This is a genomic window from Desulfocicer vacuolatum DSM 3385 (assembly GCF_900176365.1).
Taxonomy (GTDB): Bacteria; Desulfobacterota; Desulfobacteria; order Desulfobacterales; family Desulfobacteraceae; genus Desulfocicer; species Desulfocicer vacuolatum.
Map to the genome: position 1 here is coordinate 1 of NZ_FWXY01000005.1, position 57,671 is coordinate 57,671.

At 47.2% G+C, this 57,671-nt stretch carries 46 protein-coding genes (1 of these 46 running past the window's edge); 27 read left to right on the plus strand and 19 right to left on the minus strand.

The genetic code is table 11. The features are described 5' to 3' along the window. Positions 1–948: IS1380 family transposase (locus B9A32_RS05810; protein WP_139795727.1), on the plus strand; the 948-nt coding region annotated here is incomplete at its 5' end. Positions 949–1,239: 291 nt separating this feature from the next. Then, positions 1,240–4,584 (plus strand): EAL domain-containing protein, encoded by a 3,345-nt coding sequence (locus B9A32_RS05815; RefSeq protein WP_084067458.1) that lies wholly within the window; start codon positions 1,240–1,242, stop codon positions 4,582–4,584. Here the strand turns inward: B9A32_RS05815 and B9A32_RS21570 are convergent. Continuing rightward, the gene (locus B9A32_RS21570; RefSeq protein WP_212637798.1) at positions 4,581–4,730 is read right to left on the minus strand and encodes a hypothetical protein; all 150 of its coding nucleotides are present in this window, start codon (positions 4,728–4,730) and stop codon (positions 4,581–4,583) included. The genes B9A32_RS05815 and B9A32_RS21570 overlap by 4 nt on opposite strands. Positions 4,731–4,991: 261 nt before the next feature. Here B9A32_RS21570 and B9A32_RS05825 point away from each other — a divergent pair, with 261 nt between their 5' ends. Both B9A32_RS05825 and B9A32_RS05830 read left to right on the plus strand, forming a co-directional pair. Continuing rightward, complete coding sequence (locus B9A32_RS05825) at positions 4,992–7,043, plus strand: ATP-binding cassette domain-containing protein (protein WP_084067460.1); 2,052 nt, start codon at positions 4,992–4,994, stop codon at positions 7,041–7,043. Beyond that, positions 7,040–7,648 carry a hypothetical protein gene (locus tag B9A32_RS05830; RefSeq protein ID WP_212637800.1) on the plus strand — a complete coding sequence of 203 codons (609 nt, stop codon included), beginning with the start codon at positions 7,040–7,042 and terminating at the stop codon, positions 7,646–7,648. The genes B9A32_RS05825 and B9A32_RS05830 overlap by 4 nt, the downstream gene beginning before the upstream one ends. Before the next feature lie 16 nt (positions 7,649–7,664). Here the strand turns inward: B9A32_RS05830 and B9A32_RS05835 are convergent, their stop codons facing one another. Further along, a complete protein-coding gene (locus B9A32_RS05835) occupies positions 7,665–8,417 on the minus strand; it encodes a hypothetical protein (protein WP_084067462.1) in 753 nt (250 codons plus the stop codon). Between the two features lie 209 nt (positions 8,418–8,626). Continuing rightward, positions 8,627–10,591 carry a TonB-dependent receptor gene (locus B9A32_RS05840; RefSeq protein ID WP_170923720.1) on the minus strand — a complete coding sequence of 655 codons (1,965 nt, stop codon included), beginning with the start codon at positions 10,589–10,591 and terminating at the stop codon, positions 8,627–8,629. A 733-nt stretch (positions 10,592–11,324) separates the two neighbouring features. Between B9A32_RS05840 and B9A32_RS05845 the strand changes: the two genes are divergently transcribed. Together B9A32_RS05845 and B9A32_RS05850 are read left to right on the plus strand one after the other, a co-directional pair. Beyond that, positions 11,325–11,900, plus strand: a complete 576-nt coding sequence (locus B9A32_RS05845; RefSeq protein ID WP_084067464.1) for an NUDIX domain-containing protein — start codon at positions 11,325–11,327, stop codon at positions 11,898–11,900. Next, a complete protein-coding gene (locus B9A32_RS05850; RefSeq protein ID WP_139795728.1) occupies positions 11,901–13,724 on the plus strand; it encodes a M48 family metallopeptidase in 1,824 nt (607 codons plus the stop codon). Here B9A32_RS05850 and gspF read toward each other — a convergent pair. Continuing rightward, the gene (gspF, locus tag B9A32_RS05855) at positions 13,717–14,952 is read right to left on the minus strand and encodes a type II secretion system inner membrane protein GspF (RefSeq protein WP_084067465.1); all 1,236 of its coding nucleotides are present in this window, start codon (positions 14,950–14,952) and stop codon (positions 13,717–13,719) included. The two genes, B9A32_RS05850 and gspF, sit on opposite strands and share 8 nt — an antisense overlap. Positions 14,953–14,970: 18 nt before the next feature. On the opposite strand from gspF, the gene B9A32_RS21575 reads away from it, so the two are divergent. Together B9A32_RS21575 and B9A32_RS05860 are read left to right on the plus strand one after the other, a co-directional pair. Continuing rightward, positions 14,971–15,135 carry a hypothetical protein gene (locus B9A32_RS21575; RefSeq protein ID WP_212637802.1) on the plus strand — a complete coding sequence of 55 codons (165 nt, stop codon included), beginning with the start codon at positions 14,971–14,973 and terminating at the stop codon, positions 15,133–15,135. 55 nt (positions 15,136–15,190) lie between these two features. Next, entirely contained in the window at positions 15,191–15,487 is a 297-nt protein-coding gene (locus tag B9A32_RS05860; RefSeq protein WP_084067466.1) for a hypothetical protein, read from the plus strand. A 102-nt stretch (positions 15,488–15,589) separates the two neighbouring features. Here the strand turns inward: B9A32_RS05860 and B9A32_RS05865 are convergent, their stop codons facing one another. Next, positions 15,590–16,018, minus strand: coding sequence for an iron-sulfur cluster assembly scaffold protein (locus tag B9A32_RS05865; protein WP_084067467.1), 429 nt, complete (start codon positions 16,016–16,018; stop codon positions 15,590–15,592). A 15-nt stretch (positions 16,019–16,033) separates the two neighbouring features. Then, the gene (locus B9A32_RS05870) at positions 16,034–16,414 is read right to left on the minus strand and encodes a NifB/NifX family molybdenum-iron cluster-binding protein (protein WP_084067468.1); all 381 of its coding nucleotides are present in this window, start codon (positions 16,412–16,414) and stop codon (positions 16,034–16,036) included. Between the two features lie 570 nt (positions 16,415–16,984). Between B9A32_RS05870 and rfbD the strand changes: the two genes are divergently transcribed. From rfbD to B9A32_RS05885, 3 genes are all read left to right on the plus strand, one after another. Then, positions 16,985–18,007 (plus strand): dTDP-4-dehydrorhamnose reductase, encoded by a 1,023-nt coding sequence (gene rfbD / locus B9A32_RS05875; protein WP_232367061.1) that lies wholly within the window; start codon positions 16,985–16,987, stop codon positions 18,005–18,007. Between the two features lie 113 nt (positions 18,008–18,120). Further along, on the plus strand, positions 18,121–20,562 hold the full coding sequence (locus B9A32_RS05880; RefSeq protein ID WP_084067469.1) for a glycogen/starch/alpha-glucan phosphorylase: 2,442 nt from the start codon (positions 18,121–18,123) through the stop codon (positions 20,560–20,562). Positions 20,563–21,115: 553 nt separating this feature from the next. Beyond that, positions 21,116–21,757 carry a TetR/AcrR family transcriptional regulator gene (locus tag B9A32_RS05885; protein WP_084067470.1) on the plus strand — a complete coding sequence of 214 codons (642 nt, stop codon included), beginning with the start codon at positions 21,116–21,118 and terminating at the stop codon, positions 21,755–21,757. Between the two features lie 47 nt (positions 21,758–21,804). Here B9A32_RS05885 and B9A32_RS05890 read toward each other — a convergent pair whose 3' ends face one another. Beyond that, positions 21,805–22,386, minus strand: a complete 582-nt coding sequence (locus tag B9A32_RS05890; protein WP_084067471.1) for a recombinase family protein — start codon at positions 22,384–22,386, stop codon at positions 21,805–21,807. Positions 22,387–22,635: 249 nt separating this feature from the next. Between B9A32_RS05890 and B9A32_RS21580 the strand changes: the two genes are divergently transcribed. Continuing rightward, on the plus strand, positions 22,636–22,794 hold the full coding sequence (locus B9A32_RS21580) for a hypothetical protein (RefSeq protein ID WP_212637812.1): 159 nt from the start codon (positions 22,636–22,638) through the stop codon (positions 22,792–22,794). Between the two features lie 4 nt (positions 22,795–22,798). On the opposite strand, the gene B9A32_RS05895 is transcribed toward B9A32_RS21580, so the two are convergent. Both B9A32_RS05895 and recJ read right to left on the minus strand, forming a co-directional pair. Beyond that, the gene (locus B9A32_RS05895; RefSeq protein WP_084067472.1) at positions 22,799–23,230 is read right to left on the minus strand and encodes a hypothetical protein; all 432 of its coding nucleotides are present in this window, start codon (positions 23,228–23,230) and stop codon (positions 22,799–22,801) included. A gap of 89 nt (positions 23,231–23,319) precedes the next feature. After that, the gene (recJ, locus tag B9A32_RS05900) at positions 23,320–25,029 is read right to left on the minus strand and encodes a single-stranded-DNA-specific exonuclease RecJ (RefSeq protein WP_232367062.1); all 1,710 of its coding nucleotides are present in this window, start codon (positions 25,027–25,029) and stop codon (positions 23,320–23,322) included. 511 nt (positions 25,030–25,540) lie between these two features. Here recJ and B9A32_RS05905 point away from each other — a divergent pair. The 3 genes from B9A32_RS05905 to map are packed head-to-tail and all read left to right on the plus strand — an operon-like array spanning position 25,541 to position 27,991. Beyond that, positions 25,541–25,750, plus strand: coding sequence for a DUF4911 domain-containing protein (locus B9A32_RS05905; protein WP_084067474.1), 210 nt, complete (start codon positions 25,541–25,543; stop codon positions 25,748–25,750). After that, entirely contained in the window at positions 25,740–27,098 is a 1,359-nt protein-coding gene (gene miaB / locus B9A32_RS05910; RefSeq protein ID WP_084067475.1) for a tRNA (N6-isopentenyl adenosine(37)-C2)-methylthiotransferase MiaB, read from the plus strand. Before B9A32_RS05905 ends, miaB begins: the two co-directional genes overlap by 11 nt. 2 nt (positions 27,099–27,100) lie before the next feature. After that, a complete protein-coding gene (gene map, locus B9A32_RS05915) occupies positions 27,101–27,991 on the plus strand; it encodes a type I methionyl aminopeptidase (protein WP_232367063.1) in 891 nt (296 codons plus the stop codon). A gap of 322 nt (positions 27,992–28,313) precedes the next feature. Here the strand turns inward: map and B9A32_RS05920 are convergent, their stop codons facing one another. Then, a complete protein-coding gene (locus B9A32_RS05920) occupies positions 28,314–29,687 on the minus strand; it encodes a PFL family protein (protein ID WP_084067477.1) in 1,374 nt (457 codons plus the stop codon). Between the two features lie 44 nt (positions 29,688–29,731). After that, positions 29,732–30,286, minus strand: coding sequence for a glycine cleavage system transcriptional repressor (locus B9A32_RS05925; RefSeq protein WP_084067478.1), 555 nt, complete (start codon positions 30,284–30,286; stop codon positions 29,732–29,734). Positions 30,287–30,727: 441 nt separating this feature from the next. On the opposite strand from B9A32_RS05925, the gene B9A32_RS05930 reads away from it, so the two are divergent. Together B9A32_RS05930 and B9A32_RS05935 are read left to right on the plus strand one after the other, a co-directional pair. Next, a complete protein-coding gene (locus tag B9A32_RS05930; RefSeq protein WP_084067479.1) occupies positions 30,728–31,546 on the plus strand; it encodes a hypothetical protein in 819 nt (272 codons plus the stop codon). Then, positions 31,543–32,841 carry a CBS domain-containing protein gene (locus B9A32_RS05935; RefSeq protein WP_084067480.1) on the plus strand — a complete coding sequence of 433 codons (1,299 nt, stop codon included), beginning with the start codon at positions 31,543–31,545 and terminating at the stop codon, positions 32,839–32,841. The genes B9A32_RS05930 and B9A32_RS05935 overlap by 4 nt, the downstream gene beginning before the upstream one ends. Positions 32,842–33,124: 283 nt before the next feature. Here the strand turns inward: B9A32_RS05935 and B9A32_RS05940 are convergent, their stop codons facing one another. Together B9A32_RS05940 and B9A32_RS21585 are read right to left on the minus strand one after the other, a co-directional pair. Further along, on the minus strand, positions 33,125–34,777 hold the full coding sequence (locus B9A32_RS05940; protein WP_084067481.1) for a fatty acid CoA ligase family protein: 1,653 nt from the start codon (positions 34,775–34,777) through the stop codon (positions 33,125–33,127). A gap of 411 nt (positions 34,778–35,188) precedes the next feature. Continuing rightward, positions 35,189–35,386, minus strand: coding sequence for a hypothetical protein (locus B9A32_RS21585; RefSeq protein WP_084067482.1), 198 nt, complete (start codon positions 35,384–35,386; stop codon positions 35,189–35,191). Positions 35,387–35,416: 30 nt separating this feature from the next. Here B9A32_RS21585 and B9A32_RS05950 point away from each other — a divergent pair, with 30 nt between their 5' ends. The 5 genes from B9A32_RS05950 to B9A32_RS05970 all read left to right on the plus strand — a co-directional run bounded on the left by B9A32_RS05950 (position 35,417) and on the right by B9A32_RS05970 (position 44,389). Then, a complete protein-coding gene (locus B9A32_RS05950) occupies positions 35,417–37,312 on the plus strand; it encodes a DUF2868 domain-containing protein (protein WP_212637814.1) in 1,896 nt (631 codons plus the stop codon). Further along, positions 37,312–38,727 (plus strand): GTPase/DUF3482 domain-containing protein, encoded by a 1,416-nt coding sequence (locus tag B9A32_RS05955; RefSeq protein WP_084067484.1) that lies wholly within the window; start codon positions 37,312–37,314, stop codon positions 38,725–38,727. The genes B9A32_RS05950 and B9A32_RS05955 overlap by 1 nt, the downstream gene beginning before the upstream one ends. Positions 38,728–38,809: 82 nt before the next feature. After that, positions 38,810–40,552 carry an ABC transporter ATP-binding protein gene (locus B9A32_RS05960; protein ID WP_408607026.1) on the plus strand — a complete coding sequence of 581 codons (1,743 nt, stop codon included), beginning with the start codon at positions 38,810–38,812 and terminating at the stop codon, positions 40,550–40,552. Next, positions 40,549–42,336 (plus strand): ABC transporter ATP-binding protein, encoded by a 1,788-nt coding sequence (locus B9A32_RS05965; RefSeq protein ID WP_084067486.1) that lies wholly within the window; start codon positions 40,549–40,551, stop codon positions 42,334–42,336. The genes B9A32_RS05960 and B9A32_RS05965 overlap by 4 nt, the downstream gene beginning before the upstream one ends. Positions 42,337–42,715: 379 nt before the next feature. Next, positions 42,716–44,389, plus strand: coding sequence for a Na/Pi cotransporter family protein (locus B9A32_RS05970; RefSeq protein ID WP_084067487.1), 1,674 nt, complete (start codon positions 42,716–42,718; stop codon positions 44,387–44,389). Positions 44,390–44,439: 50 nt separating this feature from the next. Here the strand turns inward: B9A32_RS05970 and B9A32_RS05975 are convergent, their stop codons facing one another. Genes B9A32_RS05975 through B9A32_RS05985 form a run of 3 tightly spaced genes read right to left on the minus strand, consistent with a single transcriptional unit; the run spans position 44,440 to position 51,089 of the window. Beyond that, positions 44,440–45,351, minus strand: a complete 912-nt coding sequence (locus B9A32_RS05975; RefSeq protein WP_232367064.1) for an alpha/beta fold hydrolase — start codon at positions 45,349–45,351, stop codon at positions 44,440–44,442. 15 nt (positions 45,352–45,366) lie between these two features. Then, positions 45,367–46,419, minus strand: a complete 1,053-nt coding sequence (locus tag B9A32_RS05980; RefSeq protein ID WP_084067489.1) for a 3-oxoacyl-ACP synthase III — start codon at positions 46,417–46,419, stop codon at positions 45,367–45,369. Next, entirely contained in the window at positions 46,416–51,089 is a 4,674-nt protein-coding gene (locus B9A32_RS05985; protein ID WP_170923721.1) for a beta-ketoacyl synthase N-terminal-like domain-containing protein, read from the minus strand. The genes B9A32_RS05980 and B9A32_RS05985 overlap by 4 nt, the downstream gene beginning before the upstream one ends. Positions 51,090–51,517: 428 nt before the next feature. On the opposite strand from B9A32_RS05985, the gene B9A32_RS05990 reads away from it, so the two are divergent. Beyond that, positions 51,518–53,362 (plus strand): hybrid sensor histidine kinase/response regulator, encoded by a 1,845-nt coding sequence (locus B9A32_RS05990; protein WP_170923722.1) that lies wholly within the window; start codon positions 51,518–51,520, stop codon positions 53,360–53,362. 66 nt (positions 53,363–53,428) lie between these two features. Here the strand turns inward: B9A32_RS05990 and argA are convergent, their stop codons facing one another. Further along, positions 53,429–54,787, minus strand: a complete 1,359-nt coding sequence (gene argA / locus B9A32_RS05995) for an amino-acid N-acetyltransferase (protein WP_084067492.1) — start codon at positions 54,785–54,787, stop codon at positions 53,429–53,431. A 10-nt stretch (positions 54,788–54,797) separates the two neighbouring features. Beyond that, entirely contained in the window at positions 54,798–54,995 is a 198-nt protein-coding gene (locus tag B9A32_RS06000) for a hypothetical protein (protein ID WP_084067493.1), read from the minus strand. A 608-nt stretch (positions 54,996–55,603) separates the two neighbouring features. On the opposite strand from B9A32_RS06000, the gene B9A32_RS06005 reads away from it, so the two are divergent. From B9A32_RS06005 to B9A32_RS06020, 4 genes are all read left to right on the plus strand, one after another. Next, a complete protein-coding gene (locus B9A32_RS06005; RefSeq protein WP_084067494.1) occupies positions 55,604–55,978 on the plus strand; it encodes a YajD family HNH nuclease in 375 nt (124 codons plus the stop codon). Between the two features lie 110 nt (positions 55,979–56,088). Next, on the plus strand, positions 56,089–56,370 hold the full coding sequence (locus B9A32_RS06010; protein WP_084067495.1) for a hypothetical protein: 282 nt from the start codon (positions 56,089–56,091) through the stop codon (positions 56,368–56,370). Positions 56,371–56,400: 30 nt separating this feature from the next. Then, positions 56,401–56,967: an elongation factor P-like protein EfpL gene (gene efpL, locus B9A32_RS06015; RefSeq protein ID WP_084067496.1), complete on the plus strand. Its 567-nt coding sequence runs from the start codon at positions 56,401–56,403 to the stop codon at positions 56,965–56,967. 107 nt (positions 56,968–57,074) lie between these two features. Beyond that, a complete protein-coding gene (locus B9A32_RS06020) occupies positions 57,075–57,284 on the plus strand; it encodes a SlyX family protein (protein WP_084067497.1) in 210 nt (69 codons plus the stop codon). Between the two features lies 1 nt (position 57,285). Here the strand turns inward: B9A32_RS06020 and B9A32_RS06025 are convergent, their stop codons facing one another. Then, a protein-coding gene (locus tag B9A32_RS06025; RefSeq protein ID WP_084067498.1) for an ABC-F family ATP-binding cassette domain-containing protein crosses the window boundary here: on the minus strand, positions 57,286–57,671 show its end. It continues 1,240 nt past the right edge of the window; only the last 386 of its 1,626 coding nucleotides appear in the window; its start codon lies off the right edge, out of view; its stop codon occupies positions 57,286–57,288.

Below are 57,671 nucleotides of genomic sequence, written 5' to 3' on the forward strand. Positions count from 1 at the left end.
GGGATGGATATTTCTTATAAAGGGATATGGGGCTATGCTCCTTTGATTGTCTCATTGAATAGAACCCGCGAACCCCTTTACATTGTCAATCGATCAGGAAATGCGCCATCTCACCTTGGATCAGCCCACTGGATTGATAAAAGCCTTGACCTTGTTTGCCCTGATTTTGAAAAAGTGATACTGCGCGGGGATACAGATTTTAGCCTGACCGGCAATTTTGACAGATGGGATGAAAGGTGCACCTTTATCTTTGGTATGGATGCCAAAAAGAATTTGATAAAAAAAGCCTGTGATATCTCAGAAACAGAATGGCAGTTGTTCAATAAACCTCAGCGGGTGATAAAGACTCAGGAACGTGAAAAACCGGAAAACATAAAGGCCCAGGTAGTAAAAAATAGAAAATTTAAAAATCTTCAGACCGAATGCGAATTTTTTGCTGAATTTGAGTATCAGCCGGGAAAATGCCAGAAATCATATCGAATGATCGCTATCAGAAAAATAATCAATGTCTCAAAAGGAGAGGAACAACTTTTTGATGATTGTCGATTTTTTTTCTATATCACCAATGACCAGGTCAAAAGTACGGAATCATTGATTCATCTTTATCGGGATCGGGCAAACCATGAAAACGACATTGAACAGTTGAAGAATGGAGTTCAAGCCCTGAAAGCGCCTTCAAACACACTGAATTCCAATTGGGCCTATATGGTCATAGCCGCCTTGGCATGGGATCTCAAAGCATGGTGTGGCATGTTGATGCCTTACCGGGTTCTGGGGAATCAGATTATGAAAATGGAATTTAAGCGATTCATCCGTACCTTTATTAATATTCCATGTCTGATTATCAAAAAATCCAGAAAAATTGTCTATCGGATTGTCGGATATAATAATCAACTCAACCATGTTTTCAATTTTCTTTTCCTTTTGAAAAAATTTGAATTTTCATAATCAAGGGATAAACGGACAGCCATTTTAAACGGGTTGAAATGGTGAGTCATAACCCAATCATAGCAAAAGGAAGGCACCAAGTGATCATGACTAAAAATTGTAACACAAATATTTCTTAGGGAGAGTTGCGCTCTTTTTTTTCTTGTTTTTTTCAACTTCGTTTCAAAAGTATCTATATGGAATTATCGAAAATGTCCACGATCGAACCTTAATGAACACGCTTGTTTTAGGTTTAGATGTCTATATATGCAATGCAATATTAGGTTAAAACAAAATTAGCAAAGGCATTAAATGAAATTACTGTCTAAATTAACCCTTACCATAGTCGCAGTATCGCTTTTTACATTTGGGGTGGTGCTTTATGTTACCTGGATCTCCAACATAAAGGCATTAGAGACACAGGTTAAGGAAAAAATTGGGGCGATGGCAGTTAATATCATGGATAAGATAGATCGGGACCTTGCTGAAAGGATGCATAATCTGGAGACCATCTCCACTGATCCGATAATTATGTCCAGGGATTCCACTCCCCGGGACATCACTGAAAGATTGCTTGAATTCAGAAATATTTATAAAAGGTATATTTCCCTGTCTTTCTTTGACTTAGACCGAGTACGAATCGCGGACACCTCTGGACTGCATTTAGGTGTGAAGCAGGTCATGACAAAATACTGGGAGGATGTTTTACAAGACAAGTTGAGCATTGCATCAGACATCAGGGTTGCCGAAGAATTGAATAACCCTACTATCTATTTTGCCTCACTCGTGAAGGATAAGAACAGCCGGCCGTTCGGAGCTGTGATCTCCAGAATGTCGGTGGCTGCAGTGTACGACATAATAGGGAGAAACAATTCTACAGTACACATGGGAGAATGTTTGCGCATTAATCTATTGAACAAAGATGGTTTGATTATTTATTCTAATAATAACCGTAAAGGGATACTAAGAGAGAAATTTCCGGGCTGGGAAGAAGAAAATAATAATATTATCAAAGAAAAGGTAAATTTTAAAATTGGTACCCCTCCCGGAGAAGAAGAAATGATCATGGCTTTCTGCCACGAACAGGGCTATTTGGATTTTGAGGGAAATGGTTGGACGCTGTGTATCTATATTCCCACCCGTATCGTTTTTGCTCCGATTGTTGCATTAAAAAACACATGGTTGCTTATATTATTCCCCGGCATTATACTGATTTTTATTCTATCTTCCATTATTTCCATAAAGCTTTCTCGGCCTTTGAATAGGTTAAAGGACGCTGTGGTTATGCTCGGTAATGGCAAAGTAGATACCAGGGTTGAGATTAAATCCCGCGATGAGATCGGTGAGTTAAGCAAAGCCTTTAATCAGATGGCGGACGACATATCCAGAACTACGGTTTCCAAAACCTATGTTGATAATATCCTTACATCCATGATTAACACCCTCATTGTGCTCAATCCGGATGCTACGATTCGTACTGTTAATCAAGCCGCACTCCTTCTCTTGAAATATGAAGAGCAGGAACTTGTGGGGCATACAATCCATCTGATCATAAAAAAAGAAGAAGCGTCTTTCAAAAAACCGGAAATTGAAAAATTATTTCAAAAAGGTTCTATCGCAGGGGTTGAAATTACTTACCAGGCAAAAAATGGTGAGAAATATCCCATGTTAGTTTCTGCCTCTGTTATGAATGATAAAGACGAAAAAAACCGGGGGATTGTCATCACAGCACAGGACATCACCGAGCGTAAAGAGGCGGAAGAAAAATTGCGGAAAACCAGCCGGACACTGGGAATGATTCACGCATGCAACACGCTTCTCACACGGACCGGTGATGAGCGCTTGCTGCTTGAAGGGGTATGCAATTGCATTGTGGAGCAGACCGGATACCGATTGGTATGGGTCGGTCTTGCCGAGCAGGATGAAGTCAAGACCATACGTCCTGTGATCAGGGCCGGATACGAAGAAGACTATAACTATGCGGCAAAGCCCAGCTGGGCGGAAGACGGGCATGGCAGCGACCCTGCCGGTGCTGCCATCCGCACCGGCAGGCCCTGTATTATTGATAGCGTTGCGGCTGTGCCGGATTCTGCTCCCTGGATCAAGGAAAGAGCGATAAACGGCTATGGGTCGTTGATCGGACTGCCTCTTATGGATGGTGAAACAACCTTTGGTGTTTTAATCATTTGTGCCACAGAGCCCAGAGCCTTTGACGCCGAGGAAGTTGAGCTGCTGTCAGAAATGGCAAACGACCTGGGTTACGGCATTGTGGCGTTACGAACCCAGAGAAAGCACCAAGAAGCAGAGGAGAAGCTTACCTACCAAGCTTACCACGACAGCCTGACGGGCCTGCCCAACCGGGCCATGATCATGGAGAGCCTTACCTTTGCCCTGGCCCGGGCCAAACGTTTTTCGGGATCAGTGGCGATCCTTTTCATTGATCTGGATGATTTTAAGCTGATCAATGATATCCAGGGACACGAGGCAGGGGATGAGCTGTTGTGCCATGTTGCAGAGCGGCTGCGAGGTTCGATTCGAGAAACAGATATGGTGGCACGTCAGGGGGGAGACGAGTTCATCGTGCTCCTGACCAGCCATGACATCAACGGATTGTGGACGGTGAAACGCTTCGAAGAAGAAACCGCCGATGTTGCCCGGCGCATCATCAACATGATTAAGATTCCATTTCAGATCAAAGGACAGGAATCATACATCGGTGCCAGTATCGGTATCAGTCTGTTCCCAGACAACGCTAAGGATGCGCACACTCTTATGCAACAGGCGGACAGTGCCATGTACCACGCCAAAAAAAATGGCAAGGGGGGCTACCGGTTCTATTCCATAGAGTTGTCAGAGCGTGCTCATAAACGCCATTCGCTTACTACCCGCTTGCACCGGGCAATTGAACAGCAAGAATTTGTGCTTTTTTACCAGCCTTTTGTCGAATTGACCTCAGGGCAAATGGTTGGGGCTGAAGCGCTGATCCGCTGGCAGGAAAAAAAAGGACGCCTGATTCCGCCTGCCGATTTCCTGCCGGTTGCAGAAGATACCGGCCTGATTATTCCTATCAGCGACTGGGTCCTGATGGAGGTCTGTCGCCAGATCCGCGCCTGGCAGGATAAGGGCTTGGAACTGAAAGTTGCGGTGAATTTTTCGGTACGCCAGTTCTGGCAGGGAGATATCGTTTCTAAGGTGCTGGATGCCGTAAATAAATTCGGAATCCGGCACGATGCGCTGGAATTGGAAATCACCGAAAGCATGCTTAGTCTGGACCCGGTGCACACGGAGACCGTCCTCAGGCAGTTCAGCGACCATGGGTTGAGCATTTCCCTGGACGATTTCGGCACCGGATATTCTTCATTGAACCGGCTCAAGCGGTTCCCAATAGATAAGCTTAAAATTGACAAATCGTTCGTGGACGGCATTCCCGGAAAGGAAAACGATACCGCCATTGTAACGGCCATCACTCAACTGGCGCATAACTTAGGACTCCAAGCCCTGGCCGAGGGCATTGAGACCTTCGAGCAGTGGCGTTTTCTGCATGACCTGGGTTGTCGTTACGGCCAGGGGTACCATTTCAGCCGTCCTGTGCCAGCGAAGGAATTTGAGGCCATGCTGGAACGTGACCAATGCTGGACCCTTGAACACTTACTTTAATATGCCAATCCTTTCCAGAACGGTCCAAAGCCATAGCTTGCCTTGGAGGCTGCATTGTATATAACCGCCACGGGCGGACCGTATTCTGTCCTCGCTCCGCCCACAACAAAACTTGAAATACACCCCTGATTTGCGGAGTATTTCATATAAACTGCCACGGGCAGACCGTATCCTGGCTTCGGCCTGCCATTATCTCCATTTTAAAAATTTATTCTCCGTCTTTCTCCTCCAACCATGCCAGTTTGTTCACTCCTGATATGCTCTCAAGAATTGCACTTGTTTTGTCCCATGCAAAAGAGTTGTAATTGGTTATGAATTCATGTAAATATTTTTTTTTGGAACCATATGGGGAAATAACAACCTCAAAAGCAGTCATTTCATGGGATCGTAAACAATAAGGATATAGTGTGTTACTGGACATTCATTCTTTAAGCTGCACCATTGGAGAAAAATCAATTTTCACGCCACTGTCCTTTCAGGTGGATCATGGGGAACTGGTGTGCATTGAGGGCGGCTCAGGCAGGGGAAAATCCTCCCTGTTATTTGGTATCCGTGGGATCAGCCATGAAGAAAAAAAATACACCGGAAAAATTTTTTACAACAACGCCCCCGTGGACACCGCTGCCCGGCAGGGCATGGGGTTGATTTTACAAAATCCCCACTCCCAGATGGTATCCACCCTGGTGCGTGAAGAGTTGATGTTTGGAATGGAAAATGGTGCCCCCATGGATATCCGGGAACGCTTTCAAAAGGAAGTGGAGATTCTGGGGCTTGACTCCCTGCTGGATCAGTCAATCAGGACACTGTCCTCGGGCCAGAAACACTTGGTGGCCATTGCTGCTGCCGGGATTCGACATCCTGAATTGCTGTTAATGGATGAACCCTTTCTCTACCTTGATCCTGCTAATATTAGAAAAATTCTTGATTATATAAGCTATCTCCGAAAAAAGGGGGTGGGGGTGCTGCTCACCTCCCATCCCGGTATTATTCCTTCCCGGGAGGCAGAACAGGTTGTTTTGCTTGCCCCCCCACCCAAAAGAGTTTTATCCTTTCCTGAAATATCCCTTGCTGACCCTGCGGGAGAGCATGGAGGAAAAAAACTTATTCTTGACCGGGTGGGATACGGGTACGATGGTAAGTCACTGCTTGCGGCCAATATCTGCCTGGAATTCAGCCGGGGAAAGGAGTTCTGGATCGAAGGAAATAACGGCTCCGGTAAAACCACTTTACTCAATATTCTGTCCGGGGGCCGGGAACCTGAGTGGGGTGAAGTGATTGAAAGGGGAGGAAAAAACCCCTTTCGGGTGATAACCCTGACCCAGAATCCAGACAGACATTTTTTTGAACCCACCGTTAAAAAGGAGATGGCCGCCGCATTAATGGGTAAACAAAGGGATCTTGAAAAACTCAAGGCTGCCACCCATGAAATCAATATCCTTCTGGACTGTGTGGGGCTCGCCGGAAAAGCACAGGTGTCTCCATTTAAACTCTCCTTTGGTGAAAAAGTTCATCTGGCGGCGGCCCAGGCGGTTCTACTGCGTCCGGATTTTATCTTTGTGGATGATATTTTGGGTTTTCTGGATGGAGCGGAGCGAGAGCACCTGCTCTTTTTTTTACGCACGGCCATGGCCCGCACCGGTTGTGGTCTGGTGTTCACCAGCAGTCGGGGCCGATATGCCAATACCCCGGAGGCCATGGTTATCTGCCTGGGGGATTATTTACCCAAAGCGAAAGAAAAAATTTCCCACCCAACCTGTTATTCCGGTATCCCGGGAAAAAATGGAAAGCAAAAAAAACGCACAGGAGGGGTCTTTAAACAGATGCTCAAGGCATTCAAGGCCCCGGCCTATGATTATGTGCCTGGAACCTCACCGCTGCACAATGCTCCCCCCTGGATAAAAATGACCATCAATATGGCCATCTGGTTTCTCATCTACACCCTTGGACCCCGGGGATATCTCCCATTGGCTCTCCTTTTATTTTTTTATTATCTGCTCTCGGGCATGGGGGTGGGGCGTTTTCTGGCGGACAGTCGTTTTTTTGTGATTCAAAGTTTTGTGTTTGCCGTGTTTATGCCCATATTTCGCTGGGATATCAGTGCTGTCCGGGAGGGAGTCCTGGCCGGCGTCCGGGTGTGGCTGTTTTTTATTCCTGTGATGGTAATGATGCGGACCACCACCGTGGGGGAATGGATGTCCCTTTTTTCCCGGTTTTTGTCCCGGAATAAGAAACTGGCTATGGGTATTGCCTTTGGCCTGCTTCCCTGCATCACCGCCGATGCCAGGGAGATTATCCATATTCAGAGCCAAAAGGGATTAATGCCTGATAAAAAAGATCTGCTCCATCCCAAACAATTGTTTGTGGGCCTTAAAGCCTTGTTTATTCCCCTTTTGATTCTTATGGAAGATATCTGTACATTGGCGGGATTGTCGTTGAAACTCAAAGGAATGGAAGAGTGATGCATTATAAAAAAACAGCCCAGAAAACGGCCTCCGGATCAACGGTTCTAAGTGAAGCAGGGCCTGCAAAGGCCCAAGGGGAGAAAAACAAGAAATCACCTTTGACCATTTCAGAAACCATACTGTTGACCCTGTTTGCCCTGGTGTCAGTGGCTGTGAAACAGATGCTTCGGCTGGATCTAAACCTTCCCGGCCATTCCTATGTGGTGTATATTTTTTTTCTGGTATTTGGGCCGTGTTATGTGAACAAAAAAGGGGCCGCGGCTTACATGGGGATTGTGGCAGGTATCTTTGCGGTGATTGCCGGGTCCAGAAAGGGTGTTTTGGATATATTGCGGTTTTGCATGCCCGCCTTTTTTCTGGAATTGACCCGGTATCTGCCCACCCTGGGCCATCCCATGGTCAACCGGATGGTGGAAGGTGTGCTGGCAGCTCTGATCATGCACGGGGTTAAATCAGGGCTCAACCTTGTCACAGGAAAACCCCTGGAAGTGGTGTTGATAAAATTTTATCCCGGCCTTGTAACCTATCCCCTCATCGGGTGCGCCTGTGGGGTGTGTGCCTATTTCATGTATGGTGCGGTGCGGGAATACAAAGGCAAATAAACGGGAGACCGAATATTTACGGCCAGAGTTGTTTTATACGATCCTTGGTCAACGTGATCCACACCGGAGCCCCTGACGAATCCCGGCCGGCCTCCACCGGAAGCACCTGTCTGCCAGCCTGGAGAATGATTTTTACCTTGTCATCCCCCAGCACAACATGTTGATTCATATCCAGAGGATCACCGTTAAGGGGTTTGACCACATCCACAAAGGAATGTCTGCACAGGGCATCCACGCCCATGGTGGTACCGCTTTTATCAAAATGGTACCATCCCCGGAATCGCCCGTCATTGCCCCCCAGTCTTAAGCCCACCCCTGCCAGGGCACCGATGATGCCGTCTCCGGTACCGCCGTGCTCTGATAGATGAATTCCCAGATCTGCGGCCAGCGCATAGGCCATGGGTTTGTTTAATACGGTGTCTTTGGCCTTGTTGCCATAGGCCATGAGGCGTTTTTTATCCAGCGCTTCATTGTCCACAGCAACGCAAAGACCTGCATCAGAGCCCGGTGCACTTTCAATTTCAAGCCCTTTTTGCATGAAATCAATGAGGGGCTGCAGGGTCTTTCCATCAATGTTGGCCTTAAAGCACATGGAACTGTTGTGGGAGGTGTATGGGATATCCTCGTGCACAAACAGTTGATGGCGGCTGATGGATGTGCAATTGCCCCATCCTTTTTTTTCAATGGCTTCGGCAAACAACTGGGACAGCTGCCCTGTGCCTCTGCTCTCAAGATTATCGGTATCGTCTATGCATACAAGAATTTTCATTTTTCACCGGTTTGTTTTTTTGTTATGAAAAGGCAAGCTAAGGCGAGCCGCCCCCCGACGGGCAATAGGAACCGGACAATTGAGCTGTCTACAGTTCCGGTCCGGGACCATTGCCCGTTGGGGGGCGGCGGTATAATACCATTTGGCTTCGCGTCTACGACCCTATGTTTGTTGTGGGCAGATCGGGATCGGAATAAGGTGATCTGTCATTAAAACCGGAGCACAGCCCCCACATAGAAAGTACGGCCCTGGGCAGGGTAGCCATAACTTTGTTCGTAATCTTCATCCAAAAGATTTGCTGCCCTTAAATAGACTTCCAGGGCATCTTCAAAAAGCGTTTGTGATACTTTGCAGTCAATGATTTGAAAATCATCCAGCTTGGCTTTTTCCAGGGGAGATTTTTTGCTGTAGTAGTATTGGTCTGCCACATGGAGAAAAGAGGCCTGGGCCGTTAAACCAAAGGGAAACTGATATGTTCCCTCCACGGAAAATTTCTGTTCAGGTCGATTCTGGAGCTCATCTTTTTCCGTGTTGTCAGACTTGTCCTTGGAGGTCATAAACGCCGCAGAGCCGGTGAGGGTGAGATTTTCAACAAAGGTGTTTACCACCTCAAACTCAACGCCTTTGAAATGATAGTCTTCATAATTTCTGTAGATATCATCCACATCCTTTTCAATGAAATCTTCAGCATCTTTGATGTAACCGGTGACAGACACGGTGGTGGCTGCGGGCAGTTCCTGGGAAATCCCCAGTTCCCAGTTGTGGATGGTTTCCGGGGTGAGATCCGGGTTACCTGCATCCAGGGAGTAGAGCTGCTTGGTGCTGGGAAATTTGATGCTTCGACTCCAGGAACCTTTTATTGTGGTGCCGGGTATCAAATCATAGGAAAGTCCTGCCATGCAGGAAAAATCATCTTCATCATTCCCTGTATCCTTGTCCATGGCGTGATATCCAAATCCCACCACTGCCTTTAACTGCTCGGTGATTCGGGTGCTGTACTCCAGGGCAAGGCTGGCAAAATCAAGGTCTGTGTCAATGTCAAAGGCTTGTTCTTTTCCTTTTTTATCGATTTCATACCCATTGGATTCCCAGGAATCTCTTTCATAAAGGGCCGCAAGGGTGATGCGGTCCGATGCCCGGGGAAGCCAGGCAAGCTGTAGATTCACCCCGTTTACCTTGCTGGTGGCATCCTCATCATATCCGCCTTTTTTGGAAATGGTGGTGTAGGTGTCATCATCATAACGCTTGCTGGTGGTATCGCCCTGGCTGGCAAACACCCATCCCCGCAGCTGTAGGGGAACGCTAAAAGTATAATCAAATGCCGCTTGCAGTGATTGGGTTTCAACTTCTTCTGTGCGATCGTATTTTACGCTGGAAGCAAACAGATCTTTTTTGTTGTTGATGGTGGAAGGTGGTGTGCCGTTTTCTCCGTCCTGGTAATTAAAGGTTATTCCAAGATTGAGTGCGTCTGTGGCAGCATAATTAAGTCCCACAAAAGCGGTCTGACGTTCAAAATCACTGTTTTCCCGGGTGTCATCCGCCTGCATGGAGGTGTTGTCAAAATCGCCGGACAGTTCCACGTCATCCAAGGTGGTGCTGCCAAGACTGACCACAGCGTCTGCCTTATCAGTACCGCCGGTGACGGTGGCATTGGTGGAATAATATCCGTTTTCCCCCAACTCGTTCAAAAGGGTAACATGGGGGATTTTGTCGCCGGTTTTGGTGATGATGTTGATGATGCCGGCACTGCCGTTGGCACCGTAAAGCACGGAGCCTCCGCCGGTGGTTACCTTGATGCGGGCAATGTTGTCCACGGGTATGGTGGTGGGATCAAATTGACCGTCATAGGTATCTTTAATGGGAATACCGTTGAGTAATAACAAAACATGACGGGTGCGAAGGCCCCGGATATCAATTCTGGGGATATTGGCCGCAGCTTGACGGACATAAACACCGGGGATGAGTTTTAACGCCTCATTCAGGGTTCTTACGCCCCTTTTTTCAATGTCCATGGCCGTTACCGTGTGCACCGTGGCCACGGATTCTGCAGAATTAACCTGATCGGTGACCACCACCTCTCCCAGATCATAAAAAGGGGACGATTTCTGGGCAAAAACCGTTGATATAAATGTGCATAAGAATAAAATTAAATAAAAGGATAATATTTTTTTCATGAATTCCTCCTGATTATCAATAAAATGGTGCATTCCATTGTCAATACGCAGTTGTTAATAATCCAACCTTTCTTAATATTTTAGGATCGTTTTCTACTGATATTTGCCCAATCAGTCAAGTTTTATTGTTAGTATGGGTATTTTCTCGGTGTTTATTTAATGGGAGGGGATGCAGCTGCTCAATGATAGGTTTTTTTGACAATTTGTTCCATTGTATAACATTTTTATTTTTTTGCCGGGGTTTTATGTGAAATACTCCGCAAATCAGGGGTGTATTTCAGGCTTTGTTGTGGGTGGAGCGGGGACAGAATACGGTCCCCGTGGCAGTTATAAATATGTTGTAAAGCAGCAATTCTAATTGTGAAGGTTGATGTTTTTTTGTGTGATGACAATGCTGTAGGATTTAAAACTGACAAAACTATTGAATGATATAGAAATCACCCATATAATTTGGTAAATATTCGGTCAGCTCCTCATCTTCATCTGTTTTGGTCTGCTAACCTGACATTAGTATGCGACGCAGCCCCAGACAGGCAAATATGGGGCACTGTCCAAACCTTTACACAAGCAAGCCGAATATTTACTATAATTGTAGCGCATAAGGATAGATTAACGAGATTTAAATTCAATTGTTTTCCCAAGGATGTCTCTTGATTTGACCCCATGATTTCGCCAATTGCGGCAGCTGGCCAATGCTATGACCAAACCCTGATTTTGTTTTCCAAGGAAATCCATGCAAATTAAAAATATTGAAAAAATAACTGAGCAAACCCATTTAAACCTCTTTTCCATTTCCTATGTGGATCAAAGGAGCCATGAAAAATCATGGGTATTTGCATCCAGAAAAAAGGTGCCCGAGGTGGCAGATAACAATTTTCCCCTTGCCGATGCCGTTGTCATTGTCCCCTTTCACCGGGAGGAGAAAAAACTTGTGATGATCCGGGAATTTTGGGTGCCCCTGGGGGGATTTCAGTATGGGTTTCCCGCAGGGCTTGTGGACCCCGGTGAAACCATTGAAATGGCAGCAGCAAGGGAGCTCAAAGAAGAGACCGGTTTTGCCCTTAAAACCGTTTTGCGGACAAGCCCTCCCATTTACTCTTCATCCGGCATGACAGATGAATCTGTTTCCCTTGTATTTGCCGCCTGTGACGGAAAAGAAAGCCTGGAAGGCAATGAGGATTCTGAAGAGATCAGCGTGCTTTTGCTTTCCCGGGAGGATGCAAAGGGGCTTTTAAATACCCCGGAATTAAAGTTTGATGTGAAATCCTGGATTATTTTGGAACACTTTGTAAAAACCGGAACTATTTAAATGTTTGCAAATTTTATTTATCTTCTGGTGGCCCTGGTGCTTTACTCCACCTGCGATTATCCAGGGGCGGATGTGGCCATTCCTGATTATGGGATGGGAATTGCACTGGGTCTGGTGGCGCTTTTCTGGTGGGGCTGTCGATTTTTTTTTAACCGCCTTGAAAAAAAGATAAAACATGGTTTTGTCCCGGAGCTGAATATCTCCATGGACAAGCTCATTGCCAGGTTTTCCATGGGAGCGCTTTGCCTTTTTGCCGTGGATCTTTATTTGTTGCACCTGAATCAACTCCTGGCTGATTTCAAAATTTTTAAGATTTTTCCCACCCTGGAAGCCCTGGTTTTTATGGGGTTGTTTTTGCTTTATCTTGTCATTGTCTGGGCCTGTGCCTGGCCTGTGCAGAAAAAATATTTTTCCGGTACATTATCCCAAAAAGAGTTTATACGTTCCAATATCTCTTTTTCCCTGCCAGCTTTGTTACCATGGTTTCTGGTTTCCATTCTGGCGGATTTACTGGAACTGCTTCCCTTTGAACAGCCCGGAGCATTTCTTGCCACCCCCCTGGGCGAAGTTGTGTATGTACTCACCTTTATGGTGGCCATTGCCGCATTGGGGCCTTTTTTAATTCAGAAGGTGTGGGGATGTCACTCTTTGAACCCGGGACCCATACGGCAACGCATTGAACAATTATGTCGCAGGGCCGGTGTGAAATATCGTGATATCCTCAAATGGGAGCTGTTTGGCGGTTCCATGATCACCGCCGGTGTCATGGGAATCTGGGGACGATTTAGGTATATTCTGGTGACTCCTTCTTTAATGTCTCTGCTTGGAAATGGGGAATTGGATGCTGTGATTGTCCATGAAATCGGCCATGTGGAAAATCGTCACATTCATTTTTATCTGTTGTTCTTTGTGGGATATATTGCCTGCATCTATGCTTTCCTGGACCCACTGATCATGATTATTGTTTCCGGCCCCATGCTGGAAGTGATGGCATTTGCGGGCATCTCCCGGGAAGCAATGATGACCTTGGTGCTCAGTTGTGTGCTTATTTTATTGTTTGTCCTTTATTTTAGATATGGCTTTGGGTTTTACATGAGAAATTTTGAACGCCAAGCCGATCTTCATGTGTATCAATATTTGCCCAATGCAAGATCCATGATCACCACATTCCATAAAATAGCAGCCCACAGTCACCAGCCCTGGGACAAGCCCAACTGGCATCATTTCAGCATTAAGGAACGGGTACATTTTCTGGCCCGGTGTGAGGCAGATCACTTGCTCATTAAGGGGCACCATAAGAAAGTGCGTGCCATGATGTGGGGATATATTGTCTTTCTGGCTGGGGTGTGCATTTTGGCATATTATTTGAATTTTGGTCCCGGCAAAGTCGGTATCAATCAATATGTAACGGAAAAAATTGTTCTCCAGAACCTGGAGCAACGGGGAAATGACCTGGAAGCTCAGCTTCTGGCCGGGGATTATTATTACGAGACCGGGGCCTTTGATAAGGCCATTGTGTTTTACCAGACCGCCATTGAGAATGATCCAGATAATGCCCATGCATTGAATAATCTTGCCTGGCTCTATGCCACCTGCAAGGATTTTTCCCATCGTAATCCCCCAAGGGCTTTAACCCTGGCAAAACAAGCCGTATCTGTGGATCGTTCCCCCCATGTCTTGGACACCTTTGCCGAGGCATTGTTTATTAACGGGCATCTTGAGCAGGCCCTTAAGGTGGCAAAACAAGCCCTTGAAACAGCCGAGGATAGAAGAGACTATTACCAAGAGCAGGTGGCACGGTTCAAAAAATCACTTTCTATTTGACCAGCTGATTCATTTCAAAGATGGGCAGGCACACCGACAGTACAATAAATCCCACAACCACGCCCATGACAAGGATGATCACAGGTTCCAGCATGGCAGTCATGGCCGTAAGGGAGGTGTCCACCTCTTTTTCATAAAAGGCGGCGGTGCGTTCCAGCATTTTTTCCAGGGTGCCGCTTTTTTCCCCCACCTTGATCATCTGGGTGGCCAGGGGAGGAAAGGCACTGTGCTGCTCCAGGGCACGCCCCAGCTCTCCCCCCTGCTGTACTTCGGTTTCTGCCTGGGTGACAATACCGGAAAGAACTTTATTTCCAATGATGCTCTTTGCAATGTCAAGGGCTGTCAAAACCGGAACCCCATGTTCCAGAAGCGACCCCAGTATCCGTGAAAATCTTGCAGCTGCGGATTTTTTTAAGAGGGAACCGATTTTGGGAAGCATGAAAATGGTTTTATCAATGAAAAAAGCGCCTTTTTCTGTTCTTTTGAGCAGATAAAATCCTGCAGCCATCATCAAAACCGTCAACACTAAAACCCACCAGAAGGATTTTAAAAAATCGCTCACCGTAATGAGAAACCGGGTGGGGCCGGGCAGGGTCTGATTCATGTCAGAAAATATACCCACAAGGCCCGGCACAATATAGGTGAGCAAAAATAAAAGCACCAGCACCCCCACCAGGGCCATGAGTACAGGATACGCAAGGGATGCCTGTATCTTTGACCGGGTCTCTTCCTGGTTTTCCATGAGATCGGCCAGGCGTTCCAGCACAATGTCCAGGGTGCCGGAAGATTCCCCGGCTTTTACCATGTTGATATAAATGGGGGTGAAAATGGAAGGATAAAGGGACAGGGCCTGGGAAAAACTGCTGCCCTCTTCAATGGCGTTTTTCATTTTGGATATCACTTTGATCAATGATTTGGACGGGGTCTGTAAAACCAATGTATTCAGGGCCGAAACAAGATTGAATCCGGCAGATACAAGGGTGGCCAGTTGTCGAGTCATCATGGAAATCTCCCCTTTGGATATTCTGGAGAAAATCATGGTTCCGGTACTGGACAATTTTCCGTCAGCCCCCCTATGGGTGGTTTCCGCGTTGATTTCATTGATGGAGACAAGGTACACGGCTTTTTTTTTCAAAAGTGATCCTGCAGCGGTTTTGCTGTCTGCTGTGATCAGTCCCTGCTCTTTTTTTCCCTTGCGGTTCAGGGCCGTATATTCAAAGGTGGTCATGGATCATGCAGCCTTTCTTTGTTTAAAAGTGCATGGCAGGCATTGCCTGTTTTTCAGTCATTATTAATTTACATTAATTATCACCATGAAAAATCAGGTCAAGGCTTAATGTTGCCGACAGCCGCAAAGGGTATGTTCTTCTTGACAGCGGCAGGTGCTATGGTAAATAAAGGGATTGAGTGAATGGTATAAAAATAGAAAATAAACGTTTATTATCCATTAATAAGGAATAAAATCAATGATTATCATTTCAAACGTGACCTATCCGCCGGAAAGTGCCAAAGAAGTGGCCAGGCGATTTTTAACAGCACCGGTGCTGCCCGATTATCTGACCAAAAAAGGCCCTTATATTTCTGCGGATGTTAAAAAAGGTATTCATTCCATTACCTTTTATGAACTTGACAATGCGCGGCTTGCCCAGGGTTTGGTTGCTGTGGGAGAAAGCATGGCGGTCTACATTGGGGTGCCGGGATATAAGTATGAAATAAAAACCTATCTTGAAATTGAAGAAGGGCTTGGAATCATCGGGGCTTAATCATATTCCCCGGAAGAAAATCCATTCCCCTGCATTCTGTGGATGATGCAGGGGAATATTTGTTGTGGAAAGAGTCGGATCAGCACGTGGTCCGTTCGGCAGTTATACTGCGGCGGGCTGGGCCTGTGTTATTTCATCAAGGGCTTTGTTCATGGTCTTTACAGCCAAGCGGATGCAATGTTGCTTTTGATCGGGTATTTCAATCAATTTTCTGAAAATATCCCGGTCCGTGATGGTGCGGGCATATTCAATGCTCTGCCCCTTTATCATCTCCATGCACACCATGGCGGCGGAAATGGCACCGGGGCATCCCAATACCTGAATTTTGGCATTTTCAATGATGTCATTGTTCATTTTTAAAAAAATTTTCATGGTATCCCCGCACTGACCGGTGAGTTCACTCACATGGTCGGCATCGGCAAGGCTTCCCATGTCCGGCTGGTTCAGGTAGTAATCAATGGCCGTATTTGAATAACCGGAGTCCACCAGCATGGCACGAACGCTTTCATTGGGTTTGACGCTTATTTCCATGGTATTTATTTCCCCTTAATGTGCACATCCGCCACCAAGGGCGTGTCCTTTACATGTTTGACCGGGAAGAAATTCAGAAAGCTTTCCCCCATTGAGCAGATCCAGGTTTTCTTGAACCGTGCCTTCCACGGCCCGGTATGTTTTAACCCCTCCTGCCAGGAGTTTATTTAAGGCACCCTTCCCAATGCCCCCCACCACAATGGCATCGGTTTTAATATCACCCAGGGCTTTTAACGGCTGGCATTGACCGTGGGCATGGTCTTTGTCTTTATTCTCAAGAACTTCATGGGTCTGGGTGTCTGTATCCACCAGAATAAAAAAGGCTGCAGAACCAAAATGATTGTACACTTCACTTTGGAGCCCATTTTCACTGTTTGTGGGAAATGCTGCTTTCATTGCTGTTTTACTCCTGTAAAAGATTGATGCTTCTGTTGCTCCGATTGTTTGAAAAAATGCGCTTTTTTAAATAAGCATTCACATTTGAAATCCAACATGGTCGAAAATAGCGTGCTTGAAAAATTGTCAGATTTGAGCAAATTTTTTTATAGAACGGACATAGATTATGTATGAAAAATTTAAATGTCAAGATGTTCAAATTTAAAGGGATGTGGCTGTTTTAATTCAAATTAGCCAGCGCTCAAATCAATCTTTTTTTCACAGGTATCAACACACCGATAAGTTGAAAATTAAATTGGCAAAAGTTCAAATTCACCACGAAAAAAGCTTGTATGGCCATGTAAAAAATATTAAGCTGAATGTTTAGAATTTATCTGCGGATTTTTTTATATATGAAAAGGCAGCCTCCAAGGCAAGCTAAGGCAGAGCCGCCCCCCGACGGGCAATAGGAACCGGACAATTGAGCTGTCTACAGTTCCGGTCCGGGCCCATTGCCCGTCGGGGGGGGCGGCGGTATAATACCATTTGGCTCCGCGTCTACGGCCCTATATTTGTTGTGTCCGACAGGAGATGCCCGTTATATCAAATGCCTCGCAGATCAGGGGGTGTCTTTCAAGTTTTGTTGTGGGCAGAACCGGGTTAAAATACGGTTTTTCCCGTGCGGTTGGTAAAAATGTTTATCTGAACACCGGAGAAGAGGTTAAAATGAAAATAATGATATGTGGCAGTGACGGTCAACTGGGATGGGATTGTATCCGGGTGTTTGGAGCTGACAATGAAATTTTTTCCTTTAATCGTACCCAGCTGGATATAAGCGATTCCCATGCTGTGGAAGACACCGTGGCCCGGGTGATGCCCCAGGTGCTCATTAACTGTGCAGCCTTTACCCATGTGGACCGGTGTGAAACAGAAAAAGAGACGGCATTTAAAATCAACACCCTGGGTCCCCACCATTTGGCAAAGGCCTGTGCCCGACATCGGGCAACCCTTGTCCATGTATCAACGGATTATGTGTTTGACGGAAATCGTGAACTGCCGCTGGCCTGGTCGGAAAGCGATGCGCCCCATCCTGTGTCCGTGTATGGCCAGAGCAAACTTGAGGGTGAACAAAAACTGGCAACGGTGTGGGAGGATCATATTATTGTTCGAACGGCATGGCTTTACGGAGCCCATGGCAATAATTTCCTTAAAACCATGTTGCGTCTGACCCTTGCCAACCCGGAAAAAGAATTTAAGGTTGTGGATGATCAATACGGCTCCCCCACCTGGTCCTTGAGATTGGCACTTCAAATGGAAAGGTTGGTGAAAGAAGAGGGGCGGGGCATTTATCATGCCACTTCCGAAGGCTATTGTTCCTGGTATGAACTGGCTGTTTTTTTTCTAAAAAAAATGGATGTCCCCCATAACCTGATTCCCTGCACCACAGCCCAATACCCCACCCCCACGGCCAGGCCCTTTAATTCCATTCTTGAAAACAAACGCTTAAAGCAGGAGAACATCCATCGCATGACCGGATGGCGTCACGGTGTGGAACAGTTTGTATCTCGTTTTCGCAATGAACTACTGGAAGCGGCACGGCTGGAAATTCAGTGAAAAAAACTGAAAACTGAACGCTGTAAATGTGTTTTGACCGGATATGCAAGGCCCCGGATATGTAGTTTTCAGGTGGCAACTGATGACCCATGAAGTACTGAAGGAGAATGAATATGGATTCCATTATAAAACCGGATCTTTCCGGGTTTGAAAATACAATTCGTGATTATGTGAGATATGTGCTGGGCAAACCCATGACCGATGCCACTTCCACAGATCTGTTCAACGGGGTCTCTTCTGCGGTGCGTAAATTACTCATGGATATTCGCATTGAAACGGAACAGCGGTATGATAGAAGGGATGTCAAACGAATGCACTATATCTCCATGGAGTTTCTCACCGGTCCCCTTCTTGCCAATAATCTTTTGAACATGGGTATACAGGAAGATGTTCGTGCTATTTTAAAAAATATGGGGCTGGACCTGGATATTTTGATGGCCTGTGAGCCGGATCCTTCCCTTGGAAACGGGGGCCTTGGTCGTCTGGCAGCCTGTTTTCTGGATTCCCTGGCCAGTCTGGACATGCCGGGATTCGGATATGGCATAAATTATGATTATGGGTTGTTCAAACAGAGTATCATGGGAGGGTACCAACGGGAAAAGCCCGATTATTGGCCCAGCAGGTCCTCGCCGTGGCTCATTGCAAGATCCGGTGAAAAATGCATGGTACCGGTGTATGGCCGCATTGTGGATACCGAGGATATTGAAGGGGGATACAACCCCATGTGGTCAGAATGGAAGCTTGTGGTGGGCAGACCCCATGATATTCCTGTGGTGGGATATGGGGGGCACACGGCAAACCGTTTGCGCCTTTTTTCTGCCTGGGCTTCGGAAGATTTTGATATTCAGATTTTCAACGAGGGGGATTATTTCCGGGCTGTGGAGCGAAAGATCAGTTCTGAAAATATTTCTAAAATTCTTTATCCTTCCGATTCCCAGGAGGCAGGAAGGGAGCTTCGTCTGGTCCAGGAATATTTTCTGGTGGCCTGCGCGGTGCAGGATATTATTCGCATCTATTTGAAACAGCACGATGATTTTAATCAGTTTTCCAAAAAAGTGGCCATTCAGCTCAATGACACCCATCCGGCCCTCACCGTGGCTGAATTGATGCGATCGCTTGTGGATGTCCATGGCCTGGAATGGGATAATGCCTGGGATATCACCACCCAAACCCTGGCATATACCAATCATACCCTGCTGCCCGAAGCCCTGGAAAAGTGGCCCCTGGCCATTGTGGAAAAGGTGATTCCCCGCCACCTTCAGATCATATATGAGATTAATCGGCGGTTTCTGGAAACCCTTACCGTAAACTATCCGGATGATCCCCAACGCCTCCATCGCATGTCCATCATTGAAGAGGGAGATGAAAAACAGGTAAGGATGGCACACTTGGCCATTGTGGGCAGCCATTCGGTGAATGGGGTGGCAAAAATCCATTCCCATTTGGTGAAAACCGGTCTGGTGCCTGATTTTTATGATCTGTGGCCGGAAAAATTCAACAATAAAACCAACGGAGTCACTCCCCGGCGATGGCTTTTGTCTGCCAACCCCGGCCTTGCCCGTCTCATCACCGAGTCCATCGGTGATAAATGGATTGTTGATCTTGACACCCTTAAAGCCCTTGAATCACTGGGGCGGGACCCTGCTTTTCTGGAAAAATTTTCCATGATAAAAAGGGAAAATAAAGTTCGACTGGCAAGATTGATCAAAAAAACCGCTTACATTGATGTGGACCCTGATTCCATTTTTGACATCCATGCCAAAAGAATCCACGAATATAAAAGACAATTTTTAAATGTCATGCACATTATCCATGGATATTTCATGATCCAGGAAGAGGGGGTTATTCCCACGGCCCCCCGGACTTATATTTTTTCCGGCAAGGCTGCACCGGGTTATTTCCTTGCAAAGTTGCTCATTCGTCTGATACACGGTGTGGCGGATGTGGTGAACAAAGATCCCCTGGTGAGCCAATGGATCAAGGTGGCCTTTATTCCGGATTACAAGGTTTCCCTGGCCGAAATTATTATCCCCGGTGCAGATGTCAGTGAGCAGATTTCCACTGCGGGCATGGAGGCCTCGGGTACAGGCAACATGAAGTTTGCCATTAACGGGGCGGTGACCATGGGTACCATGGATGGTGCCAACATTGAAATTGCCGAAGCCGTGGGGCCGGATAATATCTATATTTTCGGCCATGATGTGGAAGAGATCCAGGCCATGCGGGGGGCATATGATCCGGGAAAAATATTGGCACAAAGTCCCCATATCCAACGGGTGCTTAATGCTGTTAATTCTCCGTTGTTCTGCGGATGGGAAAACGATCTTTTTTTTCCTCTCTTTGATGCAGTGGTCAACCACGGTGATTATTATATGAACCTTGCGGATTTTCAATCCTATGTGGATGCCCAGGTTCGGTTGTCCGGGGATTATGTTGACAAAAAAAAATGGGCACAGATGACCCTGTTAAATACAGCCCGCACTGGTATTTTTTCCAGTGATCGTACCATCAGGGAGTATGCCGGGGAGGTGTGGGGACTGGAACGTCAGATATAGACCGAATTTTGACCCGATTATGTCCACAAAAAAAATAAAATACGCCTGAGATTTGCGGAGTGTTTCATATAACCGCCACGGGCGGACCGTATTCTGATTCGGTTCCGCCCACAACAAAGTTAGAAATACTCCCCGGGGTTGCGGAGTATTTCATATAACCCACATGTCCTGGCGGACACAACAAATATAGGGTCGTAGACGCGGAGCCAAATAGTATTATGCCGCCGCCCCCCCGATGGGCAATGGGCCCGGACCGGAACTGTAGACAGCCCAATTATCCGGTTCCTATTACCCATCGGGGGGGCGGCTCTGCCTTAGCTTGGCTTGGAGGCTGTCTTTTTTATATGAAATACTCTACAGATCAGGGGCGTATTTCATGCTTCGTTGTGGGCAGGGCCGGATCAGAATAAGGTCTGCCCATGGCAGTTATATAAAAAAAAAGAAAAAATGTCATATGAAAGGTATTTTTTTCTTGAGGTTTTTTTGCGCCCCATGTATTTAATAAATCACTCAGTATACAGTAAAGAAGGTTCAAAATATAAAGAGGTTTGATATGGGAATACACGAACGTAAACAAAGAGAAAAAGAACAGCGTCGAAAACAGATCATGGAAGCGGCTAAAACAGTTTTTTCCGCCAAGGGGTTCAACAGAGCAACCATGGAAGAAATTGCAGGGGAGGCTGAACTCAGTCCGGGAACGCTGTATCTTTATTTTAAAAACAAAGAAGAGCTGCACACATCCCTTTCCATCAATATACTTCAACATCTGACGGAACAGATGATCGCTTTTGTCCATGATAAAAACCTTGATGCCATGGAAAAACTCATGGCCCTTAAGGACGTTTTCATTAAAGTGTATGAATATGACGCCATGGTGCTTATTAATCTTTTTCATCTCCAGTCCGGAGAAACGCTGAAGAACCTTTCCGGTCCGGTTTTGAATGAAATTAAAGAGACATCCGCCGATGCCATCGGGGCCATCACAGCCATTGTGCAAGAGGGGATTGACCAGGGGGTATTTGTGGAACGCCACCCCGTTGCCCTTGCAGATATTATCTGGGCAACCTACTCGGGTGTGGTGTTGTGGGTGGACAGTAAACGGCTTTTAAACAATGAAAAAGATTTTGTTATACAGACACTGGAAACCGCCTTTGAGCTCATTGCCATCGGATTGACCCAATCTGACAAGCCTTGATTTTGTCTGCACACATGCGGTATCCCCGCATGTGCTGTGGTCAACTTTCATTTTCGACACAACCTGTGAATGGTCTGGGCATGCCACTCCCCCCTGCCCGAAAACGTCGGTATGCCCCGGGCCTTCAACTCCAATGCAATTTCTCCAAATGTACATCTTTTTTCCCGCATTTCCTGGATGAGCCGGATCACTTCAGCTTTGGTAAATCGCTCACCATCCAGGGGAGGGGGGGCCGTGGTATTGCCTTTTTCCTGAAAAATATCACCGGTGGCACCTTGGGGAACCACCTTTTCTGTGAGAATATCATTTACATTATTAAAAAAGCAAGTAATCGCCCGGTGGAGTTCCGCCTGGGTTTCTGCCAGCTTTTCTCCGGTTTCGCACATTCGCTCCACAGCAGTGGAGATGGTTGTTAAATGAGCCTTTATGGTGGGAAGCGCCTGGATTAAAGTGTCGCTTTCCTGGGTGAGATCGTCAAAGGAGGGGGGTTGCGATGATCGTCGCTCTTTATTTCTCCGTTTGTCAACGGAAGGATGAAAATTTCCTTCCGCACCTTTTCGGGTGGTGGCACTGAATCTTGATTTTTGACTTCGCTGGGGATTTCTCAGATTTTTTAAAAATTCATTCATGAAACCTCCTGAAAATATGGCGATTATCATAAGGTACATCCATTGGAATAATGAAGGTACTTGGGCATTGCCACCCTGAATTGTCCATGGAGATAATGGGTTCTGGTTTTAATTTGGTATTTAAAAGGTCAGTGAACTGGAATTATTGAATACAGAAAGATTTATTTTTTATAGTTTATTTTTTTAATATATACGAAACCTTGAATAAGTCAAGCTGGAAAACGTAAAATTTGACGAGCACACTTTTTTATGAATACCGGTGGGGGTAAAGGCAGATTAGAAATTAATTTTTTAAATGGGGTTTATCAGGTGCGTATTTCAAGCTTTATTGTGGGCAGAGCCGGATCAGTATACGGTCTGCCCATGGCAGTTATAAAAAGCGTTATGCCGGATTTCCCGGAAGAATGATCAATTATCGCCGGGGACCGGACAGGAGTTTTTCAGTCTCTTTTTGGATACAGTGGTAAATATCCTCGTCACTGCCGAAAACATCCACAACATCCCTGTGGTTGATCAATTTTTCAAGAATAAAGGCTGTGAGATATATGCTGACCACATTGGGGTTCTGCACCAGGGTTCGAAAGGGCGCAATCTGAAAATCAATGTCAAAATCTTCGGCTTTGCAAAGGGTGTCAAGGGATTTGCCGATCTGTTCCTGGATGGCGTTTTTGCTCAAGGTTTCCACAATGCCGTTTTCCACAAGGGCCATGGATACCTTGTTGCTGAACATATCAATATTTTCCCGTACCGCATGGATGGCCCGACCCCTTTCCCGTTCTTTGGAAGATTCTATTTTGGAAAGCAGTTTTGCTTCCCTGTGTCCCACATTAAATGTTTTACCCATAACCCTGTCCCTTTATGTTTAAATATGGTTTAAATCTTTTTTTCTTGTGGAATTATAATCGGAAATGAACAAGGGTTACAAGATAAAAATCATATGGCCTCAATAATAATCTGGGGGAAACTTTTTTTGTTGAATCGATTCATTCGAACCCTGAAAGCAATTCTTTCAAAGTGCATGGGAAGGGGATGGCGGACATCAATATTGAATTGAAATGCTTCAATGGTCGCGCCGGAACCCTGGGCGGATGACTTTTCCAGTGTCATTTTTCGGTGTTTATCTGCAATGATGAAAGAGGAGATTACTTTAAGATCGTTGCAGTAAAAAAGCGGTTCTGGATTGTCTGTACCAAAGGGACGGAGCCTGTCTATGTTTTTAATAAAATCCTCTGTTATTTCATTTATTTCCACAAAACAATCCAGAACTAATTTTTTTTCCAGAGGGTGACCCTGGACAGCCAGTGCTACCTTTTCTGAAAATAAACGGGCAAAGTGGTTAATGTTTTTTTCTTTAATGGAAATGCCGGCAGCCATCACATGCCCGCCAAATTTTTCCAGGAGGGTGTTGCACTGGGTTAAAATGGCATGAATATCCACACCGCCCACACTTCGGCAGGAGCCTGTGGCCGGTGTGGCAGCTGTGGAGATCAGTACCACGGGTTTAAAATATTTCCGGGCGGTTTTAGATGCGGCAATGCCCAGTACGCCGGGATTCCATTTTTCATGGGCAAGCACAATGGCCTGGTTGTCAAGAATATCCGGTTGTCGCTGTATTTGATTTTCAATGTCTTCCACAATGCTTTTTTCTGTCTGCTGACGTTTCAGGTTCAGCTGATCTAAAAGGGCTGCAGTCTGCTCTGCACTGCTTTTTTCCCGGGTGGTGAGCATGCCCACACAGATGCGGGCATGGGCCATGCGCCCTGCCGCATTGATCCTCGGGGCGATGCGAAAGGAGATATCATCCGAGTCAAATACAGTATGATCCACCCGGCTAACATCGGCAAGGGCCTTTATCCCCGGCCTTTTTCCCTGTTGAATTACCCGAATGCCAGCGGTGGTAAAAATGCGATTTTCGTTTTTCAGGGGAACCATGTCCGCCATGGTACCAATGGCCACAAGGTCACAATAGGACATGAGGTTCGGTTCCGTGATTTCTTTCCAGAAGTGTTGCTCCCTCATGTGTTTTCTAAGGGCAATGATCAGATAAAAAGCCACCCCCACACCGGCCAGGTGATCAAGCCCTGCCATGCAGTCTTGGCGTTTGGGATTGACAATGGCAACAGCCCGGGGAAAGGGATGGGAAATCTCATGATGGTCGGTGATGATGACGTCCATGTCTTCTTTAAGTGCCGCATCCACGGCATCGTGATTGTCTGAACCGCAGTCCACAGTGATAATAAGATCAATGCGCTGTTCCACTGCCATGGCAATGTGTTCCGGTTTCATGCTGTACCCTTCCTTTGTCCGGTGGGGAATGTACCAGGAAACTTCAGCATTTACATGGGTAAAAAAGTCATGGAGGATGGCTGTGGCAGTGATACCGTCGGCATCAAAATCTCCAAAAATCATAATTTTTTCCCGGTGACACACGGCTGTATAAATTCGTTCCACCGCAGGTTTCATATCTTTCATGACAAAGGGAGATGCAAGATTGTCAAAGCTGGGGTTCAGAAAGGAAAATGCCGCCTCCGGTGTGGTGATACCCCGGTTCACCAAAAGTTCGGCAACGGCCCGGTGACATCCGATGACGCGGGAAATTTTGGTCACCGTACCGGGATCAGCACTTTTGTATATCCATTCCATATCCATATGTTTGTCCTGTTTTTCTAAAATTTTTCTTTATATCCAATTGCTCACTTAAAGTCAAAATATACCATGAATCCTTTCTGATGATCATTTTCATATAACCCACATGTCCCGGCGGACACAACGAATATAGGGTCGTAGACGCGGAGCCAAATGGTATTATACCGCCGCCCCCCCGATGGACAATGGGCCCGGACCGGAACTGTAGACAGCTCAATTGTCCGGTTCCTATTGCCCATCGGGGGGGCAGCTCTGCTGAGGTTGCCTTGGAGGCTGCTTTTTCATATAAACATATATGGCTGTAACCACCAGCCACAACGAATATTGAAACTCTCGTGATTCCAAGCCTTTGGACGGAGTTTTATATAAAACTGCCACGGACAGACCTTATCTGGTTGGAACAAAGACGTCGAGGGCGTTTTTTATAGAATTTGTTGGCCATGGTCTATCAATGGTGGTATATATATAGATTTTGAACTTTTCAGGTCAATCATGGGGGCAGGCAGAGATGAATACCATCATAAAAAAATTCCAGGTGGATAAGACCCGAATCGGTTTTTTAAAATTTATTTTTGAGGCCCATGACGGCCTTGCGGTTATCACCACCCTGGAAGCGGGTTCAGGATATGTGCAGTTTGCCATTGCACCGGGGTGTGTTGCCGAGGTGGAAGCCATTTTAGACGATTTGAAAAAGGATGTGAGCATTAATGAAGTGTAAGGGGTACGCATATATTTATACCATTGGCTGTCAGATGAACAGCTATGATTCTGAGAAATTATTTGTCATTCTGGACAAGATGGGATACCAAAAAACAGAGGAGTTAAACCAGGCAGATATTGTGATCTGTAATACCTGCTCCATTCGGGAAAAAGCCCAGGAAAAGGCATTCAGCTTTTTGGGAAGGCTTGCTGACAAGAAAAAGAAAAAACCCCATTTGATATCCATCATGGCAGGTTGTGTGGCCCAGCAGGAAAAGGATAAGGTGTTTAAGCGAATCCCCCATCTGGATGTGGTGCTGGGCACCCATGCCGTGGAAACACTTCCCCGTATCATTGAGGCGGTTAAATCAGGAAAAACCCGAATCACCGAAACCCGGGAGAGTCATACCATATTTGAAACCCCTCCCCGCATTGAAGAAAATACTGCGCCTAAAATTTCTCGATTTGTCACCATCATGCAGGGTTGTGATAATTATTGCACCTATTGTGTGGTGCCCTATGTCCGGGGCCGGGAGCGAAGCCGAACACCAGAAAGTATTGTGGAGGAGATCTCCACCCTGGCTGACAATGGCGTAAAAGAGGTGACGTTGCTGGGACAGAACGTTAACTCCTATGGACAAAAAGAGGGCATTTGCTCTTTTGCCCAACTGCTTGCCAAAATCAACGACATTCCAAAACTTGAACGGATACGCTTTGCCACCTCCCATCCCAAAGACCTTTCCGATGAATTGATTTTTGCCATGCGTGATTTTGATAAAGTCTGCAACCAGCTTCATCTGCCTGTGCAGTCCGGTTCCAATGGGATTTTAAAAAAAATGCACCGGGGCTACACCCGGGAGATATACCTTGAGCGCATTGATATGCTGCGCACCCATTGCCCCGACGTGGGACTTTCATCGGATATGATTGTGGGATTCCCCTCGGAGACCCGCCACGATTTTGAGCAGACCCTCTCCCTTGTTTCCACGGTGGGATTTGACGGCATATTTGCCTTTGCCTATTCCGACCGCCCCAATGCACCGGCCTCCAAATTTTCCGGGGCCGTGGATGAAACAGAAAAAATGGCCCGGCTCAATGAGCTTCTGGCCCTTCAGGAATCCTTCACTGAAAAGAAAAACAATGCTCTTGTGGGGACCGTTCAAAGGGTGTTGGTGGAGGGGGAAAGTCTTAAAAAACGTCATACCGAACCCGGGGAAAACATCACAGAACCCCAGATGACCGGGCGTACAGATACAGGTAAAATTGTCCATTTCTCTGCTGCGGGCGTTGTCCCGGGAGATTTGGTGAACATAAAAATAGCACATGCCTATTCCCACTCTCTCTGGGGAACATGTGCAGGGGAGTAATTGTGAGAAACGCCGTTAAAAAGAAAAAAGTGGGCAGAAACAGTCCCTGTCCCTGTGGAAGCGGAAAGAAATTTAAAAATTGTTGCATGAACCCGACTCCCAAGGTAATGACCCTTAAGGAAGAGTACAAAAAGAAATTTGATATCACCCTTAAAGAACCCCATGAAATTGAGGGTATCCGAAAATCCGGAGTGCTTCTTCTGGATATCATGAACAAGGTGGAAAAGATGATTGCACCGGGCATAAAAACCGATGAGATCAACACCCTGGTCCATGAAGAGACCGTAAAAGCCGGTGCGATTCCTGCCCCTCTGGGGTATCGCGGGTTTCCCAAGAGCGTGTGCGTGTCCGTCAATGAGGTAATCTGCCATGGTATTCCAGGAGATCGTATCCTGAATGACGGGGATATTGTCAACGTGGATATCACCCCCATATTAAACGGATTCTATGCCGATGCCAATAAAACTTTTTTTGTGGGAACCCCCACAAAGGAAGGAAAAAAGATTGTGTCTGTGGCAGCTGAATCCCTGAAGCGGGGCATGGAAATGATTCGACCCGGAGCCCATCTGGGAGATATCGGCTGGGCCATCCAGAATTATGCCGAGGCCCAGGGCTGTTCCGTTGTCCGTGAATTTGTGGGTCATGGGGTGGGGCTGGATTTTCACGAGCAGCCCCAGGTGCTTCATTTTGGTAAAAGAGGCAGGGGGGTCAAGCTGGTTCCCGGCATGGTGTTCACCATTGAACCCATGATCAATCTTGGAAAGCGGGACCTTCACATTCTGGATGACCAATGGACCGCCGTTACAAATGATAGTTCGCTGTCTGCCCAGTTTGAACAAACTTTTCTGGTCACTGACACAGGCTGGGAAAGTTTGACACCATATCCTTTATAACCCCATGACAGGCTATCCTGTTACAGCGAACAATGAAAAAACAGTTGCTGTTAGCGCCCAAAATCCAGTCCTTTTTTGTATATAACCGCCACGGACGGATCAAAATACGCTCCGCCCGTGGCGGTTATATGAAAAGGTAACCTCCAAGGTTACCTCAGCAGAGCCGCCTCCCCGATGGGCAATAGGAACCGGACAATTGAGCTGTCTACAGTTCCGGTCCGGGCCCATTGCCCGTCGGGGGGGCGGCGGTATAATACCATTTGGCTCCGCGTCTACGACCCTATATTTGTTGTGTCCGCCGGGACATGTGGGTTATAGAAAATTAATTTTTCATACTGTGGATAGGGGCTGGGATCCTGCCACCCTGTTTTACAAAGGTGTCCCTCAATTCGGCATGGGGCACATCCATGATTTGGGATTCTCCCAAAAGACCGCCAAAATAGACTTTTTCTCCGGCTTTTTTCCCCGGCACAGGAATGATGCGCGTGGCTGTGGTTTTATTGTTAATCATTCCAATGGCCATTTCATCGGCAATGATTCCTGCCAGGGTTTCCTCTGTGATATCACCGGGCACCGGCACCATGTCCAGACCCACGGAACAGACACAGGTCATGGCTTCCAGCTTTTCAATGGAAAGATATCCGTTGGCTGCGGCCTCGGCAATATTTAAATCCTCTGTCACTGGAATAAAGGCTCCGCTTAAACCGCCCACATGGGAACTTGCAAAGGCCCCTCCTTTTTTCACGGCATCGTTGAGCATGGCAAGGGCTGCCGTGGAGCCGGGCACGCCAATGCTGGTAAGCCCCAGTGCCTGGAAGATTTCTCCGATGCTGTCTCCCACCGTGGGGGTGGGGGCCAGGGAAAGATCCACCACACCAAATCGGATATTTAAGGTTTCTGCCACTTCACGGCCAATGAGTTCCCCCACCCGGGTGACCTTGCACGCTGTGTTTTTAATTATTTCTGCAATTTGTCCCAACCGCAGTCCCGGGGATTTTTCCAAAGCCCTTTCAATGGCTTTTTTCACCACACCGGGGCCGCTGACCCCCACATTGATAACAGCGTCACCCACACCCACCCCGAGGTAGGCCCCTGCCATAAAGGGCATATCCTGGGGGATGTTGCAAAACACGCACATTTTGGCGCATCCCAGTCCGTCATCATCTGCTGTCAACGCTGCGGATTTCTTAATCACCCGGGACATTTCATACACGGCATCCATGTTGATACCCGAGCGGGTGGTGGCCACATTCACCGAAGCACAAAGTCGCTGGGTCTGGGCCAGGGCCTGGGGCAACGCATCCATGAGAGCCCTGTCCCCCGGGGCAATGCCTTTTTCCACCAGGGCGGAAAAACCTCCCATGAAATCAATATTAACGGCCTTGGCAACATCATTGAGGGTATGGGCAATTTCCACCATCTGGGGGGCGGAAAAAGGGGCCCCCACCAGACCAATGGGACTCAGTGAAATCCGTTTGTTCACCACGGCAATGCCGTATTTTTCCCCCACAAAATCGCACACTTGAACAAGTTCCGCTGCATTGCGAAGAATCTTGGCACGGATGTTTTTCTTAAATACAGCAAGGTCGTCACTGACACAGTCAAAAAGACTGATTCCCAATGTCACGGCACGCACATCAAGATGTTCGTTTTTAACCATTTCTATGGTTGATAAAATTTCCTGTTCATTATACATGATTATTCCTTAATTTTGGGGTGCTGTGTGTTCTGTCCAGAGCATCAAATTTTATTAATGGTTTCAAAAATATTTTTATGCTGAATTGAAATATCCAGGCCCAGCGTAGAGGCTTTGGCTCTTAGTGCCTCAAACAGATGGGTCTGGTCAGTGGTGTGGGTCACTGCAATTTCATACACCATGATGTTGGCATTGGGGTCATTCCCTCCCTTGAACACCGCAGTGAGGTTGGTTACGTTGACTCCATGATCTGCAATGATTTTTGTGAATCTGGCCACAAGCCCTTTCTGATCAGGTCCAATGGTGGTGATGAGAAATGTTTCTGAAACACCGGACACCTGTTTGGTATCCAAAGGGGACATTTGATCAATGTAAATTTGAAGCCCTTCTCCGGAAAGATCCCGGTCAAGGCGTTGCTGCAGGGTTTCCATGTTCAGTGTTTCCGGGGGCTCTACAATGAAGAAACCTGAAAATTCATTTTGCAGGATCATTTGATTAACATTTTGAAGGTTGCAGTCCAAGGCATACAGACCGGCAGATACCTTGGCGATGATTCCGGGTCTGTCCTTTCCCAGAACGGTGATAATCAATTTTTCCATGAATGATAACTCCTTATGTGGTGATCCCTGAAAATTTCAGAAATTTTTATAACTGCCATGGGCAGACCTTATTTTGACCTCGGTCTGCCCAAAACTAAGCATGAAAGTTTGAAAAAAATCAAAGTCAGCAAAGAAAAACAATCCAGTAAGTAAATGGGTTTAATAAACCATTCCAGCCAAGAGGTAAACTAAAAATATTGATGTTTGGGGGAACTATGCTTATACTGACAGGTATTCGGTTTTTGACGCAATCCCCAATGAAATGGTGCAAAGAATATCATGGGATATTTTTTCCATGGGTCGTAACTCATTTTCACAGGCAATATTGTGATGAAATCCAAAATTTGGGTCAGGTGTGCAGTTCTTTGATGGATAATGATATCCATTGCGACTGCATTGGATAATCCTTGTTTTTTTATTATGTGGAGCAAAGAAATTTAAATGGTAGAAAAAGGCTGGTCAGCGTTTGTCAGGGAATATAAAGTTGTGCTGTTGATTGTCATTGTTGGATTTTTTCTCATTGAGCTGCAAATACTGGTGATGTCTTCCATGAAATCGGGTAGACAATCCTGGTTAAAGGTGGTGGATGACGGCGGGCAGATCATTTACGAAGTCAAAGGCTCCACCTTGACCAATTTTAATAAATACTATTTTGAAAACACCTTTGGTTCCCTGGATCAATACCAGGTAAAACTATATACCAAGGAAATTCCTTTCCCCTTCAGGGCTTGGTTGTCAGCATCGGTGGGGATTCCCGTGGGCCTGGTGCTCTTGCTGGCCTTTGTTCTCAAGGCGTTCAAGTCATTGATACAGGGAAGGGATGAAGAGGTTAATCTCTTTGATGACAAGGCGGATAATCCCCAGGGCCGTGCCCAAAGGTTACTCTCCAGTGCCGGCCGCCTCAATATTTTTATCATCGGCTTTTTGCTGATCAGCGTGGTCCTGCTTTATTGGATTGTACCCAATATGCTCACTTTTCTTGCCAAGGCAGGCATTGAAACCTTTGAAAATTATAAATATTTTTTCATGGGAATCATTGGCGTTCTTTTCCTTTTATTTGCCTGGTTCATGTACATGAGATATCAACTGGCCAAAAAAAGCATGGATGCCCAGACGGAAATTCGCAAATTTGAACTCCAGCTTCAACATGAGCGACAGTTAAGCGGTGTTCCAGCTCTGGGGTATGACAGTGGTGAAAAGCCCCAGCTCATCGGGTATGAAGATGTTGAGGCGGAAGATGCGGTGGGGGCAGAGAAATGAAGATTATCACCACCCATAAAGGAACAGATTTTGATGCCCTGGCTTCCCTGGTGGCAGGGAAACTTCTGTATCCCGGTGCCAGGGCGGTGCTGCCCCATGTAATTAATCCAAACCTGAAGGCATTTCTTTCCATCCATAAAGATTTGTTTGGCTTTTACTCCCCCCGGGAAATTAATCTGGATGAGGTCACAGAACTTGTGGTGGTGGACACCAATACCTGGAAACGCCTGGACGGCATGGAGGACCTGCAAAAGCGTAAGGATTTAAGAATAACGGTGTGGGATCACCATGTCAATGGGGACATTGATGCCCATGAACTGCACCGGGAAGAGTGCGGAGCCAATATAACCCTGATGATTCGGGAATTAAAGGTCCAGCGAAAATTATTGTCCCCCATACAGGCCACTCTTTTTCTCATGGGGCTGTATGAAGACACCGGTAATTTAACCTTTTCCTGCACCCTGGCAGAAGATGCCATGGCAGCGGCTTACCTTCTGGAACGGAAAGCAGATTTACAGATTTTATCCACTTTTCTTCGTCAGGCCTATGGCAAGCAGCAAAAGGATATCTTATTTCAGATGATCCAGAAAGCCCAAACCAGTGAGGTGGCAGGCTTTAATGTGAGCATTATTTCCATGGATATCATGGGGCATGTGCAAAACCTTTCCATGGTGGTTCAAATGTATCGTGAAATTGTCAATGTGGATGCGGCCTTTGCTATTTTTAAGGATATTGAACGGAACCGCTGCATGGTCATTGGCAGAAGTAATATTGATGGTCTTAATATCGGTGTGATCATGCGAAGCATGGGCGGCGGGGGGCATCCCGGGGCAGGCTCTGCTCTTTTGAAAAACACCAATCCCGTTGTGATCCGGGAGATGATTGAGGAAATGCTCAAGGGCAACCAGCACTCATCTGTGAAATTATCCGATATCATGTCCTATCCCGTTGTCACAGTGCATGAAAATACCATTGTGGATGAAGTGGCCATGTTGCTGCGCGAACAAGGCTGTACCGGCATGCCTGTGGTGGATGATGATAACCGCATGGTGGGAATTATTTCCCGCCGGGATTTTAAAAAAATAAAAAAAGACAGTCACATGAGATCACCCATAAAGGCATTCATGAGCCGGGAGGTGATATCCATATCCCCCCACAGCAGTGCCATTGATGCCGCACGCCTCATGATAAAACATGATATCGGCCGGATCCCAGTCATCCAGGATGACGAGATCATCGGCATTGTCACCCGGTCTGACACCATGGTTTATTTTTATGATATCCTTCCTGACTGACTTTGCAGATCCCGGGTCGTTGGGAGGGAAATATAAGGGGGCTCAGCAATTTTAAATCCGCCGATTTAAATCGGGGTTTCATTCATGGAAAATAATGGGCTTGGTCATAACGTGGGCCATGTTGTAATGAAATTTTAGGAATTGAAAATTAATGCTTTAATTACGGTACGTTGCGGTCAATAAAATTTTATCTCACGTATGGTGGCCCAGCTTATGGTCAACCCCAAAATAATAACCGGAAATTGTTAAATGATAAATCCATGGGGTCTGAATCCCAACAAATCTACGTATCAACTTTTTTGCCGGCCCACAGGGCCAGTTTTTCCCTGAAAATTTTAGAGTTGTGTCGGATGTCCACTGGAAAGCCCGGGTGGATGAATATGTGCTCAATGGCATCGGTCAAGGGGTGTTTGCCAGCCATGGTATAGAGTTCGTCCAGAAGCATCTGAGGGTTTGTAATATCAGGTTGCGTCTCAATACACATCACCGCTGTCTGCATGTCCCGGGGGCCCACCCCTGTGAGGGCACTTCTGAACACTTGGGGATGATTATTAAAGACAGCTTCCACGGGAATGGTGAACAGCGTGCCTTTACCCGTGGTAACCCGGTGACTTTTTCTGCCGCAGAACCAGATACGCCCCTTGGTATCCTGCCAGGCAAGATCCCCCATGCGGTGCCACACCCCCCCATCTCCGTCTTCAATTTTAGCCAGCATATCTGCCTTGGGATTGTTAAAATAACCTGAAGTGACCAGTGGAGCTTTAACAACAATTTCTCCCACCTCCTTGGGGGGCATTCTAAGGTCGTCATGCCATTGTACAATGGGATCATCGGTGATGGTGATGATTTCAACGGTGGTGTTACCAATGGGATATCCCACACACATGCCAAACCCCTGTTCACTCAAGCGTCGGGTTTCGGATAAAATCTCCTTGCTGCCGATGGAGACAATGGGCACTGCCTCTGTGGCCCCATAGGGGGTGTGTATCTCGGTGTCCGGTGACAGCATGGTGGAAAACTGCTCTATGTTGGCCGGGGTCACCGGCGCACCGGCAGACACCACCCTTTTTAAAGATGGCAGTTTAATACCCATCTCTTTTCCATATTTCCCCACCCGGTTGAGAAGGGCAGGGGAGGCAAACATATTGGTTACACCCTGGTTTTCAATGGCCTCAATGATTTTTTCAGGATTGACATGGGCAGGTTTTGTGGGGTCCATATCCGGAATAACAGCGGTCATGCCAAGGGCCGGATCAAACAGAGCAAACAAAGGAAAGGTGGGCAGGTCTATTTCATCCGCACCAATGTCAAAATGTGCCTGGATCTGTCTGAGTTGGGCATCAAAGTTGGCATGGGTGTAGATCACCCCTTTTGCAGGACCGGTGCTGCCCGTGGTAAAAAGAATGGCTGCGGTTTCATGGGGGGCTGTGGGTACCGTAGGAAAGGGCGTATTGGATTCATAGGCAAGTAGCTTATCCAGGCTCAGGCCTCCCCACAATAACCGTCTTCCCACGGTGACAAAGGTGGTGACGGTTTTAAATCCCCACGGTTTGAGGACCCTTAAAAAATGGGCTTTTTCAATGCCGATGAATGCCGTGGGTTTACCTTGTTTAAAACAAGACAGCATGCGCTTGACTCCCATGCCGGGGTCCACCACCACCGGTACGGCCCCCACCTTGAAAAGGGCAAAAATAATGGTAAAAAAATCAAGGCTCGGCGGAACCATCAAAATGGTTCTCACCCCCCGGGTGATGCCGTTTGCCTCAAAGGCAAAGGCCAGGTTGTCCGAGGCCGTGTCCAGCTGGCTGAAGGTCATGTGGCTGTAAAGTACCTGTCCCTTTGCGTCCCTGGAATCGGGTACCACCACTGCCCTTTTATATGGAAAGGTTTCTGCGCTTGTTTTCAACCAGGATGAAATGTTCATAATATCGTTCATAAAAAACCTGTTCCGCTGTGTGTGATTTATTCTTTATGATGTTTTAAATTTCGAATGTTATGTTACGTACTCTGGATATTTATTTCAGATTTTATCTGTTTTGTCAGTATTTTTTTATAACTGCCACGGGCAGACTGTATTTTGATCCAGTTCTATCCACAGGGAAAGTTCAAACAATCAAAGGCTTTATGGCCTATTCTATGTAAAGAACATGGAAAATATATGCTTGATATTCAATAATGCAGGCTCTTGCTTGACCAATAAATTTGATCCATGTACTTTAATTGTGCTTGATAATTCTTGTTCAGGGGTTATTATTCACTCAACTTTCGGGCTTCATTTCAAAGCCGGCATTTTTAAATGTACCGATGGGCTCAGTGTGCTGACGGGGTCAGGCTTTTGTTATTGATGTTATCGACCAAGGCCTTTGCCAGCGAAAAAAGCCTCGATAATGTCAATAACGAAAGCCTGACCCCACCACGAAATGCGAACACCGAAAGTTGAGTTATTCATAAGTTTCATAGAAACCGCCACGGGCAGACCGTATTCTGATCCCGTTCCGCCCACAACAAAAGCTGAAATACTCCCCGGATTTGCGGAGTATTTCATATGAAAAATATTGAGAATAAAAAAAATGCCATGAAATGGACACTTTCAGACATTGTGGACCTTGAATATTTTTTGGAACAGGACCGGGAAACAAAAGAAGAGACCCGCCTTAAAAAAAGAGACAGAGAGCTGTATCTAAATGCTATTCAACCCCATGTAAAGACGCTTGTTGCCCGTGATGCAAAAAATATTAAAGGGGACAAACTGGAAAGAGAGGTGATTTTTAAATGGCTTGAATTAAGGCGGAACGCAGAACAACAACAGGATGTTCTGCTTCCCGGGGCGCTTTATGGGGAGACATCAACCCTTGCCACCTGGTTTTTCTTATGCGCCGGTCTCTTTCTTGGCATCATTGTGGTGGCCTCTTTTTTTTCCTACGCCGGGGCCCGTCCGTTAAATATTTCCTATTACCTGACTCTGACCCTTTTGGGGCAATTGATATTGCTTGGGGTGGGCATGGTCGGGCTGGCGTTTAAAGGAATGGCCGGCACTTCTTCTCCAATGCCTTTACTCCAGCGCCTTTTGGCGCTTTGTGTTGATAAGACGGTGAAATTTTTTAAGCAAAAATCCCGGGCACATCTTCGTGGGGATCACCGGGATGCCATGGCCAGCGCCCTGGGACTTGTCCGGGCAAAACACCAGATTTACGGCTCCCTTTTTTTCTGGCCTTTGTTTATTCTGGCCCAGATATTTGCCCTGGGGTTTAATGTGGGGGTGATCGGCATGACCCTGGCCCGGGTATTTTTTTCCGACACTGCCTTTGGCTGGCAGTCCACGCTCCAGGTGGGCCCGGAACTGGTGCATAAAATGGTTTCTGTGGTGGCGTTGCCATGGTCCTGGCTTTTCCCCCAGGGAGTGGCCTGTCCCACACTGGAACAGATCGCCGGAAGCCGCATGATACTCAAAGACGGCATCTACCATCTCACCACCGGAGATCTCATTTCCTGGTGGCCTTTTTTGTGTTTTTGTGTGTTTTTTTATGGGTTATTGCCCCGGCTGGGTCTGGCCGGTGTGGGATTATGGATGAAAAATCGCTGCCTTGGGGCCTTTGCCTTTAACCATGCCGCCTGCCAACGCCTTTTGGGCCGGATGACCACACCCGTGGTTTCCATTGATGCTTCACTTTCCCCTTTATCCCCTCATCCTGAAGGAGAAGAAAAAATTGACATTTCAGATTGTGGTGGGGTAGATGAAAGAAAAAACAGCGACGTGCAGACAGATGTGAAAGAACAGGAAGAGTTACGGAAAAATTTAGAGGCAGATATATCAGACAAACCGCCTGTGGATATTTTTCCTGTGCCGGACAAAAAAAATGAACCTGCTGTTTCCATGCACCCGGAACTGCCTTTCCCATCCCCTGGAGATCCATTGCTTTCCTCCCGCCGGGCCCTGGTGCTGGTATCCGATGATCTGGAAGAGATGCTGGCTGGGGAGGAACTGGGGGACCGGGTATTAATGCAATGCGGGGTTACCCTTGCGGTGCAGATGCCCGTGGGCATGGATATCCACAAAGAGCTTGGGCAGATTCAGTCCATATGCAGGGGTTCCCATATGTCGTTAAAAGAAAAAACAGAACAGCGTCCCGGTAATGAGATTAAACAAGAGATCCCAACCCAGCCGTCAAACCCCGACATGGGCCCCAAAAACTGTCACACGCAATCCACAAATTCCACCACCGGGGCAATTTCATCCATTGTATGGATGCACGAGGCCTGGCAGCCGCCCATCAAGGAGACACTCTCCTTTCTCAGGGAGCTTCGCAGGGTGGCAGGAGACAACATGGATATCATTGTGACTTTGGTGGGAAAACCATCGGCGGACACCTTATTTACCCCGCCGTCTGCCATGGATTTATCTGTGTGGCAGAAAAAACTGGATGCCCTGGGGGACCCTTGGCTTCGCATGGAATCCATGGAGAAAAAATAATGACAGATCAAGAGGTGCCTGAATTTGCCATCATCGGTCATCCCAACGAGGGGAAATCCTCAGTGGTTTCCACCCTCAGTGAGGATGATACGGTGCGCATCGGCCCGTTCCCCGGAGAAACCACCGTGTGCCAGACCTTTCCGGTGGTGGTGGACGGCAAAGAGATCATCCGGTTTGTGGACACCCCGGGATTTCAGAATCCCCGCCAGACCCTGGCATGGATGCAGCGGTACAAAGGCCCGGGCCACGGCATTGTGGACGCCTTTATTGAGGCCCACAAAGATCACCTTGATTTTATGGATGAGTGTGAACTTTTAAGCCCCATTGCCCGGGGGGCAGGTATTATTTATGTGGTGGACGGCTCCCGGCCCCTGCGCAAGGTGGACCGCATTGAAATGGAAATTCTTCGTTTGACGGCCCGCCCCCGCATGGCCATCATCAACGCCAAGGAGAGTGACACCCAATATCTGGATGCCTGGAAAATGGAGTTCCGGCGCCAGTTCAATGCCATTCGTCAGTTCAATGCACACCACGCCACCTATGCCGAACGTCTGGAGCTTTTGGAGAGCTTGAAACGGGTGGACCAGGACTGGCAACCGGCCTTGAACATTGTCATTGATGTTTTTAAACAGGAGTGGGATCACCGCATTGAGGGGACTGCCCGGATTATAATGCAATTGATTGAAGCAACCCTGGGCCTCACCTTGACCGGCAGCATCAAAAAGAACAAAGATGCCCAAAAGGTGAGAAAAGAGCTGGAAGAAAAACATCGCAGCAAAATTGAGGCCATGGAAAAAAAAGCCCATGCAGGTATTAAAAAATGTTTTAAACATAATATTTTTAATCTCACCCTTCCGCCCAACAGTATTCTCCATGAAAACCTGTTCAGTCAGGATACCTGGCGTTTTCTGGGGTTAAAACCCGGGGAAGTTGTCCTGGCTGCAGGTGTGGCAGGGGGGGCCGCCGGAGCCGCCCTTGATGTGGCTGCCGCAGGCCTCACCTTTGGTGTCTTTTCCACCATCGGGGGGCTTGTGGGGGCGGGATCTGCTGCCATCAGCGGTCGGCGCATGGCCAATCTCTCTTTTAAAGGCGTCAAGCTGGGAAGGGATCAAATCCAGGTGGGACCGCCGTCATCCATTCAATTTTTTTACGTATTGCTGGATCGGGCGCTTATTTATTTTGCCAGCGTGATCAATTGGGCCCATGGACGGCGTGACGGGGATCAAAGGGGTGATCCGGACATGGCGGGCCGTCTGAAAAAAGGATACACTGCCTTTTGGAGCGCCCGGGATAAAAAAATCTGTAAAACGTATTTTGACGTCATCACCCAAAAAAAATCAAAGCAACGGGAGGCTGCCGCCAATGCCCTTCATTCTCTGCTGAAAAACAAATTAGATCAACTGTCTGACAGATAAAATAAGGTCCCTCGGGGGCGGTTCTATATCATTTTCCATAAATGAGCGTCTCCCGTGGCGATAACAAAATTAAGAGGTGAATTTGAAACAGTTCCAATTACTGAAACCCTATCTTCTGGAGCGGAAATTTCACATTGCCGCAGGCCTTCTATCTCTTTTACTTGTGGACCTGTTTCAGCTGTATATTCCACGCATCGTCAAATGTGCCATTGACGACATCACCCTGCAATCGGTGACCCGGATGGCGTTGTTCAAATATGGATTGTACATTGCCCTGTCTGCCATGGCCATTGGTGTTTTCCGATTTTGCTGGCGCTATCTTATCATGGGTACGGCCCGGCGCATGGAAGAGGGCATCAGGGGGCAGTTGTTTGATCATATACAGACCCTGCCCACCCGTTTTTTTGATACCACTTCCAGTGGAGATATCATGGCCCATGCCACCAATGACATGACCAATATCCGCATGGCCCTGGGCATGGGCATTGTGGGGTTGACCGACACTGTTGTGCTGGGATGTGCTGCGGTTTTTTTCATGGCATACATTAATCTGGAACTTACCGTTCTTGCCCTTTTACCCATGCCTTTTATTGCACTTTTCACCAAGATATTAAGCAAAAAACTTTTCCGGGCATACCGGGACGTTCAGGAGTCCTTTTCCAATCTCATGGAGTCCACCCGGGAGCGCTTTGCCGGTATTCGCATCATCAAAGCGTTTAACCGGGAAGAAACAGAAGTGGCAGGCATGACCCGGGAATCCAAAGCCTACATTTCCAGCAACATGAAGCTTGTGAAACTCAGGGGATTGATTTTTCCCCTGGTGATTTTTCTTAATAATGTCAGCCTTGCCATCATATTGGGAGCCGGGGGCCGCAAGGTAATTCTTGCCGATATCTCCACCGGCGATTTTGTGGCATTTATCAGTTATATGAACCTTCTTACCTGGCCGGTGATGGCCGTGGGGTGGGTTACCAATATGATCCAGCGGGGAAAGGCTTCCATTGATCGCATTATTGCCATTCTGGATGTGCCCCGGGAACAGGAAAAACCGGGAAAAACAGTCACCCCTTCAAAAATTAACGGTGATATTGTTGTGGATAATATCTCTTTTTCCTTTGATAAAAAAGTCATTGACAAGGTGCGGTTTAAGCTGGAACCGGGCAAAGTACTTGGCATTGCAGGTCCCCCGGGCAGCGGTAAAACCACCCTGGCAAGCCTTTTACCCCGGCTGTATGATCCTGATCTGGGCACCATTTTCATTGACGGCATGGACATTGGCCACATCTCCCTTAAAACCCTGCGTCGATCCATCTCTTTCATGCCCCAGGAACCCTTTCTTTTTTCCGGCAGCATTGAAACCAACCTCAGATTTGGTGACCCCAACGCAGATGAAGAAAAAATCAATAACGCCTTGGCCATGGCCGGGCTCACAGACACCATTGCAGGGTTTCCCAAGGGGCTTGATACCGTTATCGGTGAAAAAGGGGTGATGCTCTCCGGCGGTCAAAAACAGCGCATTGCCCTTGCCCGGGCCTTTTTAAAGGATGCCCCCATTTTGATCCTGGATGATCCGGTGAGCCAGGTGGACATGGGGACGGCCTCGGACATTATCCGGATCATTGATGCCATGGCAGGCAAAAAAACCATCATCATTATTTCCCATCGGTTTTCCATTTTTAAGAATGCGGATCTGGTGATGGTATTGGAACAGGGCAGGATAGTGGAGCAGGGCACCCACCGGGAGCTCATTGATCACAACGGGTATTATGCCCGGTCCTGGCAGATGCAGGAAACAGAAGCGGCGTTGGTAAGGAGTGAGTCATGAAATTCGGCCTTGGCGGATACCAGGAAGAAGAACTGAAAAAACAAAAAGATATACGGCTTCTGGCACGTTTTGTACCCCTTTTAACCAAGAATATCACCATGATTGTTTTTTCCATCCTGCTCATGGTGTTATTGTCCCTGTTGGATATTGTGGTTCCCTTTGTCACCCGCATGGTGGTGGATGACTATATCATGCCGTCCATGGCAGACCCCGATAAATCCCGATACCTCATGGGTGCTTTCTGGGGCGGCATTGCCCTTTTCGGGGTGGCCCTGGCCCGGCTGATTTTCAGCTTTATTCAGATCATGGTCATGGAATATGCGGGCCAGCGCATGATGCACGAACTGCGTATCAAGGTTTTTTCCCACATCCAGGCCCTTCCCGTCTCCTTTTTCACAAAAAACACGGTGGGACGTCTGGCCACCCGGGTGACCAATGACATTCAGAACATGCAGGAGATGTTCACCACGGTGATCACCTTTGTGATGAAAGATCTTTTTACCCTGACAGGCATTATTATCATTGTGGTGGCCATGGATGTGAAATTGTCCCTGGCCCTTTTTTTTGTGATACCTTTGGTGATTTTTTCCACATGGTTTTTTTCCCGGTACTCCCGGGCTGTTTTTCGTCGTCTCCGGGCCAACATTGCGGAGATTAATTCCATGTTTTCCGAATCCACCGGGGGGATCCGGGTGATACAGCTTTTTTCCCGGCAAAAACAGATGATGGAACAATTTAAGGAGATCAACCATGAAAACTACCTGGCCGGGGTGAGCCAGGTGAAAATATTCGGCCTGTTCATGCCGGTGATTGACCTGTTGAGTTCATTTGCCCTTGCCATTGTGATTTTTTACGGCGGAGGAAGGGCTGTATCCGAGGCCCTGAGTCTTGGTACCCTGGTGGCATTTATTTCCTATACCAAAATGTTTTTCAGGCCGGTGCGGGATTTGTCAGAAAAACACAATGTCCTTCAGAATGCCCTCTCTTCCGGGGAGCGCATCACCCAGATTCTGGATAAAAAGGTGGATGAAACCGGGGGGGAACTGGCGCTTGACGGCCTTAAATCCCTTGAATTTAAGCATGTGGGGTTTGCCTACACCCCGGGGGAAGATATTTTAAAGGATATCTCCTTTGAACTTAATGCCGGTGAATCCCTGGCCATTCTTGGTCCCACAGGTTCGGGGAAGACTTCATTGATTAATCTTATTGTAAAATTTTATCCCAGAAATCGGGGAGAGATCCGGATAAACGGTAAAGATATAGATGACTACACCACATGGGCTCTGCGCAATAAAATCGCCCTGGTAACCCAGGACCCCTATCTCTTTTCCGGCACCATCCGGGACAACATTGTTCCCCCGGGAACCATCATGGATACCGCCACCCTTGATGCCATCCTGGAACGATCCCATGTCCGTTCTCTCATTGATCACATGCCCAAAGGGCTTGACACTGTTCTGTCCCAGGGGGGCAGCTCCCTTTCCAGTGGCGAACGACAGCTCATATCCATTGCAAGGGCCTTTGCCCGGGAGCCCCACCTGATTATTTTTGATGAGGCCACCTCCTATGTGGACACAGAATCCGAAGAGAAAATACGGCTGGCAACGGAGAAACTCAAGGAAAATCGCACCTCCATCACCATTGCCCACCGGTTGAGATCTGCCATGACCGCTGACCGCATCATGGTATTAAAAGACGGTGAAATCATTGAGTATGGGGACCATGGGACCCTGATGGCGGAAAAGGGCTTTTATTATCATTTTCAAACCCTTGATAAAGATTAAAAGCCCGCTAAAAAATCAGGGGATTAAAATGAAATTTCATGAGAAATGGAACCAATTTTCTCAAATTTTCGATTAATAGTAGGACTATTAATCGAAAATTTTGAAAATTAGGGGCTGTTCTCATGGAGGAGTAGCGGATTCATCTATTTTTAAACAGGCTCTAAGCCAATTATTATTGAAATAACCTTTCATTTGGCATATAAACCCCATGGAAGCTGAATTACCACCCATTTTTTAAGCACAGGTACTGGAAAATGGGTGCCCAGATACTGGATAATCAAATTTTTTGGTTGATGGATTAGGATGGGGAAAGCTTCTCCCGCAAAAACTTTATCATCAAACAACAATAGAATAATAGCTGCATATATGGGAGATAACCTTGAACATAAGCGGAATTATATTTCAAACACTTGGTGGGTTGGGGCTTTTTATCCTTGGCATGAAAATGATGACCGAAGGATTACAGGCCGCAGCTGGACAGAAAATTCGAGGCATTCTTGAAGCCATTTCATCCAATCGTTTCTTAGGATGTCTCACCGGGGCCGGTGTTACGGCCATGGTTCAATCTTCATCTGCCACCACGGTGATGCTCATCGGTTTTGTCAGCGCCGGTATCATGTCCCTGGAAAATGCCGTGGGGGTGGTCATTGGTGCCAATGTGGGCACCACCATTACAGGACAGATGATCGCCTTTAAATTAACCAAAGTAGCCCTGCCTGCCATTGCCGTGGGTGTGGGGTTAAAATATTTTTCCAAGGAACGGAATTTTCGCCACATCGGGGATGTGGTATTGGGATTCGGTCTTTTGTTTTACGGCATGACCGTGATGAAGCAGGGTCTTGCCCCCATTAAAACAGACCCGCAGTTCATCTCTTTTTTCACCACTTTTTCCACGGACAGCATGCTGGGCATCCTTTTATGCGTTGGCATGGGGGCGCTGCTGACAGTGATGGTGCAATCGTCTTCAGCCACTGTTGGCTTGACCATGACCCTTGCCACATCCGGTCTTTTGGAATTTCCCACAGCCATGGCCCTGGTGCTTGGAGAAAACATCGGTACCACCATTACAGCCCAGCTTGCCACCATTGGCTCAAAAAATATCGAAGCCCATCAGACCGCCAATGCCCATACCGTGTTTAATGTGGCCGGGGTGGGTATTATTCTTTTAATATTTCCCGTCTTTGTCAATACAGTGCAGACCTTGTCTTTGAAAATAGGTGCAGGCCCTGTGGATTTGTTAGTTGATGGAGAGTACGTGAATGCGGCCCGGTATATTGCCAACGGTCACACCCTTTTTAATGTGATCAATGCGGCCATTTTTTTGATAATTTTACCCCGACTGGTGCAGTTGACCATTTTTATCTCTCCCAAGAAAAAGGCTAAAAAGGAAAGATATCAGATACCTGAATTTGACGCTCGTTTTATGGATTCTCCCATTGCTGCCCTGGCAAGGGTCAAAGGCGAAATTATCCGCATGGCAGATTTTGCACATATGGGTCTGAGAAAAACATCCACCTGCCTCAAGGTACGGGATGATGATATTCTGGGTGAGCGGGAGGCCATAGAAGATCATCTGGACTCTTTTCAAAAGGTGATCATTAAATATCTTATCACCATATCCCAGGGAGAAATCAACGCACCGGAATCAAAAGAGATTTCAGAAATGATGCGCATTACCAATAATATTGAACGTCTGGGGGACACCATGGAAAACGTTTCCAGGACCCTTGAAAAAATCTATGACCAGGGATTTCAGTTCAGTGATGCCGCCATTAAAGATCTTGTGGAGATTTCCGATGAGGTGGACCGTTTCATGGGATTTGTCATACGGGAAATGAACGAAAAAACCGAAGGGTTTTACCAAAAAGCCCTGGCCCAGGAAGACCTCATTGACCAAATGCGGGAAAAAATGCGTGAAAAACATATTAAACGCTTACAGGTCAGCAGCTGTTCCGTTGACACCGGAGTGCTGTTTGTGGCACTGATCTCCTATTATGAGAAGATGGGGGATTATTGTTATAACATTGCCACCGGGGTTAATCGGATTTTATAGAACCACCATAGGTGAAGTCTGCCTGACCCAGAATGATGTAAGACTATCCTTTATGTTTCCATAAATTTTTTTATTAATGCTGTACTTTCCCCGGGTTTGTCCTCAAAAAGGTAATGTCCGGCATCATCAAACAGATGCACCGGTACCCGGGGAAACCGCAGTTTCCATTCGTTTAAAAACGAAAGATCAAAAACAAAATCATGGCGCCCCCAAAGAATCATCATGGGGATTTTTTCCAATTGCTGGAGGTTGTCCTCCACCTTTTTGACCAGGGCATAACTTTCATCCCGGGGGGATAGGGGGATATCCTGGACAAATTTCAGGGTGGCAATTCTGTTTTTCCAGGAATCATAGGGAGCGGTTAAGCCTTGTTTTATCTGCTTTGAAAGGGGAAAACGAGGGGCCATGTAAAGAGCCGCCCAAGAGAAAATATTGCCTGCCTGAACCGCAGGAATGGCAAAGGGGGCAAGATACTTTAAAAGCCACAGTCTCAATGGAAATTTTTTTCCCCGGGGCAGAAAAAAGCCGGAGGTGTTTGTGATGACAATGCGGTCCACACGATCCAGGTGATCCAGGGCCCAGGCAAGACCGATCATTCCCCCCCAGTCATGGACAATCAGGGAAATTTTTTCAGTGAGGTTTAATTTATTTATCAGAGTATCAAGATCCTCCACCCGGGATTGAAGGGTGTATTGGTACGCATTGGCATCGGGCTTGTCAGAAAATCCACACCCAATATGATCCGGCACAATGGTGCGGTGATTCGGTGACAACGCTTTTACCAGGTGACGATAGTAAAAAGACCAGGTGGGGTTGCCATGCACCATGAGTACTGGAGGACCGCTGCCCTCATCCAGATAGTAAAGCGCATGGCCCCGGGTATTTACATGCTTGGGCTTAAAGGGATAAAGAGATGCAAACTTTTGGGTGGACAGCACTTTCCCATTGATATTACGTTCCATAATTTTCCTTTATTATCACCATTCAATGCCCATCATAAGGCAATTCAGACCAGATCCAATCCCCATAAATCCCACATAATCACCGGATTTTAAAAATCCCCGTTCATGCGCAATGGCAGCGGTCATGGGCAGGGACACTGTGCCCATGTTTCCCAGATAGGGAAAGGTGGAATAATCTTTTTTCGGATCAATATTCATGATTTTGTGAAACATCTTCTGGTGGGTGGACCCCACTTGATGACAGATGAACTTGTCAGGCATGTTGTTGGGGATATCCATTTCCCGGGTGAAATCTTCAAAGGTTTGTCTGGCCAGGGCAAGGCCGTTTTCCAATACCCCGTGAGCATTGGTACGCATCCGCACCGTGGCATGGGTGGGCATGCCCGATTCATTGAAGGTCCATCGACAAAGATCATGGAATCTATTGTCATGTCTCACCACCCCGCCTTTGAGGGTATGTCTGCTCTCCACATTATTTCCCAGGGTGCCGTCGGTGAGAAGGACGGCAGCAGCACCGGCACCGCCGGTCATGGTGGCAATGGTTTTGCTATAGAACTCAACGGTTTTTTCCCGGTTTATCTCATCAATGGTGGCATCAACAATCTGTCTTGCTGTTTCACAGGAGACCACCAGCCCTGCCCGGATTTGTCCCAGTTCAATGGCATTGGCCACTTCCACCATGCCGGTGATCATGCCAAGACAGGCATTGGAAACATCATAAATATGAGCGGTGTTGCTTATTTTAAGCGCATCGGCAACAGCACAGGCCGTGGCAGGTTCAAATCCATCCCGCCCAACGCCGCAAAACACCAGCGCACCGATATCATCTGGAGAGACATCAGCTGCCGTCAGGGCCTTTTGCCCGGCCTTGGCCGATCCCTGGGCCAGGGTATGGTCCACATCCCAGAATCTTCGCTCTTTTATGCCGGTTAACACCTCCAGTTGCCCCATTTTAAAGCCGGCTGACGTATAAAAGGGCTCAAGGCGTTTTTCTATCTCATCGGTGGTGATGACGTTGGGGGCCAGCTCATAGCCCAGCGCGTCAATATATACCTTGGAATATTTCATCTATTGCTCCAGAAATTTTCAATTTCCCGGCGGGAAAGTCCCACCAGTTTCATTCCCATGTTTTTATATAATACAATCCTGTGATCATCGGAGAACATATGGGCATCTGCCACCACAAAGGGTTCAGGGTCATATCCCATTGTTTTGATTTCTATTTCATATCGTGCTTTGCGGGTTTCCGGGGTGACCGGTCCCCGGCATTTAAGATCGCTTTCCATGCCGGGAATGATATCGTAATGCACATCATCTCCTTGGGAGATCCAGCCCACACGCTGGGTGAAAATTCTAAGGGCATGGGCACAGCACTCATACATCAGGGTGCCGGGCATCACCTTGTCATCCACAAAATGGCAGGTAAGAAACCAGTCATCAGGGTGGATATCTGCTTCGGCAATGATCAGGCCAAGACCAAAACGCCCTCCAGCAGGGTCAAATGAGACAACCCGGTCAATAAGGTGCATGCGCCCCCCGGGCAGGCGTAATTTTTTACCCAGAACAACACCTTCAAATATGGAGCCAAAACAGGCTGCCAGGTCCCCTTGACGCAGGGCTTCCACCTGGGTTTTGGTGTATTGTTCTTTTTGCACCGGCACAGGAATCTGAAAATCACAAATACGGGTATCCTTGGCAATTTCTTCTTTTTTAAGAATAATCCCACCGGAGTTTTCCACCTCCAGGGGGGTGAAAAAACCGGCACATCCGTCCCGCATGGATATGAAAAGGGTGTTATCTATGTAGCCTTTATAATGAAAGAAAAACAGATAGACATCCCCCTGTTTTAAAAATCGATCAATGACAATATGATATTCTATGGTCTCACCGGGTTGGGGCAACGGACGATGAAAGGTGACCCTGGCATCCAGCAGTCGGTATCGTCGATGCCCCTTTACCTTATGATCAATCCCTAAAAAGGAGCAGAGAAAAAGATCTGCCTGGCCCGCTTCAATGGAGATGGACACCGGGGCTTTGCCACCGTCAAGGTACCAGGCATCGGGGTGAACATCGTGCTGGGTGATGATTTTACCCGGCCCCATGGACAACATTTCACCTTCTATGGCCATGATGCGGTCCACCAGCATCAGGGGTTCATCCGGAAGTCTCACCCGTACAGGATAGGTGTCAATGATATTAAATTTTTTCCCCAGTACGGCACCGGCATTTCCCACAGCAAAGGTCAAACAATGGTGCCGGTCAAACAGCGGTTCTTTTCTTTTGGCTGGTGGAATATCTGTTGGTGCATGGATTTGTTCTGTTCTTTTTTCCCGGGATATTTCCACAGAATGATCTGCATTTTTCCGGCCACTTGAATTGTCTTTATCTGGAAAGGGAGAAAAAACATTGTCTTCACAGGTAACATCCATGAAACCTCCCCGGGCCATGGGGTTCGTTTTCACCAGGGTGGAAGCCAGGTGGGTCAGGGTATTGAATTGTGTTTCAAGGGCCTTTGTGTTTTCCTGGGATAGTTCAAGGAATTTCATGTGGGCCTTTTCAGTGGCAGTAATGGATTGTGCAAGGCCGTTACCGGAAAAATTTCCAGAAGCGACGGCATCTGAAGAGTTCCGGGAAAAGGATTGGATGGCACCCTGGGAACGTGAATCTCTTTGGGGTAATGTGGTTCCGGAGTGAAGTTGTTTGTCCCGATTTTGCGGTGCCTTTATCCGTTCATGGGGTAAGGGCAGGGGGATAAATTTATCTGACGGAAAGCCATGGGCCTTTAAAATAATTTTATTTTCAGGAGAAATCGCCGGTGTCGTATTTTTTTCCCCGGCTTTTTTTGCGGTGTCAGCCAGGGCTGTGATTCCCATGGGGGGGGATTTAAGTATCACGTGGCCACAGGCACCGTCCCGGGTGACGCTTGCCACGCAGGCATGCACCGCTTTATTTGTGGGGACATGACTGATCCATGGGGGTGGGGTGACAGGTGAGCGTGGGACCCCGTTTTCCCGGGAAGTGCCATGGCCCATGGATATGATATCTGTTTCCATGCCGGGAGTTAATCCATGGTAAAGGGCAAGGGATGCCTGAACCGTGGAAACAAGTCCGGAAATACCAAAGGTATGGCCCAGGGTATCACAGGAAGCCCCCATGGAGGGCACTTGGGTTCTTTTTTTGGGGGATTGATGCAGCTTTTTTAATATATCCATTTCCATGGAACGGCAGGCGCCACACCCCTGGATCATATGAAATTCAATGTTTGAGAAAGAAAGATTTCCCCGGTCCAGGGTCGTTTTAAGGCTGGTTTCATAGGCTTTTTCCAGGACGGGGCTGGACAAGGATGGGCCTTCGGCGGCCATTTCCCCCCCACAGGTACCACCGGTGGCGGTGATGACACTGTAGATATTGTCCTTATCTGCCATGGCTTTTTCCAGGGACTTCAGCACCACGGCCACGGCCCCTTCGGACCAGGAGGGCTCCTTTGGGGGGCTGTTTTTCAGGTCAGTATTCCGGCAATGATCTTGGGTGGCAAGACACCGGGCAAGCAGTGTTTGTCGCAGATCCCCGGCCATGTCCACGGCCCCGCAAAGAAAAATATCGGTCTCGTTGGCTTCAATGGCATTGATTCCCACTTCCAGGGCCTTTAAACCGGAGTTTGCATCGGCGGACAGGGTAAAGCAGGGGCCGCCCAGCTGAAATTCCCTGGCAATACGACTGGCCACAATGCCCCCCAGGGCCCCCAGTGTTTTGTTGGCTGTAAGGGAGGGGAGGGGCAATGCCCCATGGGATGCATTCGGCTGTGCTTTGCCATGCCGTTGCAGCCAGCCAAGATGGAAATCTGTGGCCCCATGATCAAACTCAATGCCAATGGCCGCACCAAACCGGTTTCTAAGGGCCTGTTTTTTGTTGGGACGGAGGGAAATACCGGCATCTTTCATGGCAGTCATGGCAGCTTTGAGCATCATCAGATGCTGGGAGAGAAGATCCGGGATCTGGTTGGGGGGAATATGGAACTCCCCGGCAAAGGTGTGGATCTCATCCATCCACTGGCCGATTGTGCCGTGGCAAAGGGATTCCGGGATGGGCGTGGTCTTTTTCTGCCCGGGGGATATCATTAACTGTGCCAGGGCATCAATGTCTTCTGCTCCGGGGGTGATCAATGCCATGCCTACGATGGCAACTCCATGGGATTGGGCGTTCTGATTTTTTTTATCGGGGGAGCTGTCCATGGAATGATCGGCATCAATATTGTGCTGCCATGGCGGTACATCCCCGCCATTGCCATGGGGGGCAGATGCGGCCAAGGATCGGGAACGGTCTTGGAGCCTGTTTTTTTTGTCCGTATGGGCAAAGAGAGCGTTGGCAGTATAATAAAAGGCGGGAATCTCTTTTCGGTATTCTTCCACCAGAATATGAGCATTAATGCCGCCAAATCCAAAGGCACTGACGCCCGCCCGTCGGGCCATGGCAATGGATTTATCCCGGGAAAGGGAACAGGGAATCCAGGGCTCAGGATCTGTCTGCACCCGGAAGGGGGTTTGATAAAGCGGGCTGTTTTTCGGGGGGGCCGTGAAGTTCAGTGAGGGGGGAAGTTGTTTTGTTTTCATGGCCATGAGGGTTTTAATAAATCCGGCAGCCCCGGCAGCGGTGAGCAGATGCCCCACCATGGATTTAACCGAACCAATGGCACAGGTAAGGTTATTATCTCCGGTAATACCGGCATTTTCCCACAAGGTCTTCATGGAGTTTAGTTCAACTCCGTCCCCCACCGGTGTGGCAGAGCCGTGACACTCAATGTGCTGCACATCTTTGGGGGACCACCCGGCCTGTTGATAGGCCGCTGCCATGGCCCGGATTTGACCGTCGGAAGAGGGGGCCACAAGGTTGCCGCCAATGTCGTTGGACCACCCCGTGCCGGTGATGACGCCGTGGATGGTGTCTTGGCAGGCCAGGGCATCTGTCATGCGCTTTAAAACCACCATGCCGGTGCCTTCCCCCACCACAAGGCCGTCTGCCTGTTGGTCAAAGGGAGCGCATCGCCCTGAAGGAGAAAGGGCTTTTAACTGGGTAAATCCAACCTGGGTATAGAGAGAATCCGGGCGGGAAACACCGCCGGCGATCATCATGTCTGTCCGGCCCAGGGCAAGCTGATCGCAGGCAAGTTTGATGGCAAAAAGAGAGGATGCACAGGCCGCATCCAAAGTAAAACAACCGCCATGGAGTCCCATGGCCCGTGCCAGAAGTGCTGCCGGTACAGACACCACCCCGGCTGCCAGGGCCTGGGCCCGGGTCAACGCATCCCCACGGTGCTCCATGATCACCTGGCGGGCAATATCCGAGGTGCATTGGGTGGGAAGGGCAATGGCTGCAAGGATCACCCCTGTTTTTGCCTTGATCTGTTCCGGGCAATGGCAATGGGACAAGGCCCGCTGCCCTGCGGAAAGCACCAGGTGATGCAGGGGATCAAGGGCTGATAATAGATCCGGTGACAGGGTAAAGCCATGGGGATCAAAGATGAAATCCGTGATCAATCCCGCCCGTTTTGAGGCAACGGTGTCCGGCCGGTATACGGTGGAATGGGCCTGTTCCGGTGGAATGTCCCATCGACCGGGGGGCACGTCAATGACAGCTTCTTTTTTTGCCATGATATTCCGGCTGAAGGTGTCCACATCTGGGGCTCCGGGGAAAATTCCGGAAATACCCACAACTGCTATTTTTTCTCTATGTAAAGTCATAACCCCAACCATATAATGGAGAAAAAAAGGAAATACAAGTAAGGGTAATTTAATATTAATTTATTTATATCTTAATTTGCATTTTGCCGAATAGTTGTTTGGTTGTTATTTTAATGCTTTATGCGTGTAAAGTATGTTGAAAATGTTTTTGTAAAAAAAATGTAAACTTCAAGGCATGCCAAGGCAGAGCCGCCCTCCGATGGGCAATGGGAACCGGACAATTGAGCTGTCTACAGTTCCGGTCCGGGACCATTGCCGTGGGAGGGACGGCATAATGCAATTAAAATTAAATGTTATTATTTGTCCATCGTGGTTTCTTATTCGTATATTTCAACGGATTTTGTCTTGACGTCTTGATTTTCACGGTGATTCTGTGTAAGTATGTATTTACATTTAAGACGAACGATCAACTCCACAGGATCAGTCACATGAAAGCAATTTTTTCATATCTTAAAGACAAACTTTTTTCCCACAAAAGCATCACCCTGGCACAATGGCAGGAAAAGAGTTTTGTATTTGTTCTTATGTGTATCTGTGTGGTATCCTTGTTTCCGCTGATTAACAGCTGCATCAGAGCTGCCGGAGACGGTTTGTGGGTGAATCTGACCTTGTATGTACTATCATATCTGTTATGCTTTTTTATCACTGTGGCTTGGTATCTCCCGTTTAAACTGCGGGCCTGGATGGGGGTTATGGTGTTATTTGGGCTTGGCTGTCTGGCTATGTTCTCCATTGGTCCCCTGGGCAGTGGACGAATATGGATGTTTTTTGCCTCGGTTTTTGCCACCCTGGTTCTGGGGATAAATTCAGGAATATTTGTTCTAACGCTACAACTGATTGTTCTGCTCTGCTTTACCCATCTTCTTAAAATCAACTTTTCCTTCTGGGCAAACCTTCAAACCTATTCCAGAGATATATGGGTGACCACTTCCATTACTTTCATGTTTTTGAGTATTATTTCGGTTGTGAGCATGGGGCGGTTAATCCGGGGGCTTTCACGTTCCCTTGAACGTTCCCGAAAGACCGGTGAAGAGCTTAAAAAAACTGCCCGACAATTAAATCGGCAGATCCAGGCCCACCGTGGGACCATTGCCACCCTGAAAGAGATGGAAAAGGAGCGCATTAAATACGAAACCCGTATTCAACAGATGCAGAAAATGGAAGCCATCGGCTCCCTTGCCGGGGGAATTGCCCATGATTTTAATAATATACTTTCTCCCATGATCGGGTATTCGGAAATGATCAAGGAAGAACTTGTGGATAAGCCTGAACTCCAGAGTAATCTGGATGAGGTCCTCAAGGCATCTGTCCGGGCCAAAAATCTTGTTGCTCAGATTTTATCTTTCAGTCGCCAGGAATCAGAAATTCGTCAGCCGGTGGCTGTGCAAAAAGTGGCCAGGGAGTGTTTAAATTTACTTCGTTCAACCATTCCCAGAACCATTCACATTGAATCCATCATAGACACACAATGCGACAAGGTATTTGGTGATCCCACAAAACTACACCAGGTGATGATGAATCTTGGCATCAACGCCTACCACGCCATGGAGTTAACCGGAGGAACCCTGTGGGTTATTTTTGAAGAAAGTCTGGTTGAAGAGGGATTTTGTCCCACCCCGGATCTTCCCCCCGGTCGCTATGGGTTACTGGTCTTCCGGGATACAGGGGAGGGCATGGATAAACAGATCCTTGAAAAAATATTTGATCCCCATTTTACCACCAAAAGCAGGGGGAAAGGCTCGGGACTGGGACTTTCCGTGGTGAAATCCATCATTGAAGAGTTCAAAGGAAATATCAGGGTACAAAGTCAAAAGGGCGTGGGTACTGAATTTTGCATCTACTTTCCCCTCATGTCCGGGGAACAGCAAATTCAATTTGTACCCGAGGAGATCCCTATTCCCCGGGGCAATGAACATATTCTTCTGGTGGATGATGAAAAATCCGTTGCCTGCATGGCACATCAGATGTTGGAGCGCCTTGGGTATCATGTGACCATGACAACTGCCGGTGATGATGCCCTGCAGATATTTTCCCGAACACCTTCGGATTTTGATCTTTTGATTACAGATATGACCATGCCGCAAATGACCGGGGTGGAATTATTATCCCGTGCCCGGGCCATTCGGCAGAGTCTGCCGGTTATTTTATGCTCCGGGTTCAGTGATCAGGTCAATACTGAAAAGGCCCGGAAACTAAAATTCAATGCCTATCTGGATAAGCCTTTTTCACTCAGGAAAATTGGGGAAACCATTCGAGAGGTTTTGGATGAATGATCAAGAAGTGCATTGATGCCCTGTACATAATTTTATTCATACAGGGTTTGGGCAGGTGATCAATTGTCATAGATCCAGCAATAGTACTCTGGAATTTCGCTCCATGTTATAATTGTTTTTCCGATGTTCCGGTAAATCTTCCGGGCGGCCCTGGATAAAACCAAATTCAAAGAACCAGTCAGCGGCCCGGGTGGTGAGCAGAAAAAGGGTTTTTATGTTTTTATCACGGGCTTTCTGGATGAGATATTGCATGATCCCCCGACCCACCCCCTTGGATTTATAGGCCGTGTTTACAGCAATGGCACCGATTTCTGCGCACCGTTGCCCCATGTCATAAAGGGCTCCGCATCCATATATGGCATGGTCCACCTCATAGATATAATAGTCGTTTATTTGATTCTTAATATCCAGGTCCGTGCGCATGACCAGATTTCCTTTTTTCACATATCCGTCCATGAGGTGCATTATTTCCGGAACATCATCCTGTGTTGCCCGGCGGATATGGGCATAACGGTTACCATACACCATGGTTCCGCCCCCCACACTGGTGAAAACTTCCTGGAGAAGCCTGCCTTCCTTTCTTCCATCTATGATGTGCACCCTGTTAACCCCGTTGGGACGGGAGATCACAGCCTTTGCATGGGCCAGCAACTCCCGGTCTTCAGGGCTTAAAACAGTGTGATTATTGCTCAGAATAAAATCCACATGGGAAAGATCAATGTTGGAGAGAATTTTTCCGTTGGGATGCACCTGGGCCCCCGGTGGAATGAGCAATCCCTTTGTTGTCAACGCATCCTGGGATCGGATGAAAAAAAGCTTTTCTATGTTCAGATCCAGACACAGTTGCCGGGTGATCTGGTTGGAGTTAAGATTGTAGCAGTCCCCTTTGGCGTTCAGGCCGATGTTGTACAATACCGGAATAAATTCCTGGGCCAGCAATTTATGAACAATGTCTGACCTGACTTTTTCAACCTGGCCGGTCCACTGGAAATCAATGCCTTTTCGAACCCCCAGAGAACGGGCCTTGGTCCAGTTGCCCATGATCCCGTTGGCACCGCCTGCGGCAAGGTGGGAGATAATGGTTTGCACCACCTCCATGGCAGCAAGTTTGATGTGGGGAAGAACGCTATCCGGGGTGATGCGTATGCCTTTGACAAAGGTGCTTTTAATTCCGGCAGCAGTAAGATTTCTGGCAATGGTGGTCCGGGTACCGGTGACAATAATCAATTGGACACCGATGTTATGAAGCTGGATAATATCCTTCATCAGCAAAGGAAATAAGGGGTTACCAATGAGGCTGTCTTCAATTTTAAGGACAAAAATTTTCCCCCTGTATCGGCTGATATAATCAAAGACCTCCCGTATGGTATTGACGCTGGCTCTGTTTGCATAACGCTGGGGAAGTTCGGTTTTTGATTTTGTCATGGTTTTACCGTTATGGGTTTTTGTTTAATGATCGTATTTTAAGTAAAATTTCATGGTATTCATCTTCAAGCGCTAAAAGATCCATCATCACCGCCGGTTTGGTGGAATGGGCCGGCAGTCGTTTTTTTGTTTCTGAGATGGCCTTTTTCAGCTCCCGGAGGCGAAGGGTTAAGGTTTTTATATTTTCCATGTCGTCCGTTTCTGTCATCTGTTCCCTCCGGTAAACTGTCCAGCCTGAACAATGTATTAACGATTTTTGCATATTTCGGTCAGGCTATCGGCGACTGAAAATAGAAGCAAGCCGGTATATTTTTTGACACAAATAGCCTTAAATGAGATTTGCGTTTTAAAATCCAATGGGACTTTTAACCACCTTTTTATCATAGCTTTTCTTATTTCGATAGAGGATGCCATAAAATAATTTTGATATTTATGTAAAAATCTCCCCCGGCTGTTAAGGAATCTGTTTAAGGCAATGGACTTGATAATTCTGCAAATTATTAGTAAACTTCATCACTGTTGAAATAATCTGCCGGACTGGGTTACAAGTCAAAAATCGGCCCTGACCTGCTGCATACGTTTTTGCCTTTTATGTAAAATCTAACTCAACTTTCGGGCTTCATTTCAAAGCCGGCATTTTTAAATGTACCGATGGGGTCAGTGTGCCGACGGGGTCAGGCTTTTGTTATTGATGTTATCGACCAAGGCCTTTGCCAACGAAAAAAGCCTCGATAATGTCAATAACGAAAGCCTGACCCCACACGAAATGCGAACACCGAAAGTTGAGTAAAATCTAACTTAGGAGAAAATTTTAAAATGGCTTCAAAAAAATCAGGGACCATTGCCGTTTCAGACATGATCCGCAGCCAACGGGAACGTGAAAAAAGCTATCGGGAACGGGCCCTTAAAATGTTTCCCTGGATATGTACTCACTGTTGCCGCGAATTCAACGGCAAAAATCTTAAAGAGCTCACCGTACATCACAAAGACCATAACCATGATAACAATCCACCTGACGGAAGCAACTGGGAGTTACTCTGCATTTACTGCCATGAAAATGAGCATTCCCGGGATCTGGTTGCCGATGCCTATGATTCCACGCCATCCACGGACAGAGATACAGAACCGGATAACGATTTTTCAGATAACCCCTTTGCCGGGCTTGCAGATCTGTTAAAGGATAAAAAATAAATTCCATAAAATTTTGTTGGCATTATTCATCCCTGCATTAAATTTTCAGGGTAATCTTACCATTTCCCGGGACAACTTAATCGAAAGGTGTAAACTTCTTTTGGGAGCATATGATGGATGCCGAAATTTTTAATTCTTGGTTTCCTTTATGTTGTTTGTTAAAAGGGGGCACGTTTTTAAAGATAGCCCATAATTCGGGAATGAAAGAGCCAGGTTGTTTAATTGTCTCAACTTTCGGGCTTCATTTCAAAGCTGGCATTTTTAAATGTACCGACGGGGTCAGGCTTTTGTTATTGATGTTATGGACCAAGGCCTTTGCCAACGAAAAAAGCCTCGATAATGTCAATAACGAAAGCCTGACCCCACCACGAAATGCGAACACCGAAAGTTGAGTTAATTGTTTTAAGGAGTCATAAAAGAAAATGCCCAATGCGTGTGATTTGAAAAAAGGCCATGTGGTGGAAATCAACAATGAACCCTATGTGGTAAAAGATATCACTGTGAAATCCCCAACGGCAAGGGGGGCTGCCACCCTCTACAAAGTCAGATTCAGTAATGTAAAAACCCGGCAGAAATACGAAGATACCTTTAAGGGAAATGACATGCTCATTGATGTGGATCTTCTAAAACGGTCGGTGCAATATCTCTATCCCGATGGAAATCTCCATGTGTTCATGGACAAAGAAGACTATACCCAGTATATGATCTCCACCGAAGACATGGAAGATGAACTGGTGTGGATCTCCGATGAGATGGAAGGGCTTTTGGCCACCATCATTGATGAAAACATGGTTTGCCTTGAAATACCCAAATCCCTTGTCTTTGAGGTCACAGAAACGGCCCCGGGAATGAGGGGAGCCAGTGCAACGGCAAGGACCAAACCTGCCACCTTGTCCAACGGCGTTGAAATCCAGGTCCCGGAATACCTTGAACCCGGAGAAATGGTGAAGGTGAATACTGAAACCAGAAAGTTCATGTCCAAGGCATAACCCCGGCAGGGGACGTACTTCAAACTTTTTTATGTTAAAAAACCGCCACACGGACCCATATTGCATTGGGGCCGTGGTGGCGGTTTTTAAATCATACAGGAATTAAAATGAATGAAGAAAGATTGATGGACATTGAAATGAAAATTGCATTTCAGGAAAAAACCATCAAAGAGCTCAATGAGGTGATTTACGAACAACAACAGGAAATTGAACGCCTTGGTGCTATTTGTGAGCTTGTGCTAAAACGCACCCGGGAGTTTTCAAATTTTGTTCCAGGCAGTGACGGCCCGGCAGATGAGAAACCACCCCATTATTAAATCAGGCCGCTTTTTGCATCAAGGACTCCCGGGTTTTGGCAACTTCTGTGCTTTTGAGATACTCTTCAAAGGTCATGAACCGATCAATGACCCCGCCGGGGGTGATTTCAATGATGCGGTTGGCCACGGTGTTGACAAATTCCTGGTCATGGGAGGTGAAAAGAATTACCTCTTTGAATTTTACCAGACTGTTATTTAAGGCGGTGATGGATTCCAGATCCAGGTGATTGGTGGGTTCATCCAGCATTAAAACATTGGACTCGGCAAGCATCATCCGTGACAGCATGCACCGCACTTTTTCCCCCCCGGACAGGACGTTTATTTTTTTGGTGGCTTCTTCACCGGAAAAAAGCATGCGGCCAAGAAAGGTTCGGGCAAAGCTTTCCC

Excerpts from the sequence above, each read along its gene's own strand:
- B9A32_RS05815 (WP_084067458.1), top strand. The coding sequence starts at position 1,240 with ATGAAATTACTGTCTAAATTAACCCTTACCATAGTCGCAGTATCGCTT.
- B9A32_RS21570 (WP_212637798.1), bottom strand. The coding sequence starts at position 4,730 with ATGAAATACTCCGCAAATCAGGGGTGTATTTCAAGTTTTGTTGTGGGC.
- B9A32_RS05835 (WP_084067462.1), bottom strand. The coding sequence starts at position 8,417 with ATGAAAATTCTTGTATGCATAGACGATACCGATAATCTTGAGAGCAGA.
- B9A32_RS05840 (WP_170923720.1), bottom strand. The coding sequence starts at position 10,591 with ATGAAAAAAATATTATCCTTTTATTTAATTTTATTCTTATGCACATTT.
- B9A32_RS05845 (WP_084067464.1), top strand. The coding sequence starts at position 11,325 with ATGCAAATTAAAAATATTGAAAAAATAACTGAGCAAACCCATTTAAAC.
- B9A32_RS05850 (WP_139795728.1), top strand. The coding sequence starts at position 11,901 with ATGTTTGCAAATTTTATTTATCTTCTGGTGGCCCTGGTGCTTTACTCC.
- gspF (WP_084067465.1), bottom strand. The coding sequence starts at position 14,952 with ATGACCACCTTTGAATATACGGCCCTGAACCGCAAGGGAAAAAAAGAG.
- B9A32_RS05860 (WP_084067466.1), top strand. The coding sequence starts at position 15,191 with ATGATTATCATTTCAAACGTGACCTATCCGCCGGAAAGTGCCAAAGAA.
- B9A32_RS05865 (WP_084067467.1), bottom strand. The coding sequence starts at position 16,018 with ATGGAAATAAGCGTCAAACCCAATGAAAGCGTTCGTGCCATGCTGGTG.
- B9A32_RS05870 (WP_084067468.1), bottom strand. The coding sequence starts at position 16,414 with ATGAAAGCAGCATTTCCCACAAACAGTGAAAATGGGCTCCAAAGTGAA.
- rfbD (WP_232367061.1), top strand. The coding sequence starts at position 16,985 with ATGCCCGTTATATCAAATGCCTCGCAGATCAGGGGGTGTCTTTCAAGT.
- B9A32_RS05880 (WP_084067469.1), top strand. The coding sequence starts at position 18,121 with ATGGATTCCATTATAAAACCGGATCTTTCCGGGTTTGAAAATACAATT.
- B9A32_RS05885 (WP_084067470.1), top strand. The coding sequence starts at position 21,116 with ATGGGAATACACGAACGTAAACAAAGAGAAAAAGAACAGCGTCGAAAA.
- B9A32_RS05890 (WP_084067471.1), bottom strand. The coding sequence starts at position 22,386 with ATGAATGAATTTTTAAAAAATCTGAGAAATCCCCAGCGAAGTCAAAAA.
- B9A32_RS21580 (WP_212637812.1), top strand. The coding sequence starts at position 22,636 with ATGAATACCGGTGGGGGTAAAGGCAGATTAGAAATTAATTTTTTAAAT.
- B9A32_RS05895 (WP_084067472.1), bottom strand. The coding sequence starts at position 23,230 with ATGGGTAAAACATTTAATGTGGGACACAGGGAAGCAAAACTGCTTTCC.
- recJ (WP_232367062.1), bottom strand. The coding sequence starts at position 25,029 with ATGGAATGGATATACAAAAGTGCTGATCCCGGTACGGTGACCAAAATT.
- B9A32_RS05905 (WP_084067474.1), top strand. The coding sequence starts at position 25,541 with ATGAATACCATCATAAAAAAATTCCAGGTGGATAAGACCCGAATCGGT.
- miaB (WP_084067475.1), top strand. The coding sequence starts at position 25,740 with ATGAAGTGTAAGGGGTACGCATATATTTATACCATTGGCTGTCAGATG.
- B9A32_RS05920 (WP_084067477.1), bottom strand. The coding sequence starts at position 29,687 with ATGTATAATGAACAGGAAATTTTATCAACCATAGAAATGGTTAAAAAC.
- B9A32_RS05925 (WP_084067478.1), bottom strand. The coding sequence starts at position 30,286 with ATGGAAAAATTGATTATCACCGTTCTGGGAAAGGACAGACCCGGAATC.
- B9A32_RS05930 (WP_084067479.1), top strand. The coding sequence starts at position 30,728 with ATGGTAGAAAAAGGCTGGTCAGCGTTTGTCAGGGAATATAAAGTTGTG.
- B9A32_RS05935 (WP_084067480.1), top strand. The coding sequence starts at position 31,543 with ATGAAGATTATCACCACCCATAAAGGAACAGATTTTGATGCCCTGGCT.
- B9A32_RS05940 (WP_084067481.1), bottom strand. The coding sequence starts at position 34,777 with ATGAACGATATTATGAACATTTCATCCTGGTTGAAAACAAGCGCAGAA.
- B9A32_RS21585 (WP_084067482.1), bottom strand. The coding sequence starts at position 35,386 with ATGAAATACTCCGCAAATCCGGGGAGTATTTCAGCTTTTGTTGTGGGC.
- B9A32_RS05950 (WP_212637814.1), top strand. The coding sequence starts at position 35,417 with ATGAAATGGACACTTTCAGACATTGTGGACCTTGAATATTTTTTGGAA.
- B9A32_RS05955 (WP_084067484.1), top strand. The coding sequence starts at position 37,312 with ATGACAGATCAAGAGGTGCCTGAATTTGCCATCATCGGTCATCCCAAC.
- B9A32_RS05965 (WP_084067486.1), top strand. The coding sequence starts at position 40,549 with ATGAAATTCGGCCTTGGCGGATACCAGGAAGAAGAACTGAAAAAACAA.
- B9A32_RS05975 (WP_232367064.1), bottom strand. The coding sequence starts at position 45,351 with ATGGAACGTAATATCAATGGGAAAGTGCTGTCCACCCAAAAGTTTGCA.
- B9A32_RS05980 (WP_084067489.1), bottom strand. The coding sequence starts at position 46,419 with ATGAAATATTCCAAGGTATATATTGACGCGCTGGGCTATGAGCTGGCC.
- B9A32_RS05985 (WP_170923721.1), bottom strand. The coding sequence starts at position 51,089 with ATGACTTTACATAGAGAAAAAATAGCAGTTGTGGGTATTTCCGGAATT.
- B9A32_RS05990 (WP_170923722.1), top strand. The coding sequence starts at position 51,518 with ATGAAAGCAATTTTTTCATATCTTAAAGACAAACTTTTTTCCCACAAA.
- argA (WP_084067492.1), bottom strand. The coding sequence starts at position 54,787 with ATGACAAAATCAAAAACCGAACTTCCCCAGCGTTATGCAAACAGAGCC.
- B9A32_RS06000 (WP_084067493.1), bottom strand. The coding sequence starts at position 54,995 with ATGACAGAAACGGACGACATGGAAAATATAAAAACCTTAACCCTTCGC.
- B9A32_RS06005 (WP_084067494.1), top strand. The coding sequence starts at position 55,604 with ATGGCTTCAAAAAAATCAGGGACCATTGCCGTTTCAGACATGATCCGC.
- B9A32_RS06010 (WP_084067495.1), top strand. The coding sequence starts at position 56,089 with ATGATGGATGCCGAAATTTTTAATTCTTGGTTTCCTTTATGTTGTTTG.
- efpL (WP_084067496.1), top strand. The coding sequence starts at position 56,401 with ATGCCCAATGCGTGTGATTTGAAAAAAGGCCATGTGGTGGAAATCAAC.
- B9A32_RS06020 (WP_084067497.1), top strand. The coding sequence starts at position 57,075 with ATGAATGAAGAAAGATTGATGGACATTGAAATGAAAATTGCATTTCAG.